Source organism: Pelagovum pacificum, assembly GCF_016134045.1.
GTDB lineage: Bacteria > Pseudomonadota > Alphaproteobacteria > Rhodobacterales > Rhodobacteraceae > Oceanicola > Oceanicola pacificus_A.
In genome coordinates, this window is record NZ_CP065915.1 from 3,350,303 (window position 1) to 3,406,219 (window position 55,917).

The 55,917-nt window shown below is 66.2% G+C and carries 54 protein-coding genes, 1 tRNA gene and 1 riboswitch (2 of these 56 only partly in view); of the genes, 30 read left to right on the plus strand and 25 right to left on the minus strand.

All coding sequences use genetic code 11. From position 1 onward, the window contains the following. Both I8N54_RS16410 and I8N54_RS16415 read right to left on the minus strand, forming a co-directional pair. On the minus strand, window positions 1-276 hold the beginning of the coding sequence (locus tag I8N54_RS16410; protein ID WP_140196421.1) for an SseB family protein. Its footprint begins 507 nt before the window's first position; the window shows 276 of its 783 coding nt (coding positions 1-276); its start codon is at window positions 274-276; the stop codon falls past the left edge of the window. Then, window positions 273-857: a uracil-DNA glycosylase family protein gene (locus I8N54_RS16415; RefSeq protein ID WP_140196423.1), complete on the minus strand. Its 585-nt coding sequence runs from the start codon at window positions 855-857 to the stop codon at window positions 273-275. Before I8N54_RS16415 ends, I8N54_RS16410 begins: the two co-directional genes overlap by 4 nt. 117 nt (window positions 858-974) lie before the next feature. On the opposite strand from I8N54_RS16415, the gene I8N54_RS16420 reads away from it, so the two are divergent. From I8N54_RS16420 to I8N54_RS16445, 6 genes are all read left to right on the plus strand, one after another. Further along, window positions 975-2,240 carry a Na+/H+ antiporter NhaA gene (locus I8N54_RS16420; protein ID WP_140196425.1) on the plus strand — a complete coding sequence of 422 codons (1,266 nt, stop codon included), beginning with the start codon at window positions 975-977 and terminating at the stop codon, window positions 2,238-2,240. 181 nt (window positions 2,241-2,421) lie between these two features. Further along, window positions 2,422-3,075 (plus strand): ABC transporter ATP-binding protein, encoded by a 654-nt coding sequence (locus I8N54_RS16425; RefSeq protein WP_140196427.1) that lies wholly within the window; start codon window positions 2,422-2,424, stop codon window positions 3,073-3,075. Beyond that, window positions 3,059-4,900, plus strand: a complete 1,842-nt coding sequence (locus tag I8N54_RS16430) for a capsule biosynthesis protein (protein ID WP_140196429.1) — start codon at window positions 3,059-3,061, stop codon at window positions 4,898-4,900. Before I8N54_RS16425 ends, I8N54_RS16430 begins: the two co-directional genes overlap by 17 nt. After that, window positions 4,900-5,733 carry a 3-deoxy-8-phosphooctulonate synthase gene (gene kdsA / locus I8N54_RS16435; RefSeq protein WP_140196431.1) on the plus strand — a complete coding sequence of 278 codons (834 nt, stop codon included), beginning with the start codon at window positions 4,900-4,902 and terminating at the stop codon, window positions 5,731-5,733. The genes I8N54_RS16430 and kdsA overlap by 1 nt, the downstream gene beginning before the upstream one ends. 80 nt (window positions 5,734-5,813) lie before the next feature. Then, entirely contained in the window at window positions 5,814-7,139 is a 1,326-nt protein-coding gene (locus I8N54_RS16440) for a mechanosensitive ion channel family protein (RefSeq protein WP_140196433.1), read from the plus strand. A 52-nt stretch (window positions 7,140-7,191) separates the two neighbouring features. Continuing rightward, a tRNA-Gln gene (locus I8N54_RS16445) sits at window positions 7,192-7,266 on the plus strand. A 66-nt stretch (window positions 7,267-7,332) separates the two neighbouring features. On the opposite strand, the gene manD is transcribed toward I8N54_RS16445, so the two are convergent. Continuing rightward, window positions 7,333-8,541, minus strand: coding sequence for a D-mannonate dehydratase ManD (gene manD / locus I8N54_RS16450; RefSeq protein ID WP_140196434.1), 1,209 nt, complete (start codon window positions 8,539-8,541; stop codon window positions 7,333-7,335). A 170-nt stretch (window positions 8,542-8,711) separates the two neighbouring features. Then, window positions 8,712-8,913, plus strand: a riboswitch (cobalamin riboswitch). A 124-nt stretch (window positions 8,914-9,037) separates the two neighbouring features. Here manD and I8N54_RS16455 point away from each other — a divergent pair. The 5 genes from I8N54_RS16455 to I8N54_RS16475 all read left to right on the plus strand — a co-directional run bounded on the left by I8N54_RS16455 (window position 9,038) and on the right by I8N54_RS16475 (window position 15,200). Then, window positions 9,038-10,273, plus strand: coding sequence for an aromatic ring-hydroxylating oxygenase subunit alpha (locus I8N54_RS16455; RefSeq protein ID WP_140196436.1), 1,236 nt, complete (start codon window positions 9,038-9,040; stop codon window positions 10,271-10,273). 4 nt (window positions 10,274-10,277) lie between these two features. Further along, entirely contained in the window at window positions 10,278-11,348 is a 1,071-nt protein-coding gene (locus I8N54_RS16460; RefSeq protein ID WP_140196438.1) for a hybrid-cluster NAD(P)-dependent oxidoreductase, read from the plus strand. Window positions 11,349-11,495: 147 nt separating this feature from the next. Then, window positions 11,496-12,074: an NADPH-dependent FMN reductase gene (locus I8N54_RS16465; RefSeq protein ID WP_140196440.1), complete on the plus strand. Its 579-nt coding sequence runs from the start codon at window positions 11,496-11,498 to the stop codon at window positions 12,072-12,074. A 182-nt stretch (window positions 12,075-12,256) separates the two neighbouring features. Continuing rightward, window positions 12,257-13,282, plus strand: coding sequence for a LacI family DNA-binding transcriptional regulator (locus tag I8N54_RS16470; protein WP_231592705.1), 1,026 nt, complete (start codon window positions 12,257-12,259; stop codon window positions 13,280-13,282). A gap of 13 nt (window positions 13,283-13,295) precedes the next feature. Continuing rightward, entirely contained in the window at window positions 13,296-15,200 is a 1,905-nt protein-coding gene (locus I8N54_RS16475; RefSeq protein ID WP_140196442.1) for a glycoside hydrolase family 127 protein, read from the plus strand. A 43-nt stretch (window positions 15,201-15,243) separates the two neighbouring features. Here the strand turns inward: I8N54_RS16475 and I8N54_RS16480 are convergent, their stop codons facing one another. Together I8N54_RS16480 and I8N54_RS16485 are read right to left on the minus strand one after the other, a co-directional pair. Continuing rightward, window positions 15,244-16,182: a DMT family transporter gene (locus I8N54_RS16480; protein WP_140196444.1), complete on the minus strand. Its 939-nt coding sequence runs from the start codon at window positions 16,180-16,182 to the stop codon at window positions 15,244-15,246. A 137-nt stretch (window positions 16,183-16,319) separates the two neighbouring features. After that, window positions 16,320-17,021, minus strand: coding sequence for a ribonuclease activity regulator RraA (locus I8N54_RS16485; RefSeq protein WP_140196446.1), 702 nt, complete (start codon window positions 17,019-17,021; stop codon window positions 16,320-16,322). Window positions 17,022-17,152: 131 nt separating this feature from the next. Here I8N54_RS16485 and dkgB point away from each other — a divergent pair, with 131 nt between their 5' ends. Beyond that, window positions 17,153-17,965 (plus strand): 2,5-didehydrogluconate reductase DkgB, encoded by an 813-nt coding sequence (dkgB, locus tag I8N54_RS16490; RefSeq protein WP_140196448.1) that lies wholly within the window; start codon window positions 17,153-17,155, stop codon window positions 17,963-17,965. Between the two features lie 39 nt (window positions 17,966-18,004). On the opposite strand, the gene I8N54_RS16495 is transcribed toward dkgB, so the two are convergent. From I8N54_RS16495 to I8N54_RS16525, 7 genes are all read right to left on the minus strand, one after another. Next, complete coding sequence (locus I8N54_RS16495) at window positions 18,005-19,228, minus strand: cytochrome P450 (RefSeq protein WP_140196450.1); 1,224 nt, start codon at window positions 19,226-19,228, stop codon at window positions 18,005-18,007. A gap of 160 nt (window positions 19,229-19,388) precedes the next feature. Further along, the gene (locus I8N54_RS16500; RefSeq protein ID WP_140196452.1) at window positions 19,389-20,093 is read right to left on the minus strand and encodes an ABC transporter ATP-binding protein; all 705 of its coding nucleotides are present in this window, start codon (window positions 20,091-20,093) and stop codon (window positions 19,389-19,391) included. Continuing rightward, the gene (locus I8N54_RS16505; RefSeq protein ID WP_140196454.1) at window positions 20,086-20,835 is read right to left on the minus strand and encodes an ABC transporter ATP-binding protein; all 750 of its coding nucleotides are present in this window, start codon (window positions 20,833-20,835) and stop codon (window positions 20,086-20,088) included. Before I8N54_RS16505 ends, I8N54_RS16500 begins: the two co-directional genes overlap by 8 nt. Next, window positions 20,832-21,806 (minus strand): branched-chain amino acid ABC transporter permease, encoded by a 975-nt coding sequence (locus tag I8N54_RS16510; RefSeq protein WP_140196456.1) that lies wholly within the window; start codon window positions 21,804-21,806, stop codon window positions 20,832-20,834. Before I8N54_RS16510 ends, I8N54_RS16505 begins: the two co-directional genes overlap by 4 nt. Continuing rightward, window positions 21,803-22,666 (minus strand): branched-chain amino acid ABC transporter permease, encoded by an 864-nt coding sequence (locus tag I8N54_RS16515; protein ID WP_140196458.1) that lies wholly within the window; start codon window positions 22,664-22,666, stop codon window positions 21,803-21,805. Before I8N54_RS16515 ends, I8N54_RS16510 begins: the two co-directional genes overlap by 4 nt. A gap of 69 nt (window positions 22,667-22,735) precedes the next feature. Then, on the minus strand, window positions 22,736-23,908 hold the full coding sequence (locus tag I8N54_RS16520) for an ABC transporter substrate-binding protein (protein ID WP_197097641.1): 1,173 nt from the start codon (window positions 23,906-23,908) through the stop codon (window positions 22,736-22,738). Window positions 23,909-24,066: 158 nt separating this feature from the next. Continuing rightward, entirely contained in the window at window positions 24,067-25,230 is a 1,164-nt protein-coding gene (locus tag I8N54_RS16525; protein WP_140196460.1) for an ABC transporter substrate-binding protein, read from the minus strand. Between the two features lie 149 nt (window positions 25,231-25,379). Here I8N54_RS16525 and ade point away from each other — a divergent pair, with 149 nt between their 5' ends. Further along, on the plus strand, window positions 25,380-27,074 hold the full coding sequence (gene ade / locus I8N54_RS16530) for an adenine deaminase (protein ID WP_140196462.1): 1,695 nt from the start codon (window positions 25,380-25,382) through the stop codon (window positions 27,072-27,074). 136 nt (window positions 27,075-27,210) lie between these two features. Continuing rightward, window positions 27,211-28,395, plus strand: a complete 1,185-nt coding sequence (gene argE, locus I8N54_RS16535; protein ID WP_140196464.1) for an acetylornithine deacetylase — start codon at window positions 27,211-27,213, stop codon at window positions 28,393-28,395. On the opposite strand, the gene I8N54_RS16540 is transcribed toward argE, so the two are convergent. Both I8N54_RS16540 and I8N54_RS16545 read right to left on the minus strand, forming a co-directional pair. Next, complete coding sequence (locus I8N54_RS16540; RefSeq protein WP_197097642.1) at window positions 28,377-28,550, minus strand: helix-turn-helix domain-containing protein; 174 nt, start codon at window positions 28,548-28,550, stop codon at window positions 28,377-28,379. The two genes, argE and I8N54_RS16540, sit on opposite strands and share 19 nt — an antisense overlap. 386 nt (window positions 28,551-28,936) lie before the next feature. After that, window positions 28,937-30,253 (minus strand): aminotransferase class III-fold pyridoxal phosphate-dependent enzyme, encoded by a 1,317-nt coding sequence (locus I8N54_RS16545; protein WP_140196466.1) that lies wholly within the window; start codon window positions 30,251-30,253, stop codon window positions 28,937-28,939. Window positions 30,254-30,448: 195 nt separating this feature from the next. Here I8N54_RS16545 and I8N54_RS16550 point away from each other — a divergent pair, with 195 nt between their 5' ends. The 5 genes from I8N54_RS16550 to I8N54_RS16570 are packed head-to-tail and all read left to right on the plus strand — an operon-like array spanning window position 30,449 to window position 34,489. Further along, a complete protein-coding gene (locus I8N54_RS16550) occupies window positions 30,449-31,210 on the plus strand; it encodes an SDR family NAD(P)-dependent oxidoreductase (RefSeq protein ID WP_140196468.1) in 762 nt (253 codons plus the stop codon). Window positions 31,211-31,214: 4 nt separating this feature from the next. After that, window positions 31,215-32,084, plus strand: a complete 870-nt coding sequence (locus I8N54_RS16555) for a 2-dehydro-3-deoxygalactonokinase (RefSeq protein WP_140196470.1) — start codon at window positions 31,215-31,217, stop codon at window positions 32,082-32,084. Beyond that, window positions 32,081-32,686 carry a 2-dehydro-3-deoxy-6-phosphogalactonate aldolase gene (locus I8N54_RS16560; protein WP_140196472.1) on the plus strand — a complete coding sequence of 202 codons (606 nt, stop codon included), beginning with the start codon at window positions 32,081-32,083 and terminating at the stop codon, window positions 32,684-32,686. Before I8N54_RS16555 ends, I8N54_RS16560 begins: the two co-directional genes overlap by 4 nt. Then, window positions 32,683-33,516: an SMP-30/gluconolactonase/LRE family protein gene (locus I8N54_RS16565; protein WP_140196474.1), complete on the plus strand. Its 834-nt coding sequence runs from the start codon at window positions 32,683-32,685 to the stop codon at window positions 33,514-33,516. Before I8N54_RS16560 ends, I8N54_RS16565 begins: the two co-directional genes overlap by 4 nt. Before the next feature lies 1 nt (window position 33,517). Continuing rightward, window positions 33,518-34,489 (plus strand): aldose epimerase family protein, encoded by a 972-nt coding sequence (locus tag I8N54_RS16570; RefSeq protein WP_140196476.1) that lies wholly within the window; start codon window positions 33,518-33,520, stop codon window positions 34,487-34,489. 174 nt (window positions 34,490-34,663) lie between these two features. On the opposite strand, the gene argF is transcribed toward I8N54_RS16570, so the two are convergent. Together argF and I8N54_RS16580 are read right to left on the minus strand one after the other, a co-directional pair. Continuing rightward, entirely contained in the window at window positions 34,664-35,590 is a 927-nt protein-coding gene (gene argF / locus I8N54_RS16575; RefSeq protein WP_140196478.1) for an ornithine carbamoyltransferase, read from the minus strand. A gap of 79 nt (window positions 35,591-35,669) precedes the next feature. Then, complete coding sequence (locus I8N54_RS16580) at window positions 35,670-36,848, minus strand: aspartate aminotransferase family protein (protein ID WP_140196480.1); 1,179 nt, start codon at window positions 36,846-36,848, stop codon at window positions 35,670-35,672. 242 nt (window positions 36,849-37,090) lie between these two features. Here I8N54_RS16580 and I8N54_RS16585 point away from each other — a divergent pair, with 242 nt between their 5' ends. Both I8N54_RS16585 and I8N54_RS16590 read left to right on the plus strand, forming a co-directional pair. Then, window positions 37,091-38,038, plus strand: coding sequence for an ATP-binding cassette domain-containing protein (locus I8N54_RS16585; RefSeq protein ID WP_140196482.1), 948 nt, complete (start codon window positions 37,091-37,093; stop codon window positions 38,036-38,038). Then, window positions 38,035-38,838, plus strand: coding sequence for an ABC transporter permease (locus tag I8N54_RS16590; RefSeq protein WP_140196484.1), 804 nt, complete (start codon window positions 38,035-38,037; stop codon window positions 38,836-38,838). Before I8N54_RS16585 ends, I8N54_RS16590 begins: the two co-directional genes overlap by 4 nt. On the opposite strand, the gene I8N54_RS16595 is transcribed toward I8N54_RS16590, so the two are convergent. Further along, window positions 38,835-39,635, minus strand: a complete 801-nt coding sequence (locus I8N54_RS16595) for an ABC transporter permease (RefSeq protein WP_231592707.1) — start codon at window positions 39,633-39,635, stop codon at window positions 38,835-38,837. The genes I8N54_RS16590 and I8N54_RS16595 overlap by 4 nt on opposite strands. A gap of 217 nt (window positions 39,636-39,852) precedes the next feature. Here I8N54_RS16595 and I8N54_RS16600 point away from each other — a divergent pair, with 217 nt between their 5' ends. Beyond that, window positions 39,853-40,458, plus strand: a complete 606-nt coding sequence (locus tag I8N54_RS16600; protein ID WP_140196486.1) for a GcrA family cell cycle regulator — start codon at window positions 39,853-39,855, stop codon at window positions 40,456-40,458. Window positions 40,459-40,509: 51 nt separating this feature from the next. Here the strand turns inward: I8N54_RS16600 and I8N54_RS16605 are convergent, their stop codons facing one another. Continuing rightward, a complete protein-coding gene (locus tag I8N54_RS16605; protein ID WP_140196488.1) occupies window positions 40,510-41,001 on the minus strand; it encodes a transglycosylase SLT domain-containing protein in 492 nt (163 codons plus the stop codon). Window positions 41,002-41,138: 137 nt separating this feature from the next. Here I8N54_RS16605 and I8N54_RS16610 point away from each other — a divergent pair, with 137 nt between their 5' ends. Then, entirely contained in the window at window positions 41,139-41,891 is a 753-nt protein-coding gene (locus I8N54_RS16610; RefSeq protein WP_140196490.1) for a DeoR/GlpR family DNA-binding transcription regulator, read from the plus strand. Then, window positions 41,884-43,047 (plus strand): MFS transporter, encoded by a 1,164-nt coding sequence (locus I8N54_RS16615; protein ID WP_140196492.1) that lies wholly within the window; start codon window positions 41,884-41,886, stop codon window positions 43,045-43,047. The genes I8N54_RS16610 and I8N54_RS16615 overlap by 8 nt, the downstream gene beginning before the upstream one ends. A gap of 3 nt (window positions 43,048-43,050) precedes the next feature. On the opposite strand, the gene dgcN is transcribed toward I8N54_RS16615, so the two are convergent. After that, window positions 43,051-44,052, minus strand: coding sequence for an N-acetyltransferase DgcN (dgcN, locus tag I8N54_RS16620; RefSeq protein ID WP_140196494.1), 1,002 nt, complete (start codon window positions 44,050-44,052; stop codon window positions 43,051-43,053). A 290-nt stretch (window positions 44,053-44,342) separates the two neighbouring features. Between dgcN and I8N54_RS16625 the strand changes: the two genes are divergently transcribed. The 3 genes from I8N54_RS16625 (at window position 44,343) to I8N54_RS16635 (ending at window position 46,450) form a co-directional block, all read left to right on the plus strand. Continuing rightward, window positions 44,343-44,903 carry a hypothetical protein gene (locus I8N54_RS16625; RefSeq protein WP_198571733.1) on the plus strand — a complete coding sequence of 187 codons (561 nt, stop codon included), beginning with the start codon at window positions 44,343-44,345 and terminating at the stop codon, window positions 44,901-44,903. A gap of 75 nt (window positions 44,904-44,978) precedes the next feature. Next, a complete protein-coding gene (locus tag I8N54_RS16630; protein ID WP_140196498.1) occupies window positions 44,979-45,941 on the plus strand; it encodes an acetyl-CoA carboxylase carboxyltransferase subunit alpha in 963 nt (320 codons plus the stop codon). Then, complete coding sequence (locus tag I8N54_RS16635; RefSeq protein WP_140196500.1) at window positions 45,938-46,450, plus strand: hypothetical protein; 513 nt, start codon at window positions 45,938-45,940, stop codon at window positions 46,448-46,450. Before I8N54_RS16630 ends, I8N54_RS16635 begins: the two co-directional genes overlap by 4 nt. 20 nt (window positions 46,451-46,470) lie before the next feature. Here I8N54_RS16635 and I8N54_RS16640 read toward each other — a convergent pair whose 3' ends face one another. From I8N54_RS16640 to I8N54_RS16655, 4 genes are read right to left on the minus strand one after another with little or no spacing between them, the layout of a single operon-like run. After that, complete coding sequence (locus I8N54_RS16640) at window positions 46,471-47,076, minus strand: pyridoxamine 5'-phosphate oxidase family protein (RefSeq protein ID WP_140196502.1); 606 nt, start codon at window positions 47,074-47,076, stop codon at window positions 46,471-46,473. Continuing rightward, window positions 47,073-47,819 (minus strand): lysophospholipid acyltransferase family protein, encoded by a 747-nt coding sequence (locus tag I8N54_RS16645; RefSeq protein WP_140196504.1) that lies wholly within the window; start codon window positions 47,817-47,819, stop codon window positions 47,073-47,075. The genes I8N54_RS16640 and I8N54_RS16645 overlap by 4 nt, the downstream gene beginning before the upstream one ends. After that, a complete protein-coding gene (locus I8N54_RS16650) occupies window positions 47,816-48,718 on the minus strand; it encodes a cell division protein FtsX (RefSeq protein WP_140196506.1) in 903 nt (300 codons plus the stop codon). The genes I8N54_RS16645 and I8N54_RS16650 overlap by 4 nt, the downstream gene beginning before the upstream one ends. Then, entirely contained in the window at window positions 48,715-49,389 is a 675-nt protein-coding gene (locus I8N54_RS16655) for a cell division ATP-binding protein FtsE (RefSeq protein WP_140196508.1), read from the minus strand. The genes I8N54_RS16650 and I8N54_RS16655 overlap by 4 nt, the downstream gene beginning before the upstream one ends. Window positions 49,390-49,563: 174 nt before the next feature. On the opposite strand from I8N54_RS16655, the gene I8N54_RS16660 reads away from it, so the two are divergent. Then, window positions 49,564-50,439, plus strand: a complete 876-nt coding sequence (locus I8N54_RS16660; RefSeq protein ID WP_140196510.1) for a zinc-ribbon domain-containing protein — start codon at window positions 49,564-49,566, stop codon at window positions 50,437-50,439. A 7-nt stretch (window positions 50,440-50,446) separates the two neighbouring features. On the opposite strand, the gene I8N54_RS16665 is transcribed toward I8N54_RS16660, so the two are convergent. Together I8N54_RS16665 and lysA are read right to left on the minus strand one after the other, a co-directional pair. Then, entirely contained in the window at window positions 50,447-53,056 is a 2,610-nt protein-coding gene (locus I8N54_RS16665; protein ID WP_140196512.1) for a TIGR02302 family protein, read from the minus strand. A 74-nt stretch (window positions 53,057-53,130) separates the two neighbouring features. Further along, window positions 53,131-54,396, minus strand: coding sequence for a diaminopimelate decarboxylase (lysA, locus tag I8N54_RS16670; RefSeq protein ID WP_140196514.1), 1,266 nt, complete (start codon window positions 54,394-54,396; stop codon window positions 53,131-53,133). A 155-nt stretch (window positions 54,397-54,551) separates the two neighbouring features. On the opposite strand from lysA, the gene I8N54_RS16675 reads away from it, so the two are divergent. Further along, window positions 54,552-55,571, plus strand: coding sequence for a YeiH family protein (locus I8N54_RS16675; RefSeq protein ID WP_197097643.1), 1,020 nt, complete (start codon window positions 54,552-54,554; stop codon window positions 55,569-55,571). After that, on the plus strand, window positions 55,568-55,917 hold the start of the coding sequence (locus I8N54_RS16680) for a LysR substrate-binding domain-containing protein (RefSeq protein WP_140196518.1). 517 nt of this gene lie beyond the right edge of the window; only the first 350 of its 867 coding nucleotides appear in the window; it begins with the start codon at window positions 55,568-55,570; its stop codon lies beyond the right edge, outside the window. The genes I8N54_RS16675 and I8N54_RS16680 overlap by 4 nt, the downstream gene beginning before the upstream one ends.

Here is a 55,917-nt window from a genome sequence, read left to right on the forward strand (position 1 = left end):
CAGCATCGCGGCAAGCGCCCGCCCGGACAGCGAGACATAGGGCGTCACATCACCGGCGAAGCCGGACAGCCGTTCGATCCTGTCGAAGACCAGGACGAAACCCTGCTCCTCGACCTCGAAGATGCGTGGCTCCACGTTGTCGCCGTCGGCTTCCTTCTCCAGCAGCATGAAGAGTTCGCCGTCGGCGAGCCGTTCGAAGAAGGCGAGGCGCAGGACATCGTCGTCCGGCGCGGCTTCCATCGCGGCATGGGCGCGGTCGAGATCGGTTTCGGTCACGTCATCACCTCTCGGACCCGCCGCTTCAGGACGGGCAACAGTTCCTCGGCGAACCATGGGTTCTTCTTCAGCCAGCCGGTATTGCGCCACGACGGGTGAGGCAAGGGGAACAGGCCGGGCGCGTGATCGCGCCAGTTCGCGACGGTCTCCGTCACCGAGCCACGCGCGCCGAGGTGCCACCGATGCGCATGAGCGCCGATGAGCAACCGCAGCCGGACCGCGCCGAGATCCTGCATCACCGCGTCATGCCAGGTTTCGGAGCAGACTTTCGGCGGCGGCAGGTCGCTGCCCCGCGCATCGTAGCCGGGAAAGCAGAAGGCCATCGGCACGATGGCCACCCGGTCCATGTCGTAGAATTCGGACCGGTCGAGGCCGAGCCAGTCGCGCAGACGGTCGCCGGAGGCATCGTCGAACGGCACGCCGCTTTCATGCACCCGCAACCCCGGCGCCTGCCCCGCGATCAGCAGCCGCGCGCCCGGCCGGAACCACGCCACTGGTCGAGGCCGGTGCGCCGTGGCCGTCAGCGCGAAGCGGTCGACGCATATACGGCAGGCGCGGATGCGGTCGGGAAGATCAGGCATGACGGGAAGTTAGGCACTGGCAGCCGCTTGGCAAACCGGTGGGCGAAATCATCGCTCCGCTGTTGCCCTGCGGGATGTGAAACATTAACCCCGTCGTGACCTCAAACGGAGTTAGTGATGTATCGCGTCTGGAACTTCCTGTCGGCCTATTCCCTTCTGCTGATCTTCGGCGCCATTGCCGCGCTGATCTGGGCCAATGTCGACGCCGACAGCTACCATCACTTCGTCGAATTCGTGATCTGGGACCACGCGCCGATCGGGCACCTGCACGCGGCGGAAGAGGGGCACGAGGCCTATCGGACGCTGACACTGCACTACCTCGTCAACGACCTGCTGATGGCGCTGTTCTTCGCGATGGCCGCCAAGGAGGTCTGGGAAGCGATCATCCTCGAGAACGGCTCGCTGCGCGGCAAGAAGGCCGCGACGCCGCTGGTCGCGACCGCGGGCGGCATGTTCGGCCCGATCGCCGTCTATCTCGGCCTTGCCGCGTTCCTCGGGTCGGAAACCTACAGCGCCGTGGCGAACGGCTGGGCGATCCCGACGGCGACCGACATCGCCTTCAGCTATCTTGTCGGGCGGCTTGTGTTCGGTGCAGGGCACCCGGCGGTGCGCTTCCTGCTGCTGCTTGCCATCGCCGACGATGCCGCGGGGCTGATCATCCTCGCGGTGTTCTACCCGAGCGGCGAACTCGCGCCGGAATGGCTGCTGCTGTCCGTCTTCGCGGCGGCCGCGGTGTTCTTGCTGGCGAACTGGCTGCCCCGCAAGCTCGACCGGGGCAATCAGGACCGGCCGACGTCGACCTGGGTCCGCCGCACGCTCAGCTTCTGGCCCTACCTCCTCGCCGCCTGCTTCAGCTGGTACGGCTTCATGATGGCGGGCATTCACCCGGCGCTCGGCCTGCTGCCGATCGTACCGACGATCCCGCACGCCGACCGCGCGTTCGGCATCTTCTCCGAGGCGGAGCAGTACCTCACCGACCTGCTCAACCAGATCGAGCACGGGCTGAAGTACCCGGTCGAAGTCATCCTGTTCTTCTTCGGCCTGCTCAACGCGGGGGTGGAATTCGGCTCCATCGGCAACGCCACTTGGCTGGTCCTCGCCGGCCTGCTGATCGGCAAGCCGTTCGGCATTCTCCTGTTCGGCTGGATCGCAGCGAAACCTCTGAAGCTCGGCCTGCCGCAGGGGATGCGGATCATCGACCTGTTCGCGATCGGCTGCGTCGCGGCGATCGGCTTTACCGTATCGCTGTTCATCGCGTCGGTGGCCTTCGATCCGGGCCCGGTACAGGACGCGGCGAAGATGGGTGCGCTGTTCAGCTTCTTCGCGGCTGCGCTGTCCTTCATCGTGGGCCGCCTGATCAAGGTGCAGAAGATCGAGAACTGAAGGGCCACAGGCTCACGCGGATGGCATCGGATTTCAGTGAAATCCGTTGTCATGCCGCGCACATCTCAGACATAATGCCGGCAAATTCGCCCCGTAGAAGGGGGCCTTAACGATCATCCGTCACTCTCGCAGGCGGAGGAAACCGCAAGGCGCCTCGGGGCCGAAGAGCAGACATGTCGAGATGATTGAGTTCAACAAGGTCAGCAAGTCCTTCTGGACGGGCAAGCAGCGCAAGGTCATCCTCGACCGGGCCAGCTTCCGCGTGGACATCGGCCAATCCCTCGGCATCCTCGCGCCCAACGGCACCGGCAAGACGACCCTCATCAACATGATGGCCGGGCTCGAGAAGCCCGATGAGGGCGAGATCAGGCGCACCAGCCGCATCTCCTTCCCGCTCGGCTTCATGGGCGGCGTTGTGAACAAGCACACCGCCAAGGAAAACAGCCGCTACATCGCCCGGCTCTATTCACTCGATCCCGACTACGTGGAGGCGTTCTGCCGCTGGATGTCGGGCATCAAGGAATATTTCGACATGCCCGTCGGCACCTACTCCGCCGGGATGCGGGCGCGCTTTACCTTTTCGCTCCTGCTTTCACTTGATTTCGACATCTACCTGATCGACGAAGGCATGCCGCAGACGACCGATGCGGAGTTCAACCGCAAGGCAGGCGCCATCCTCCGCGAACGGCTGGAAAAAGCAACGATCGTGGTCGTCTCGCACCAGGCGGAAACGCTGAAGGCATTCTGCCAGAGAGCCGCGGTCCTGCGGCACGGGCAGCTCACAATGTTCGATACGCTGGAAGAGGCGAAGCAGCTCTATGACTACGAAGCCTAAGGCCCGCAAGTTCCGCATCCGCCGTGGTGTCGGACCGGGTGCCGGGGCCGCTGCCGCAGCACCCGCCGCCGATCCTGTCGACGAAACCGATGAGTCACCGGAGCAGGCCGCGCGTCAACAGCAGGCCAATCGCCAGCGTCCCCGCGTCGTCGCACAGAGCGAGGAGACCGGCGGCGACGTCGTCGATCAGGAGCCCACGCGGCAAGAGCAGCCTGCCCGCCAGCAGCCGCCCGCCCGACAGAACGCCGCCCAGAACCCCGGACAGGGGCGCGAGGTGAAGACGGACGAAACGCCGAACCGCACGCTCGAAGGTGCGGTCGACAGCGCGAACCAGACCGCCGCCGAAGACGACATCGACGCGATCCGCCGTGAAGGGCTGACCGGTCGCCAGCTTCGGATGGCGCGGCGTGTCGCCCAGAAGCAGGGAATGGCCGTCACCTCGGACTTCGATGCTGTCCGCCAGCTTCGGAAGGCCGGGATCGACCCGTTCCAACGGTCGAGCGTTCTCGAGCTCGTCGTGCCCGACGGCGCCCAGCTTGCCGACGGGGCGGGGGGCGGCAATCCGAACCACCAGCTGCCGCAAACGGTGCCCGCCGGTCGGAACACCCTGCCCGCACGCGCCAAGAAGGCACAGCTTCCATCGACCGATGTCGGCAACCCGAGCGCCATGCAGGCCGGGATGCTCGAAGTCGCGAAGATCCAGAAGCAGCTCGCCGCCCGCCGCCGCCGCAAGATCGCCTTCATGCTCGTCCGGCTGCTGCTGTTCATCGGCGTGCCGACCTTCGCCGCGGGCTGGTATTTCTACAACGTGGCGACTCCGATGTACGCCACCAACTCCGAGGTCGTGATCCAGCAGGCGGAAGCCAGCGGCGCGGCCGGCGGCCTCGGCAGCCTGTTCCAGGGCACCTCGATGGCGACGCAGCAGGACTCGATCGCGGTCCAGTCCTACCTCGCCTCGCGTGAGGCGATGCTTCGCCTCGATGAAGAGCACGGCTTCCGGGAAGCCTTCAGCGAAGAACATGTCGACCCGCTCCAGAGCCTGCCGGTCGACGCGACGAACGAAGAGACCTACGACGTCTACCAGAAGCGCGTGAAGGTCAGCTACGACCCGACCGAGGGCATCCTGCGGATGGAGGTCGTCGCCCCTGATCCCCAGAAGAGCGAGCAGTTCGCCTCTGCCCTCGTCGGTTATGCGGAAGAGCAGGTCGACCGCCTTACACAGCGACTTCGTGAAGACCAGATGGCCGGCGCGCGCGAGTCTTACGAAAACGCGGAGGCACGACGGCAGGAGTCGCTTGGCGAGCTCCTCCGCCTGCAACAGGACCTCGAGACGATCGACCCTGCCGGCGAGACTTCGGCGCGCACTGCACAGATCGCCGGCCTTCAGACCCGCCGGCAGGAGCTGCAGCTCGAACTGCAAAACCGGCTCGCCGTGCGCCGCCCGAACGAAAGCCAGGTCGCCGCGCTGGAGACCGAGATTTCCAACATCGACGCCCTGATCGCCGAGATCCAGGAGAATGCGGTCTCGACCGCCGACGGTCAGGCCAGCCAGGCGGAGAAGAACACCCAGCTTCGCCTCGCGGAGGAGAACTACGCCTTCCAGAACGTGCTGGTGCAGCAGGCGATGCAATCCATGGAATCGGCACAGATTGAAGCCAACCGTCAGGTGCGTTACCTGTCGCTCTCGGTGGCGCCGGTGGCGCCGGATCAACCGACCTATCCGAGGGCCTTCGAGGATACGCTCCTGGCCTTCCTCATATTTTCGGGGATTTATCTCATGGTTTCGATCACCGGTTCCATCCTGCGCGAACAGGTGGGCTCCTGATGAAGGACGTCCAAGTCGGGAATGTCACGTTCGGCAACGACCGTCCGCTGACCGTCATCGCCGGGCCCTGCCAGCTTGAAAGCCGCGACCACGCGCTGATGATCGGCGAGGCTATGCAGAAAGCCTGCGCCGCCGTCGGGGCGGGGTACGTCTTCAAGGCCAGCTACGACAAGGCCAACCGCACCTCGCTCAAGGGCAAGCGCGGCCTCGGCATGGACGAGGGCCTCGAAGTGCTCGCCGCCGTGAAGTCCGAGCTCGGTGTCCCGGTCCTTACCGACATCCACTCCGAAGCGCAGTGCGCACCCGTGGCGGAAGTCGTGGACATCATGCAGATCCCGGCCTTCCTCTGCCGGCAGACCGACCTTCTGCTCGCCGCGGGCAAGACCGGCGCGGTCATCAACATCAAGAAGGGTCAGTTTCTCGCCCCCTGGGACATGGCGAACGTCGCCTCCAAGGTCGCGTCGACCGGGAACGACCGTATTCTGCTGACAGAGCGGGGCGTGTCCTTCGGCTACAACACCCTTGTCGCCGACATGCGCTCGCTGCCCGAGATGATGAAGACCGGCTACCCGGTCGTGATGGACGCCACACACTCCGTGCAGCAGCCCGGCGGGCTCGGCGGCGCATCCGGCGGCCAGCGCGAGTTCGCGCCGGTCATGGCCCGTGCAGCCGTCAGCCTCGGCATTTCTGCGGTCTTCATCGAAACGCACGAGGACCCGGACAATTCGCCCTCCGACGGGCCGAACATGATCCACCTCGACCAGATGCCGGCGCTTGTCTCCCGGCTGATGGAGTTCGACAAGATCGCCAAGGCGGACCCCATCCGCCTCTGACCTCCGGGTCATTCAGGGTCTTTCCCGTTGCGGCATCGCCGCCTAAGGTCAGCCGGATATTATCAATGTCCTGCTGACCCATGACCTTTTTCAGAATTCTGTTTCTCGCGCTTGCGCTTTGCCTGCCTTTTTCTGCCGCCGCCCAGGATGACGGTCCGAACGGCACCATCACCGCCCAGAACGACGCCCAGACCGACGCGGCGATGGCGACCCGGATCCGCGAAATCCTTGAAGAGCTCGGCGGCTACGAAGACGTCACCGTGACAGTGTCCGAAGGCATCGTCACGCTGCGCGGCACCACGACCTCGATCACCGAGGTGACGGAGCTCAGCCAGCTCGTGAACCGGGTCGAGGGGATCGTCGCGGTCAAGAACGAGGTGGTCGAAACCTCCGACATTGTCCGTCGGCTGAACCCGGCGGTGGAGCGGTTCCGCAACAGGGTCGAGCAGCTGATCGTCGTGCTGCCGCTCCTGCTGATCGCGGGCGCCGTCTTTGCGGTGATCGTGTCGATCGGCTTCATCATCGCCCGCTGGCAAAACCCGTGGGACCGGATGGCGCCCAACGCCTTCATCGCGAACCTCTACCGCGCGATCGTGCGGCTTGTGTTCATCGTCGTCGGCATCGTCATCGCGCTGGACATCATGAACGCGACCGCGCTTTTGTCGACCATCCTGGGCGCGGCGGGGATCATCGGTCTGGCCGTCGGTTTCGCGGTTCGTGACACGGTGGAGAACTTCATCGCCTCGGTCATGCTGTCGATCCGTCAGCCCTTCGGCCCGAACGACGTGGTCGAGATCAACGGTGATCAGGGCAAGGTCATCCGGCTGACCAGCCGGGCGACGATCATCCTGTCCTTCGATGGCAACCACATCCGGATCCCGAACGCGACCGTCTTCAAGAGCCGGATCGTCAACTACTCGATCAATCCCGAAATGCGCTTCATGTTCAAACTGGCGGTCGATTTCATGGCCGATCTTGGCGAGGCGAAGCGTATCGCGACCGAAGCGATCACGGAGCTTCCATTCACCCTCGCCACCCCTGCCCCGGCCGTCTGGCTGGGCGAAGTGACCGACAGCGGGATCGAGCTGGTCGTCACCGGATGGATCGACCAGACAAGCACGTCGCTCCTCCTGGCGCGGGGCGAAGCGCTGCGCCGGGTGAAGAGCGGATTGCTCGCCGCCGGAATCGACATCCCGAACACCACCTACACAATTCACATGGCGGGTTCGGGCGAGCAGACCTCCCACACGGACGAGGAGATGAAACGCCCGCCGCCAACGGTCGAGGTCAGCGACCTCGCCGAGGTGAAAGAGACGACCGCGGTCGAGCTGGAGGCGATGGTGAACGCCGAACGGAACCAGGATCAGACCGAAGATCTGCTTCGTGAAAATGCTCAGAAGGAGTAACGGATTGGGTCTTGAACCTCTCTCGCACTGCCGCTATCACGCGCTTCGCTGCTGGGGTGTAGCCAAGCGGTAAGGCAGCGGTTTTTGGTACCGTGTACCGTAGGTTCGAATCCTACCACCCCAGCCAGCATATCCGACAAAACCGACCACGACCGCCCGCGCCGACCCCGGCGCGGACTGCTCGTGAGCCGTCTCACCAGTGCCAGAGCGTTCCGTCCTCGAGACGGTTCACCGGCAGGTAGGCGCGTTTGTAGGGATGCTTTGCGGCGGCCTCCTCATCGAAGTCGACTCCATGCCCGACCGCTTCGCCGGGATGCATGTAGCCGTCCTCGAAGCTCCACGCGTGCGGGAAGACGGAGAGCATCTCCTCCGAGTAGCCGGAGTACTCCTGTATCCCGAAGTTCGGCGCCCAGAGGTCGAGGTGCAGGTTCGCGCCGAGGCAGATCGGGGACATGTCCGCCGCGCCGTGACAGCCGGTGCGGACATGGTGGAGCCCGGCAAAATCCATGATCCGCCGCAGTGCCGTCGGCCCGCCCGCGTGCACGCAGGTCGCGCGGATATAGTCGATCAGCTGCTCTTCGATCAGTTGTTTGCAGTCCCAGATCGTATTGAACACTTCGCCCACGGCCAGCGGCGTCGTCGTGTGCTGGCGGATCAGGCGGAAGCCATCCTGGTTCTCGGCGGGCACCGTGTCTTCCAGCCAGAACAGCCGGAACGGTTCGAGGTCCTTGCCAAGTCGTGCCGCCTCGATCGGCGTCAGGCGATGGTGCGCGTCGTGCAGCAGGTGAATCTCGTCGCCGTGCGCTGCGCGTATCTCCTCGAACAGCTGCGGGATGCGGGGGAGGTACTTCGTGGTCGACCAGACCTCTTCCTTCGGCAGTCCCGCGTCATCCGCGGTGTTGGTCAGCGTGCCGTCCCCGGTCCCGTAGACATCCGGAAGACCGGGGATGCCGACCTGTGCCCGGATCGCCTTGTAGCCCTGAGACATCCGCTCGCCGACCGCGTCGACGGCCTCGCCGATCTCGCGGCCCTGCGCGTGGGTGTAGCAGAGCACCTTCGTACGGCTCGCCCCGCCGAGAAGCTGGTAAAGCGGCATGTTCGCCGCCTTCGCCTTGATGTCCCACAGCGCGGTATCGATCCCGGCGATGGCGGCCATCGTCACCGGGCCACGCCGCCAGTAGGCGCCCCGGTAGAGGTAGTGCCAGATGTCCTCGCTCATCCGCGGATCACGCCCGATCAGACAGGGCACGACATGCTCTTCGAGGTAGGCTGCGGCGGCGAGCTCGCGCCCGTTGAGGGTCGCATCGCCGACGCCGGTAAGCCCCTCGTCGGTATAGACTTTCACAGTGACGAAGTTGCGTCCCGGACAGGTCACGAAGACCTTGATGTCGGTGATTTTCATGGCCTGCCCTTCCTTGGCGTCGCGGTGCCCCTTGTGCCGCAGGGTCGGGGTAGCATGCACCCCGACCGCGGTCGAGGCAGAGGGTCGGCCCGTTCCGGCAGAGAAAAGACGCCACGTCGAATCCGCGCGGCACGAAGTCGCAAAAGCGACGATTCGACACCGCGATTGTCTGTATGCGGAAACGGCAAGGAGCGGTCCGACGGGGCTGCGAACTGGGAAAGCCGGTGAAATGCCGGCGCTGCCCCCGCACCGGTGAGAGAGCGGCGGGCGCCTGTGGTCACGAAGGGGAGGAGGAGCCCCGCCAGAGACCCGAGCGTCCGTCCGGCAGCCCGCTCTCGCAGCCCGGACACCGGCCTTGCGCAGAATGCTCAACCGCGGGTGGCGGTGAGGGCCCACGACCGGATCGCGGCTCCTCGCCCCACCGCGACACCGGCAGGGTCAGCCGCCCGTTCCATCCAAGAGAAGCCGCGGGGCGCGGCAGCAAGGCCAGACCGACATGCAGACGCATTTCCAACAGCTTCTCTCCCGCCGCCGCCCCGGCCATGCGCTGGAGCAGGCGTTCTATTCCGACCCCGACATCTACGCGCAGGACCTCGAGACCATCTGGTACCACGACTGGCTGTTCGCGATCCCGTCCTGCGAATTGGAGAAAACCGGGAGCTACGTGACCCACAAGGTCGGCGCCTACCGCATCATCATCGTGCGCGGCGCCGACGGCGTGATCCGCGCCTTCCACAATTCCTGCCGGCACCGCGGGTCGCTGATCTGCAAGGCCGCGAAGGGCACCGCGCCCAAGCTGGTCTGCCCCTATCACCAGTGGACCTATGAGCTCGACGGCCGCCTGCTGTGGGCGCGCGACATGGACGCCGGGTTCGATCCGTCCGCGCATGGGCTGAAGACGGTGCATTGCCGCGAACTCTGCGGGCTCGTCTACATCTGCCTCGCCGACGAAGCGCCCGACTTCGACGCTTTCGCCGATCTTGCCCGTCCCTACCTCGAGCCGCACGACCTCTCGAACGCGAAGGTGGCGTACGAAAGCGCGATCATCGAGAACGGCAACTGGAAGCTGGTCTGGGAGAACAACCGCGAGTGCTACCATTGCGGCGGCAACCATCCCGCTCTCTGCCGCACCTTCCCCGACGATCCGAGCGTCGCAGGCATCGGCGAGGGCGGCGAGGTGCCGGCCCACATCCAGGCACACTTCGACCGCTGCGAAGCCGCCGGCATTACCTCGAACTTCCGGTTGTCGGATGACGGCCAGTACCGGCTCGCCCGGATGCCGCTAAAGGTCGGCGCGAAGAGCTACACGATGGATGGCGGGATCGCCGTGCAACGTCGCCTTGGCCGCGTGCCGTTCGACGACGCGGGCTCACTCCTGAAATTCCACTACCCGACAACGTGGAACCACTTCCTCGCCGATCACTCGATCGTCTTCCGCGTCACACCAATTTCCCCGAACGAGACCGAGGTCTCGACGAAGTGGCTCGTCCACAAGGATGCAGTCGAGGGGGTGGACTACGACCTCAAACGGCTCACCGAAGTCTGGATCGCGACCAACGACGAGGACCGCCGCGTGGTCGAGGACAACCAGCAGGGCATCAACTCTCCCGCCTACACCCCCGGCCCCTATTCCAGCCTTCAGGAATCCGGCGTGATCCAGTTCGTCGACTGGTACTGCAACACCATGACGGAACGGCTCGGCGGCAACACGGCGTCCCTCGCAGCGGAGTGACCGCATGAACGACCTCTCCTCCTTCCCCTCCCGGACGATCTGGAACGACAGCGAGATGCTCGAATGCGTTTCGATCATCCCCGAGGTGCCGGATACGGCCACCTTCGCCTTCCGGGCGCCGTCGGGGGCGTTGTTCGACTTCCTCCCGGGCCAGTTCCTGACCCTCGAGGTCCCGGTGCCGGGCGGTCCCGTGCACCGGACCTGGACGATCTCGTCCTCGCCATCGCGGCCGCGGTCGCTGTCCATCACGGCGAAGGCGCAGGGCGCCAGCGTGGCGACGCGCTGGCTGCTCGACAACCTGAAGCCCGGTATGCGGCTGAAAGCGATCGGTCCGGCCGGCCGCTTCAGCCACCTGCACCACGAATCCGACAAGTACCTCTTCATCTCCGCCGGTTCGGGCATCACGCCGATGATGGCGATGACCACCTACATGTACGATCTCGGCACCGAGCCGGACGTCGTCTTCGTCAACTGCGCCCGCCGCCCGTCGGAGATCATCTTTCGTGAGCGACTGGAGCACATGGCGAGCCGGGTGCCCGGCATCGACCTGAAGTGGGTGATCGAGCAGCCCGACCGCTTCCACCCCTGGACCGGCCTCCAAGGGCGGATGAACCAGTTGATCCTCGGCCTCGTCGCACCGGACTACCTCGAGCGTGAGGTGTTCTGCTGCGGGCCGGAACCCTTCATGACCGCCGTGCGCGAGGCGCTCGCCGGGCTCGGCTTCGACATGGACCGGTTCCATCAGGAAAGCTTCTCCGCGCCGGTCGGGACTGAGCTTCCACTGCCCGAGGATGTGGTTCCGGACGAGGATACCAAGGCCGAGATCCACTTCGCCGCCTCCGGAAGCTCGACCACCTGCTCGGAAACGGACACCATCCTTGCCGCGACACGGAATGCCGGGCTCAACATTCCATCGGGGTGCACATTCGGCGTCTGCGGCACCTGCAAGATCAAGAAGATCGCCGGCGAAGTGCACATGGTCCACAACGGCGGCATCTCCGAGGACGACATTGCCGACGGCTATATCCTCGCCTGCTGCTCGCACGCGATCGGATCGGTCACGATCGACGTCTGAACCCGGCGCAGAAGGCCCTTCGATAGGCCTTCGCAATTCTCTCAGGAGAAATCTGACCCGAAAGGTGCCATGAAGATTTCGCTTGTCCTCAACCATACTTGAGATTGCAACTTTCCTCTCGTGCCAACTTCGCCACGAGGGACGACCATGAAAGCAGCGACGACCATCGCCCTGATCCAGGGATCCATCCGCGAGAACCGCTACAACGACGTTATCGCCGGATGGGTCGCAGACCGTCTCCACGGCGAGGGGTTCAACACGGTCCGTGTCGATCCCGTCGCGCCCGATTTGCTGCCTTTGCAGAGCGGCAGCGGCCTCGCCGCGCGGGCGCTGCGCGATCTGCTTGCACCGGTCGAAGGCGCAGTGATCGTCACGCCGGAGATCAACCATGCCTACCCCGGTGCGCTGAAGACCCTGTTGGACGAGATCGGCGACGAGCTCGCCGCCAAGCCGGTCGGCTTCGTCAGCTACGGCGACGAATCCGGTGGTCTACGTGCGGTCGAGGCCCTGCGCCCGATTCTGTCACAGCTGGAAACAACGACCCTGCGCGACACCGTGAGTTTCGCCCACCCCCGCCAGCGGTTCGGTATCGACGGTGAACTCAGCGACCCCGCCGATCTTCGTCAGATGAACGAGGCGATGAGCCAATTGTCGGGTCGCCTGCGCTGGTGGTGCGAGGCGTTGACGCCCGCTCGGTCCCGGATGCCGCTTCCCGAAATGGCCTAAACCGGTTGACAGGCTTCTCCGTTTCCCACAGCTTCCGCCTCTAGGAAAAGGTTTTCCAAAAAGGTAAGTGGCGGCCTCGGGGGCCGTGGGGAGGAGACGCCGATGAACAGCACCAAGCCCGCAGTCGCGGGATCGAAACGTGCGCCGGCTGTGGTTGGCCTCTCCTGCGTGAGAGGTGTCTCTTGACGCCCGCTCCGCGCACCAAGGCCGCCACCATCCGCGATGTCGCAAGCGCCGCGGGCGTTTCCGTCGGCACGGTGTCGAAGGTCCTCAACAACACCGGCACGATCGCCAAGGCGACGCGCGAGCGGGTCATCGAAGTCGCGCGGTCGATGAACTTCCGGCCGAACTCACTCGCCAAGAGCCTGCATACCGGCTTGTCCGGCTCCATCGGGCTGATCTCGAACGACAGTTTCGGGCGTTTCACCATGCCGATCATGGAAGGGCTCGAAGCAGTGCTGGCCGAGCACGCCATCGGGGTCTTCATGTCAAACGCCACCGACGATCCGGAGCTCGAGCAGCGCCATATCGACCAGCTGCTCGCCAAGCAGGTCGACGGGATCGTCGTGACAGCCCGCCGCGCCGACCGCCGTCCGCCGGTGGACCTGCGCGGTGTCGGCATTCCGGTGGTCTATGTTTTCTCCAATGCGGAAGATCGCGACGCGCTGACCCTGCTGCCCGACGATGAGGGGGGCGGGAAGCTGGCTGTCGATCACCTCGTCGCACAGGGCCGCAAGCGGATCGCGCACGTGACCGGGCCGCAGGATTTCGTCGCGGTGTCGCTCCGCGCCAGCGGTTACCTCGCCGCGCTGGAGGACGCCGGCCTCGATGCGATGCCCGTGATGCACGGCCCGTGGTCCGAGGCATGGGGTCGCGAGGCCGCGTCGCAGCTGCTCGACCGGGGCGAGGTCCCGGACGCCGTGCTCTGCGGCAACGACCAGATCGGGCGCGGTTGCGTCGAGGCCTTCCGTGACGCTGGCCACCGCGTGCCGGAGGACATTGCGATCATCGGCTTCGACAACTGGCCGGTGATGACAGATGCCTGCCGTCCGCCGCTGTCGTCGGTGGACTTGCAGCTGACCGAACTCGGGCAGGAGGCCGGACGCCGCCTGCTCGCCATGATCGGCGGAGAGCGCCAGACCGGCACGATCCGCCTCCCCTGCAGACTCGAGTTGCGCGGCTCCACCGAGCGCGCCGCCCTACCCTGAAGAAAGGTTGAACATGCGCACCTACTCGTCCGTGGATTTCAGCAAGGTGAAGATCACCGGCCCGTTCTGGCACGAACGGCTCGACACGGTGATGGAGTCCACGATCCCGACCCAGTACGACCAGCTGGAAAAGCACAACATCCTGGATTCGCTGACGATCCGGCCAGAGGCGCCGCCGCTGACGATCCCGAAGAACCGGCACAACTTCACCACGCAGATCTTCTGGGACAGTGACGTCGGCAAGTGGGTCGAGGCCGCCTCCTACGGCCTGTCGCACCGCCGCGACGAAAAGGTCGAGGCGCAGATCGAGGACATCACCGACAAGCTAAAGAAGGCGCAGGCACCGGACGGTTACCTCAACTGCTGGTATCTCCAGCGTGAGCCCGAGAACCGCTGGACCAACCTCCGCGACAACCACGAGCTGTACAACGCCGGTCACCTTCTCGAAGGTGCCGTCGCCTATTACCGGGCCACCGGGCGCGATCGCCTGTTGAAGATCATGATGCGGTACATGGACCACATCGCCGAGACGTTCGGCACCGGTGAGGGTCAGCGCCGCGGCTACCCCGGCCACGAGGAAATCGAGCTCGCACTGGTAAAGCTCTACCACGCCACGGGTGAGAAGAAGTACCTCGACCTCGCCACCTACTTCGTGGACGAGCGCGGCAACACCGACGGTGTCGAGCATTACTTCGAGATCGAGCGCGAAGAACGTGGCGACACGCCCGAGATGTTCTTTCAGGGCACCCACGAATACAGCCAGAGCCACAAGCCGGTCCGCGAGCAGGACAAGGTTGTCGGTCACGCAGTGCGGGCGATCTATCTCTACACCGCGATGGCCGACCTCGCCGCCGAGCATGACGACGACGGCCTCAAGTCCGCGTGCGAGGCGCTCTGGAAGGACGTCACCGAAACCCGGATGTATGTCACCGGCGGCTTCGGCCCGTCCGAGCGGAACGAGGGCTTCACCAAGGACTACGATCTTCCGAACGAGACGGCCTATGCCGAGACCTGCGCCTCGGTCGCGATGGTCTTCTGGGCGGCGCGGATGCTGAATCTCGACCTCGACGGCCACTATGCCGACATCCTCGAGCTGGCGCTCTACAACAACTCGCTCGCCGGGCTGAGCAAGGACGGCGCACATTACTTCTACGACAACAAGCTCGACAGCGACGGCAGCCACTCCCGCTGGGCCTGGCACTTCTGCCCCTGCTGCACGATGAACGTCTCGCGCCTCGTCGCGTCGGTGGCCGGCTATTTCTACGGCGTCGCCGAGACGGAGGTCGCGGTGCACCTCTACGGCGGGGCAGAGACGACGTTGCCGGTCGCCGGCGGCAAGGTGCACCTGAAGGAGACGTCGAACTACCCGTGGGACGGCGACATCCGCATCGATCTCGCCCCCGAAGAGGGCACCGGGCCCTTCACCCTGTCACTGCGCATTCCGTCCTGGGCGAAGGACGCGACGGCGAAGGTCAATGGCGAGGCGGTCGAGGTGAAGACCGAACGCGGCTACCTCAAGATGAACCGCACATGGTCCAAGGGCGACGCGGTCGAGCTGTCCCTGCCGATGCCGGCCGAGCGCCTGCGCGCCCACCCGGACGTCCGTGCCGACGCCGGCAAGGTCGCCCTGCGCCGGGGTCCACTGGTCTACTGCATCGAGCAGAAGGACAACGAGCAGCCGGTCAACCGCGTCCGACTTCCGGGCGATACGGCGCTGTCCTCCAGTTTCCGGCCCGACTTCCTTGGCGGGATCACCGTGATCGAAGGGAAGGCCAAGGCAGAGCAGGCCGCCGACTGGGGCAAGGCGCTCTACCGGACGGAGCCGGCGCCCGAGGCCGACACCTCGATCACCGCGGTGCCCTATTACATCTGGGCGAACCGGGGTCCGAACCCGATGGCGGTCTGGATCCGCGAGTAACCGACCACGGCACGCCCCGGCCTCGCGCCGGGGCGGCGCCCCCTCAGCGGTCCCGCCGCGTCTGCGTGCGCCGTACCGGCAGGTTCGCCCGCCGCTCGCGGTGGAAGACATACATCCCCGAGCCCAGCACAATCAGCGTCCCCACGACGGTCAGCGCATCCGGCGCATCGCCGAAGGCAAGGTAACCGATCAGGGTCGCGCCTAGGATTTCGAGGTACTGGAACGGCGCCAGAACGCTCGCCTCCGCCTTGCTGAAGGCCAGCGCGATCAGCAGGAACGTCACCGCCGCCACGACACCCGAAATCAGCAGCCCCGAGATCGCCAGCGACGGCATCTCCAGCACCGGCCCGATTCCGTGGCCCGAACCGAGCATCACCAGTGACAGTGTTAGGCAGGAGAAGACCGAGACTCCGAACTGGAACGTCAGCGCGCTGCTCTCCCGCGTCGCCTTTCGCGTCACGATCATGTTCAGCGCATAGGCCACGGCCCCGATCAGCGGCAGAAAGACGACCGGCCCGAAGATCGCGAAGTTCGGCCGCAGGATCAGCAGCACCCCCGCCATCCCGACTCCGATCGCGGCATAGCGGTGCGGTCCCGGCTTTTCGCCCAGAAGCAGGCCGGCCAGCAGCGTGAGGATCAGCGGTTCGACGAAGAAGATCGCGATGGCCGTGGCGATCGGCATGGTCTTGAAGGCCGCGATCAGGCTCAGACTGATGATCGCGATCAACTGTCCCGAGATCAGCGACCAGACCGTGAAGGGTCTGCCCCATGCCCGGCTCCGCCACAGCAGAAGCGCCAGACCGAGGATCAGGCTCTGCACGACCGCGCGGACCGCACCGATCTGCGAGGGGACGAGGTAGCCGGTCAGCGCTTTCGAGATCGCATCCCCCACCGGCAACAGCATCATGCCGCAGCACATCGCCACGATCCCGGCGATGGAGCCGGTCGATGGTCGCACGGACTGGTTCGCGAGAAGGGACATCTCGGCCTCCTTCGGCGCAGCGGCGCTGCACCGGACGGTCCGGGCGTACAGGACGAAAATTCGGGATCAGCGGGACGACGCCATCGCCCGCAATCCGGCCTTAGGGGAGCGGCCCGCGCCCTGTCAAGCGAAGCCCATCAACCCTTGCGGTCGGCGAGGTATCGCGCCCGCGTCTCCTCGTTCATCGGGTAAAGCCCCGGGAGCCGTGCACCCTTCTCGACTTCACTAAGGATCCATTCCTCCGCCGCTTCCTGCTCGGGCCCGGCTTCCAGCACATGCTCGACCAGGTCGGCGGGGATCACGACGACGCCGTCTCGGTCGGCGACCATCACGTCGCCCGGCATAACGGCGACGCCGCCGCAGGCAATCGGCTCCTGCCAGCCGACGAAGGTCAGGCCCGCGACCGACGGCGGCGCGGCGGTGCCGGACGCCCAGACCGGCAGGCCTGTGCCTTCGACGCCGGCAAGGTCGCGGACGACGCCATCCGTCACCAATCCCGCGACGCCCCGTTTCGCCATTCGCGCACAGAGGATGTCACCGAAAATACCCGCGTCCGGGTGGCCCATGGCGTCCACCACGGCGATGCAGCCCTCCGGCATGTCCTCGATCGCGGCGCGGGTCGAGGTCGGGGAGTTCCAGCTCGCCGGCGTCGCGAGATCCTCGCGCGCCGGGACGAACCGCATCGTGAAGGCCGGGCCGACAATCCGCTCCCCTGCTCCGACCAGCGGAATCGCGCCTCGCAGCCACACGTTGCGCAGCCCCTTCTTCAGCAGGATCGTGGTGACGGTCGCGGTCGAGATGGACTTCAGGACGGACAGGTCGGACGGGCTGAACGACATAAGGGCCTCCGGCAGGATGGGACAGTTTCGCGCAGCTTCCCCATCTTCGCCGCCCCCGCAAGGCCTGACGGTATGGACACTCGCCGCCCGATGTCCTTGTCTGTGCCAAACACCCCAAAGGGAGGACCCTCATGGACCGTATCAACGGATTGCCCGCGCTCGGCTTCGGCACTTTCGGCCGCAAGGGAGAGGACGGCATCGAGACGATGCGCCTCGCGCTCGAGACCGGGTATCGCCATCTCGATACCGCACAGATGTACGAGAACGAGGAAGAAGTCGGCGAGGCGCTGCGCCGCTCCGGCCTGCTGCGCGGGGAAGTCTGGCTGACCACAAAGATCAACATGCCGAACTTCGCGCCCGGCAAGCTGGTCCCGAGCCTCGAAGAGTCGCTCGAAAAGCTCGGCGTGGACGAGGTCGACCTGACGCTGATCCACTGGCCGTCGCCCAACGACGAATACGAGCTCGAAACCTACATGACGCAGATCGCCGAAGCGAAGGAGAAGGGCCTGACCCGCCACATCGGCGTGTCGAACTTCACCATTGCGCTGATCGACCAGTCGATCGGGCTTCTCGGGGAAGGCGCGCTCGCCACCAACCAGGTCGAGCTGCACCCCTACCTCCAGAACCGCAAGCTGGCCGAGCACTGCAAGTCGAAAGATATCGCGGTGACCTGCTACCAGCCGCTTGCCAAGGGCACGGTGTCGGACGACCCCAAGCTGGTCGAGATCGCCGACAAGCACGGCGCGACTGCACCGCAGGTGGCGCTCGCGTGGGAACTGGCGCAAGGCTTCGTCACGATCCCGACCACCAGCAACGCCGACCGCGTGGCGGAGAATTTCGGTGCGCTGAACGTCACGCTCGACGACGACGATATGGCCGCGATCGGGGAGCTCGACCGCGGACAACGCCGGATCGACCCCGACACCGCGCCGGACTGGGACTGACAAGGGCGCGGCCGGGGACTTCCCGGCCGCCCTCACGCCTCAACGGCCGACGAACCTCACCGGCATCCGGTCGAGCGCGTGCACCGCGTTGTTCGGCCGCCAGACAGGATCGCCAGCAAGCTCGATCCGATCCACCCTTTCGGCGATCGCGGTCAGCAGCGCGTCGAGCTCCGCCCGCGCGACGTTCTGGCCTACGCAATTGTGCACGCCCACACCGAAGGCGAGGTGCCCCATGGGGCGCCGGTCGATGCGGAACGTGTCGGGGCTGTCCCACTTGTCGCCATCCAGGTTCGCCGCGCCGAGACAGCAGAGGATCTTGCTGCCTTCCTTGATCTTCACGCCGCTCACCTCCGTGTCGACGGCAGCCGTGCGGCAGAAGGTGTGGACCGGAGACGTATAACGCAGCACTTCCTCGAAGCAGGGTCGTGCGAGCGATGGATCCGCCTTCAACGCCTCGAATGCCTCGGGATTGGTCGCAAGGCACCACAGCGCGTTGCCGATACCGGTGACCGTCGTGTCGACGCCCGCCGACAGGAGAGAGCGCACCAGCATCGCCGCCTCTTCGTCCGTCACCTCTTCGTCTTTCGCGGCCTCGTAGATCGTCGCGCCGAAGCCACCCTCCTGCAGGTTCTCCCTCGCACAGGATGCAGTGATCCAGGGCACGATATGGCCGGCCTGCGACATCGCCCTCTGCCGGATCGCATTGTCCGGCCCGAGCGCGTTGAAGACCATCGCGCCGTAATCGACGAGCCGGCGCGGATCGACATCCCGCAGCCCGACAGCCTTGGGAAAGACAGTCGTCGGATAGGCCTCGGCGCAGTCGGTAACCGCCTCGAAGGTCCCCTGTTCGACAAGCCGGTCGACGAGCGCTTCCGCATCGACGCGGAACTGCTCCTTCATTGCCGCGACGGCCTTCGGCGACAGGGCCCGCATGATGACCCGGCGCGTGCGCGTGTGATATGGCGGATCGACCTCAAGCACGATGGACGGCGGCCGCCACGGTTCGCCATGCATGAAGTCCTGCAGGCCGACGCCACGGGAGGAGACGAACCGCTCATGGTCGCCGAAGACCTCTTTCGTCTCCTCGTAGCGCCCGCAGGCGAGGACCTTGTAGCTCGGGATGTAAGCGAACGGCCCCTGTGCGCGCAGGTCGGCATAGTAGGGTTCCGGCGCCACGAGCACCGCTTCGTCGTAGGGGTCGACATCCCAGACCGACACACCGGAGGGCGGGTCGATGGCGATATGGCCTTCGTGCATGGTCATTGAGCTTCCTCCCTCCGGCGATCATAGCCGCCCCGAGTTGTCCCGACAGCCCATTTGAAAGTTCATCAACCTTGACGCTCCCCGGGCTCATCTGGCCGGAAATACCTCCGGGGGTGAACGGGCCACAGGCCCGGAGGGGGCAGCGCCCCCTGAATGGGCCTCAGCCCGTCAGCCCGACGCCGACATGCCGGTCGAGGATCGCCGGATCGGCAAGAACTTCCGCCGCCGCGCCGTCGTGCACGATCCTGCCGGTGTCGAGGATCACCACTCGCTCCGCGAACCTCAGCGCAAGGTCGGCATGCTGCTCCACGAGAACGATGGTACGCCCTTCGGAGGCCAGTCGCTCGAACACGTCCATCAGCATGTCGCAGATCACCGGCGCCAGCCCCTCTAGGGGCTCGTCCAGCAACAGCACGTCCGGCGCGCCCATCAGCGTGCGCGCGATTGCCAGCATCTGCTGCTCCCCACCCGAAAGCTGCGCGCCACCGTTGCGGCGCCGTTCCTTCAGGCGCGGGAACAGCTCGTAGGCCTGCCCGATGTCCCAGCCGCCTGTGTCACCGGCCAGCAGGTTCTCCTCGACGCTGAGCGAGCGGAAGATGTCGCGCGTCTGCGGAACCAGCCCGAGCCCCTTCGCCTGCCGCTTGTGCGGCGCAAGCTTCGAGATGTCCTCACCCGCCATGCGGATCTGCCCGGCGTGGAGCTTCGTCAGTCCCATCGCCGTCGCCAGCGTGGTGGTCTTGCCCACGCCGTTGCGGCCGATGATCGCCAGCCGCTCGCCACTCGAGATGGAGAGCGTCAGGTCTTCCAGTACATGCGTCGCGCCGTAGCCGGCTGTCACATGGTCGAGCGCGAGGATCTCACTCATGCCGCGCTCCGAGGTAGAGTTCGCGCACCCGCTCGTCCGCCGCGATCTCCTGCGGTGTGCCTTCGGTCAGGATCGCGCCATTCACCAGAACGACGATCGACCGCGCCACCTGGAACACCAGCTTCATGTCATGCTCGATGATAAGCACGGCGAGGTCCGCCGGCAGCCGTTCGATCGCCTCGATGATGAGGTGACTTTCGGATGAGGGCACACCCGCCGCCGGCTCGTCTAGGATCAGGATGCGCGGTTTCAGAGCAAGCGTCAGCGCCATCTCGATCAGGCGTTGCTGTCCATAGGCGAGCGTCTCGACCTTCAGGTCCGCGAAGCGCGACAGGTGGAACTGCTCCAGCAGGTCGGCGACTTCGGCCTCGACGTCCGCGTCGCCGCTCGCACGGCGGAACATACGCATCCCCTGCCGGCGGCGTTCCTGCACGCCGAGGCGGATGTTCTCGCGCACCGTCAGGCGCCGGAACAGCGTGGTGATCTGGAATGTCTTGGCGATCCCGGCCCGCACGCGTTGCGGCTCGCCAAGCGGCGAGAGAGCCTGCCCGTCGAGTCTGATCTCGCCGGAGGACGGCGGCACGATCCCGGTGATGAGGTTCGCGAAGGTCGTCTTGCCCGCCCCGTTCGGCCCGATAAGGGCCTTCCGGTCACCGGGCCGCAGGTCGAAGTTGATGTCCTTCGAGACGGTGATCCCGCCGAAGGACTTGTTGAGCCCGCGAACCTCGAGCGCCGCGGTCATCGTTTCACCAGATCGGTCAGCGCCTTCGGCAGGCCGAGCAGACCCGACGGCACGAAGAAGACCACCGCCAGCACCAGCGCGCCGATCAGGAACAGCCAGTTGAAGGGATCGACCGCGGCGGCGAGGTGCTCCACCACCATGAAGATCGCGACGCCGACGACGGCACCGTAGAGCCGCCCTGTCCCGCCGAGCACCAGCATGATGAGCGCCTCCGCCGAATGATCGAAGTTGTAGACCTCGAGCGAAACAAGCGCCGTGACCTGCGCCGCCAGCGCCCCGGCGATCCCGGCGATGCTCCCGGCGAGCGTGTAGACCGACACGAGCCGCCAGTAGACCGGCGTGCCGATCGCGCGCATCCGCTCGGGGCTCTCCTGTATACCGCGTGCGGACAGGCCGAAGGGAGAGTTCACCACGACCTTCAGGAACAGCAGCACCAGCATCAGCACCGCCAGCACGTACCAGTAACCGGTGCGCCCGATGAAATCGAACTCCCAGATGCCGAACAGCGGATCCATACGGATACCGCGCAAGCCATCCGCGCCGCCCGTAACGGGGCGCGCCTTGTTGGCGACCTCCTGCAGCACCTCGGCCACCGCGATGGACAGCATCAGGAGCGTCAGCCCCTGCGCCCGCATCAGCACGAGGCCGGAGATGAACGCGACGACCGCCCCCGCGACCGCGCCGGCGACCAGTCCGAGGATGGGGTCGGCGCTGACATGGATCGCGAACAGCCCGGCCGCGTAGGCCCCGGTGCCGTACATCGCGGCCTGCCCGAGCGTCGCGACCCCCGCATAGCCGAGCACGAGATCGAGCGAGAGCACGAAGACGATCATGATGAGAATGCGGGTGATGAAGCCGAGATCGAACGGAAAGGCGAAGAACAGCCCGACACCGACCGCGACCAGAAGAACATCCCAGAGCAATCCCCGGCCGAGAAGGCCCGGCTGGCGCGGACGCGGCAGCGCGGTCATGCGTGTCTCCCCAGAAGTCCCTGCGGACGCAGACCGAGGACGAGGATCGTCACGAGGAAGAAGAAGATCGTTCCGAAATCCGGGACGATATAGCGCGCCGTCGTGTCGAGGATACCAAGGCCCAACGCGGCGAGAAACGACCCGGTGATGGAGCCCATGCCTCCGACGGCGACGACGATCAGGAAATGCACCATGTAGCGCAGCGGGTAGTAGGCATCGACGGGCAGCAGCTCCGCCCCGAGGATACCGCCGAGCGCGGCGAGGCCCGCCCCCAGCGCGAATGTGGCGAGGAAGACCCGGCCCGTGTCGATGCCGAGCGCGGAGGCCGTGGCCCGGTTGTCGACCGCCGCCCGCAGCCGGATGCCGAACCGCGTGCGGTCGATCAGCACGTAGAGCCCCCCGGCAATGGCCAGCCCGACGCCGATCACGATCAGCCGGTGCATCGGCAGCGACCGGAAGCCGAGGTCGACCGTGCCGGTCCAGGCATCGGGTAGCCGGATCGACAGAAGTGTCGAGCCGAGCCAGAGGTTCACGCTCGCGATCATCAGGAAGGTGATACCGATCGTGGCGAGAACCTGCTGGAGTTCCCCCATCCGGTATATCGGGCGGTAGAGCACGCGCTCCATCGGCAGCGCCAGCGCAACGACTGCGCCGATGGCCAGCAGCGCCGCGAGAACGAACGGGATCCCGAGCTGCACACCGAAATAGTGGACAGCGGCACCACCCAGCATCGCGAAGCCGCCATGTGCGAGGTTGATGACCCGCATCAGCCCCATCGTGACCGACAGCCCGACGGAGATCATGAAGAGGATCATCCCGTAGGCGACCCCGTCCACGAGGATGTTCAGTATCGTGCCCATCAGTCCCCGTAGGATGGGGTTTCACCCCATCTCCGAATTCGGGTGGGCCCGAAGACCCACCCTTCGCTTTCAGTAGTCGTTCACCAGTCCGAGATCCGGAACGGCCTCGATCGTCTCGAATTCCCGGTTGATGAGGTTGCCCTCGTCATCCTTCGCGACTTCCCGGATGTAGACGTTCTGGGTGATGTGCCGCGTCTCGGGGTCGATGCTGACCGGCCCGCGGGGGCTTGTCCACTCCAGCCCTTTCACTGCCTCGATCGCCGCCGGACCGTCGGTGCCGGCCGCACGGATCATCTCGTAGATCACATGGGCCCCGTCATAGGCCTGAACCGAAGCGAAGTTCGGAACGGCATCCGGATGAAGCTCCATCAGCTTGCCGATGAATTCCTCGTTCTCCGGGCTCTCGTGTGCCGGCGAATAATGGTAGGAGGTCCGCAGGCCCAACGCCGCGTCACCAAGCGAGTCGAGCGTCGTCTCGTCCGTCTCGCCCGTGCCCAGAAACTCGATCCCCGCGCCGCGCAGGTCGTTCTCGTTGTAGGCTTTCACGAAGGCGAAGGTCGACGGCCCCGCCGGCAGGAAGGCGAATACCGCGTCCGGTGCCTCGTCCCGCACGCGCTGCATGAAGGGCGCGAAGTCCGTGGTGTCGAGCGGCATCCGGATGCTGTCGACGACCGTGCCACCCGCCGCCTCGAACGCCGCCTTGAAGCCAGTCTCGGCGTCGATGCCGGGGCCGTAATCCGTCACCGCGGTCACAACCTCGGTGATGCCCTGCTCGTGCGCCCATTCCGCCATCGGTGCCGACACTTGCCAGAGCGTGAAGGACGGCCGCACGAAGAACTCGCTTTCCTGAGTGATGATCGAGGTCGCGGCGTTGAAGATCACAGCTGGGGTTTCCGACTGGTCGATGATCTGCGCAACGGCGAGCGCGTTCGGCGTGAAGGTGAACCCGGCGAGGTACTCGACCCCCTCGCGGATGATCAACTCTTGCGCGAGCGACCGCGCCTGGTCGGGATTCACGCCACCGCTGTCACGGTAAATGAACTCGATCTCGTTGCCGTCGATCTCGGTGCCGTGGATTGCCTGGTAGGCTTCGACGGCCTCGCTGAACTGCTTGCCGTAGATGGCATAGGGCCCAGAGGTCGGGCAGATGACGCCCACCTTGATGACCTCCGCGCCCGCGGTGCCGGCCATGCCGGCGACGGCAAGCGCACTCACGGCCATGAGCCTTGTCATGATCTTCATTCCTGTCCTCCCGTTTGCGGACCGCGCACCCGCCGCAGCCGACGGCACCTGCGGCACCGCTCCTCTCCCGCCGGGCGACAGAAAGCTGCCCGTGGCGCGACATGCAGTTTGCGCTGCCCCCTTCTGCAAAGCAAGCTGGAGAGAAGCTGGCGTCGGGATCAGTAGTCGCTTACCAGCCCGAGGTCCGGAACGGCCGCGATTGTCTCGATCTCGGCGTTCACCAGTGCGCCGTCGGCGTCGCGTTCGACCACCCGAATGTAGACGTTCTGCGTCAGGTGGCGCGTCTCGGGATCGAGGCTGACCGGCCCGCGCGGGCTCTCCCAAGACAGCCCCTTCGCCGCCTTGATCGCGGCCGGACCGTCGGCGCCCGCCGCCGCGACCATCTCGTAGATGACATGCGCACCGTCGAAGGCCCCGACGGTCGCGAAGTTCGCCACCGCGTCAGCCCGCACGCCCGCCAGCGCGTCGAGGAAGGCCGCGTTCGCGTCGGACTCGTGCGTCGGGGAATAGTGAAACGCCGTGTTCAGACCAAGCGCTGCATCGCCCAGCGCGGGCAGTGTGACCTCTTCTGTCTCACCGGTGCCGAGCAGGACGATCCCCTCTTCGTGCAGCCCGTTCTCAGAGTAGGATTTCACGAAGGCATAGGTCAGCGCCCCTGCCGGCAGAAAGGTGAAAAGCGCCTGCGGCTCCGCCCCCCGCACCCGCTGCATGAAGGGCGCAAAGTCGGTCGTGTCGAGCGGCATCCGGATCTGATCGGTGATCGTGCCGCCACCCGCTTCGAACGCGGTGCGGAAGCCGGCCTCGGCGTCCAGTCCCGGCCCGTAATCCGACACTGCCGTGACGACCTCGTCATACCCTTGGGCCAGCGCCCACTCCGCCATCGGCGCCGAAACCTGCCAGAGCGTGTATCCGGTCCGCAGGAAGAACCCGGACTCCTGCGTGATGGACGACGTCGCGGCGTTGAAGATGACCGCCGGCGTCTGCGACTGCTCGATCAGCGGTGCGACGGCCAGCGCGTTCGGCGTGAAGGTGAACCCGGCGAGGTAGTCGACCTGCTCGCGGATCAGAAGTTCCTGCGCGAGGGCACGGGCCTGCTCGGCGTTCGGGCCGCCGCTGTCGCGGAACAGGAACTCGATCTCGTGTTCACCTGCCGTCGTGCCATGCATCGCCTGATAGGTCTCGATCCCGTCGCGGAACTGCTCGCCATAAGTCGCGAAGGTGCCGGAGGCCGGCATGATGACTCCCACCCGGATGGTGTCCGCATCGGCCGCAACCGCGATTCCGGCGGCCATCGCTCCGGCCGTCAGCACGTTGAATTTCATGAAGCGCCTGTCCCGTTCTGTCTTGTCCTGCCCTCTGGCGGGCATCGTCCGTTCTTCAGGCGTCCTGTCGGCCGTTCCGGCAGGTGTGCCACTGGACGCCGCGGGGACTCTGCGGTCATCTGCGGCGACAGGCAAGCAAAGGAGACCACATGGCGGAGCTCGAGAAACGGATCGCACAAGGACGCGGCGACGAGCCTGCGGACATGGTCCTGCGCGGCGGCAAAGTGTTCGACCTCGTCACCGGCGAGATGATCGAGGGCGACGTCGCGATCTGCGGCGACACGATCGTCGGCCTCGGCCACGACTATGAGGGCAAGGAGGTGGTCGACGTCACCGGCCTGACACTGGTTCCCGGTTTCATCGACACGCACCTGCATATCGAAAGCTCACTCGTCACGCCGTTCGAGTTCGACCGCTGTGTCACGCCGCGCGGCGTGACGACCGCGATCTGCGATCCGCACGAGATCGCCAATGTCGTCGGCACCGCCGGCATCCGCTACTTCCAGCAGGCGTCCGAACATACGCTGATGGACATCCGCGTGCAGCTGTCCTCCTGCGTGCCGTCGTCGCACATGGAAACCGCGGGGGCGGAGATCCTCGCCGCTGACCTCGAATCGTTGATGAACCATCCCTCCGGCATCGGGCTGGCCGAGTTCATGAACTATCCCGGCGTCATCCACCGCGACCCGCAGGCGATGGACAAGCTCCGCCTCTTCGAAGGCGGCCACGTTGACGGGCACTGCCCGTTGCTGAGCGGCAAGGACCTCAACGCCTATTCCGCCGCTGGCATCCGGACAGAGCACGAGGCAACCTCGGCCGAAGAGGCGAAGGAGAAGCTTCAGCGCGGCATGCGCGTCCTGATCCGCGAAGGCTCCGTCTCCAAAGACATGCACGCGCTGCGGCCCCTGCTGACGGAGCGGACCTCCCCTTACATGTGTCTCTGCACGGACGACCGGAACCCGCTCGACATCGATGAGCACGGCCACCTCGACTACATGATCCGCGAGATGATCCGCCTCGGCACGCCGCCGCTCGCCGCCTACCGCGCGGCGTCGCTGTCCGGCGCCGAGGCATTCGGTCTCAAGGACCGCGGGTTGATCGCACCCGGACTACGCGCCGACATCGTCGCCATCGACAGCCTCGAGGGATGCAACGCGCAACTCGTCCTCTGCGCCGGCGTGACCGTGGGGCCCGATGCCTTCGCCGCCCGCGGCTCTGTCGAGCCGGTCGGCCGCCAGTCCGTTCACGCGCCGAAGGTCACGCCCGAAAGCTTCCGCGCCACCCGCAACCGCGAGGAGGTCGACGTCATCGGCATCCGCGAGGGGCAGATCCTCACCGATCACCTGACCAAGACGATCGCCATCATCGACGGTGACCAGCGCCCGGACCCGTCCCGCGACCTGATCCGGATTGCTGTCGTGGAACGGCACGGCAAGAACGGCAACATCGCCACCGGCTTCGTGAAGGGGTTCGGGATGCAGGCCGGAGCCATCGCCGGAACCGTCTGTCACGATCACCACAATATTGCCTGCGTCGGTGTCGACTACGACGACATGGCGCTCGCCACCGGGCGCCTGTCCGAGATCGAGGGCGGGTTCGTCGTCGCATCGGGCGGCGAGATTCTCGCCGAGCTCGCGCTGCCCGTCGCCGGTCTCATGTCCCTGAAGCCGTTCGAAGAGGTGCGCGACCGACTCGTCGCCCTGCGCGACGCGGCCAAATCGCTGGGCGTGACGCTCGAAGAGCCGTTCCTGCAGCTCGCCTTCCTCGCCCTGCCGGTGATCCCCGCGCTGAAGATCACCGATCGCGGCCTCGTCGACGTCACGAAGTTCGAGATCATCCCGTAGGGTGTGCCCCGAAGGGGGCGCACCATTACGTGCCAAACGGTGCGCACCCGACGTAGGGTGCGCGCTCGATGCGCACCCGCCGTCTATACCGCAACGAGGGATGGCAGACCCACCCCTCCTCCGATACCCTCCCCCCATGACCGATCTGCAGCAAACCATTGACCACCTCGACCGGCTGATCGCCTGGCCGACCGTGTCCTCCGACAGTAACCTCGCGCTGATCGAAGATTGCGCGGAGCGCCTCGACGCCCTCGGCGCGCGGGTCGAGGTCCACCGCTCCGCAGACGGGACCAAGGCGAACCTCTGGGCGACCTTCGGCCCGGACATCGACGGCGGAGTGGTGCTGTCCGGCCATAGCGACGTTGTGCCGGTCACCGACCAGGATTGGACGTCCGACCCATTCCGGCTCGCCGAGCGGGACGGGCTTCTCTACGGGCGCGGCACCTGCGACATGAAGGGCTTCATTGCCGCTTGCATGGCCATGGCACCGGTCCTTGCCGAACGTGCCACGGCCCGCCCCGTTCATTTTGCCTTCACCCATGACGAGGAAGTCGGCTGCCTCGGCGGTGCGGAGCTGGTGCACATCCTGCGCGAACGCGGCGTGACCCCCGGCGTGGCCATCATCGGCGAGCCGACCTCGATGCGGGTGATCGAAGGCCACAAGGGCTGCTGCGAGTACCGCACGAGCTTCACCGGTTTGGAGGGGCACGGCTCCCGCCCCGAACTGGGCGTGAACGCGGTCGATTACGCCGTACGTTACGCCGCCCGGCTCCACGCGATCAGCCACGAGCTGACGACCCGCGCGCCCGAAGGCTCCCGGTTCGAGCCGCCCTGGACGACGATCAACGTCGGCAAGCTGGTCGGCGGCCATGCGCACAACGTCATCCCCGGCAAGGCGCTGATCGACTGGGATCTGCGCCCCGTCGTCTGGGACGACGCGGAGTTCGTGAAGTCGGAGATGGCGGACTACGTCGCCCACACCTTGCTACCGGCGATGCAGGCGGTTCATCCCGGCGCGGGGATTTCCGTCGAGACGGTCGGTGAAGTGCCGGGCCTCGAGCCGATGGACCAGAACGAAGCGCGCGACCTCGTGTCCGAACTGACGGGCGCAAACGGCACCGACCTCGTCGCCTTCGGGACCGAGGCCGGCCTGTTCCAGTCTCTGGGCACATCGGCAGTGGTCTGCGGTCCCGGCTCGATCGAACAGGCGCATAAACCCGACGAATTCATCGCTCCAGATCAGCTGCAGGAGTGTCTGACCTTCCTCGACCGGCTGTCCGTGACGCTGTCGACCCCGCCGGGTCAGGCCGCCGACGCATAGCGACCGGGCGGCAGCCCGGCATGGCGCGAGAAGGCGACGCTGAAAGCCCGCGCCGATCCGTAGCCGACACGTCGGGCGATCTCCTCAACGCCGTGCCGGCGGTCGCCCAGCATGTGACGCGCGAGCGTCTTGCGCCAGTTCAGCAGGTATTCCATCGGCGGCAGCCCCACGACCTCGCTGTTGCGGGTGAAGAAGACCTACTGCGACATGCCCGCCTCGCGCGAAGTCGGCCACGTTCTTCTCGGGCGCAGAATGCATCGCGCGGAGCGGCAGGCTCCCTCGACCAGCTTCAGCTCGAGCGCGATGTCGCGGATACAGTCGGAAACCCAAATGCCGGACGCCTACAGCCAGCAGATGGAGCAGGTCGCAGCAGACGCGACCGGTCCGCTCACGCAGTCCCCCGACGTGGCCGAAGCCATCTATCGCGCGGCGACCGACCCGGCAGCTCCAATGAAGCTGCCGGCCGGCCGGCGCGGATGCCCGCGCTTGGGCGGCGAACGCCACCTGACGGCGGCGCGATCGCAGCCCAAGGCGCCTTGCCTTACTCCACGGTGTCGAGCGTCTCGCGGAACTTGCCGACGATCAGGTCGATGTCGGATTTCTCGGAGATGAACATCGGCGCGAAGATGCCGTTCTCGCCGGTGAATTTCACGTGGCAGCCGTTCCAGAACAGGTCGGACTGCATCTTCACGCCGCGCACACCCGGCACTTCGCCGGGGAACAGCTCCACCGCGCCCATCATCCCGATGGAGCGGATGTCCTTCACCAGCGCGTGGTCGGCCAGCGAATGCAGCGCCTCCTGGAAGTAGGGGGCGAGTTCGGCGGCGCGGTCCATCAGCCCTTCCTCGCGATAGATCGACAGCGCGGCGAGGCCGGCGGCGCAGGCACCGGGATGGCCGGAGTAAGTGTAGCCGTGGAACAGCTCGATCCCGCCCATCACCTGCTTGTCGGTCACTGTCTCGTAGATGTCGTCGCGCACGGCGACGGCGCCCATCGGCATGGACCCGTTGGTGATCGCCTTCGCCATCGTGATGATGTCGGGCACCACTTCGAAGGCATCCGCAGCGAAGGTGCCACCGACGCGACCGAAACCGGTGATGACCTCATCGAACACCAGCAGAAGACCGTGCTGATCGCAGATCTCGCGCAGCCGCTTCAGGTAGCCGACCGGCGGCGGCAGGCAGCCGGCGGACCCGCCGACCGGTTCGACGAAGACGGCAGCGATCGTCTCGGCCCCGTAATTGTCGATGATCCGCTGCAGATCCTCGGCCCGGTCGAGGCCACTGACCCGCTGACCCGGCACCTTCAGCTCCATCTCCGTCAGCGTGTGGCGCATGTGGACGATGCCCGGCATCGTCACCGGGAAGGCGCGGCGGTTGTTCACGAGGCCGGACAGCGACACGCCGCCGATGTTCACGCCGTGGTAGGCCTTCTCACGGCTCACGAAGTGGCGGCGGTTCTCGCCGCGCGCGGTGTGGTAGGCCATGACGATCTTCATCGCCGTGTCGATGCTCTCCGACCCGGAGTTGGTGAAGAAAACGTGGTTCAGCCCCTCGGGCGTGATCCGGGCGACCTCTTCCGCCAGCGCGAAGGCCAGCGGATGGTTCGTCGAGAACGGCGAGACGAAGGTCAGTTCGCTCATCGCCTTGTGGACCGCTTCGACGATCTTCGGGTGGCAATGGCCGGCGGGCGAGCAGAACAGGCCCGACGAGCCGTCGATGACCTTCCCACCCTTGTGGTCGGTCATCCAGACGCCTTCGGCCTGCACGACCAGCCGCGGGTCCTTCTTGAAACCCCGATTGTCGGTGAAGGGGATCCAATATTCCTCGAGCGAGTTGGTCTTGGCGTCGAGAGCCATGATAAGCGGCCTTTCGATAGGGGGTGAGTCGCCGGATGCTAGATCCGGCGCGACGCCGACGCCATACCCCGACCCGTCAAAACACGGCGGAACGGGCTCCGAACGAAGTGCCGGGCACCGCGGGCGAAAATGTCGCGGCCTCCCCTTTCGTTCGGTTTCGAAAGACGCATAGTGTGCGCCACAAGAGGAGAACTCATGCCATCCCATTCAGCGACATTCGCGGACCTGCGGGACGCGAGTGTATTCATCACCGGCGGCGGCTCGGGGATCGGTGCTGCCCTGACCGAAGGTTTCCTGCGCCAAGGCGCGAAAGTCGCCTTCATCGGCCGGTCCGACTACTCGGACTTCTGCGACAAGATGGAGCAGAAGACCGGCGTGCGCCCTCTCTTCGTGAAGGGCGACGTGACCGACACGGCGCGTCTGCGCGCCGCGATCGATGAGGCGGAGGCCGCGCACGGACCGCTCGACGTGCTCGTCAACAACGCGGCGAACGACCAGCGAACCGACCCGATGGAAGTCTCGGTCGAGGACTGGGACAGCATGATGGCGATCAACTTCCGCCATTACTTCTTCGCCTGCCAGCGGGCGGCGGAAAGCATGAAGGGCCGCGGTGGCAGCATCGTCAACTTCTCTTCCATCGCCCACGTGATGGGCGTGGACGAATTGAACGTGTACGGCCCCGCGAACGCCGGGATCGAGGGCATGACCCGTACCCTCTCCCGCAACTGGGGCAAGGACGGCATCCGTGTGAACTCGCTGCTGCCCGGCATGGTGCTGACCGAGGCACAGCTGGAGAAGTGGATCTCCGAAGAGGACCGCAAGAAGCACCTCGAGGGGCAGGCGCTGAAGCGCAGCCTCTACCCGGAGGACATCGTCGGGCCCGTCCTGTTCCTCGCCTCAGACGCGAGCGGCGCGATCACCGGGCAGGGGCTCATCGTCGACGGAGGATACGTCTGAACTCATGAGCAACCGTTGGATCGCCTGCGACTGGGGCACGTCCTCGTTGCGTGTCTGGGCCATGGATGGCGCGGAAGTGCTGGACAGCGCCCAATCCGGGCGCGGTATGGGCACGCTCACCCCCGGCGAGTTTCCCGAGGCACTGGCCGAGCTGCTGACGCCCGACTGGCACGGACCGGTCATCGCCTGTGGCATGGTCGGGGCGCGACAGGGCTGGGTCGAGGCGCCCTACGCCTCCGTTCCCTGCTCCGCTCTGCCGGAGGGGCTGACCCGTGCGCCGGGGGACCGGGACGTCTACATCATCCCCGGCGTCAGCCAGGATTCCCCCGCCGACGTGATGCGCGGCGAGGAGACGCAGGTTGCCGGCTTCCTCGCGTTGAATCCCGGTTGGGACGGCATCCTGTGCCTGCCGGGCACGCATACGAAGTGGGTGCATGTCAGTGCCGGCGAGATCGTCAGCTTCAAGACCGTGATGTCGGGCGAAGTCTTCGCCCTCCTCACCAAGCAATCCGTTCTGCGGCACTCGATGAAGGACGACTGGGACGACGAGACTTTCGCCGCCGCGGTTGCCGACACCCTGTCGCGCCCGGAACGCCTGATCTCCGACCTTTTCGCACTGCGTGCCGGTGACCTGCTGCACAATCAGCCCCATGCCCGGTCCCGCCTGTCAGGCTTGCTGATCGGGGCGGAGCTCGCCGCCACGCGCGCCTACTGGCTCGGTCAGCAGGTCGCCGTCATCGGCGCCGATGCGCTGTCGCGCGCTTACGTCGCCGCGCTTGGCGCGCAGGGCGCGCCCGCGACGCAGGCCAAGGGCGATGCCGTCACTCTCGCCGGGCTGACCGCAGCCTGGCGCCGCTGGAAGGACCCCAAATGACCCGCAACATTATCGCCATCCTCCGGGGCATCACCCCGGACGAGGCCGTTCCCGCAGCCGAAGCCCTGATCGCGGCCGGCATCACCAAGATCGAGGTGCCGCTGAACTCGCCCGATCCGCTCGACAGCATCGCCGCGATGGCCGGTGCCTGCGGCGACCGGGCGCTGATCGGCGCCGGCACCGTGCTGTCGCCGGAAGAGGTCGGGCGCATCGGCAAGGCCGGCGGCCGGCTGATCGTTTCGCCGAACTGCGATCCACGCGTCATCGTCGCCACCAAGGCCGAGGGCATGGAAAGCTGGCCCGGCGTGATGACCCCGACGGAGTGCTTCGCAGCGCTGAAGGCCGGCGCGGACGGTCTGAAGATCTTCCCCGGTTCGCTGCTCGGCCCCGACGGGCTGAAGGCGATCCGCGCCGTCCTGCCGCCTGGCACCCAGGTCTACGCCGTTGGTGGCGCAGGCCCCGACAACTTCCGCACCTGGATCGATGCCAGCGCCGACGGCTTCGGCATCGGCTCCGCGCTCTACAAACCCGGCATGAGCACCGACGACATCGCAACCCGCGCCGCTTCCATCGTGGCCGCCTACGACGAGGCCGTATCATGAATATCTACGACGAAACCTGCTGCACTCTCGGTGAAGGCCCGCTCTGGCATCCCGAGCGGAAAGAGCTCTTCTGGTTCGACATCCTGTCCAAGCGCCTGCACGTGAAGGGCCGGAGCTGGGACTTCCCGCACTATGTCTCCGCCGCGGGCTGGGCCGCCGATGACAAGCTGCTCGTCGCGTCCGCCGTGGGGCTGCACCTGTTCGACATCGAGAACGGCAATATCGACGATGTCGCGCCGATGGAGGCCGACAACCCGGTCACGCGCTCCAACGACGGGCGTGCCGACCCTTACGGCGGCTTCTGGATCGGCACGATGGGCATCAAGGCCGAGCACAAGGCCGGCGCCTACTACCGCTACTACAAGGGCGAGCTGCGCGAGCTCTTCCCGAACATCTCCATCCCGAACGCGACCTGCTTCTCGCCGGACGGCTCGACCGCCTATTTCGGCGACACGCCGGAGAAGAAGGTCTGGAAAGTCGCGCTCGACAGCGACGGCTGGCCGAAAGGCGACCCCGAGGTGCTGGTCGACATGGACGGCACGCCGCACAAGCCGGACGGAGCCGTCTGCGACAGCGCCGGCAACCTCTGGATCGCGGAATGGGGGTCGCATCGCGTGGCCGTCCACGGCGCCGATGGCACCTACCTCACCGCGATTGGTCTGCCGCCGCTCCAAACCTCCTGCCCCGCTTTCGGCGGCGCGGAGATGTCGACGCTGTTCGTCACTTCGGCGGCCGAGGGCCTGGACGACCCGCTCAACCCGCACCATGGCCGGACCTTCATGGTCGAGACCACGACGACCGGTCAGGCCGAACATCAGGTGATCCTCTGACATGGCTGATTTCGGAACGACCAGCGACGGCAGGGCTGTCGAAACCATCACCATCTCCGCCGGCGAGCTGACCGCGACTTTCATCACGCTCGGCGCGATCCTGAAGTCCGTGCGGCTTGACGGGGTGGACTACGACCTCACCATCGGATCGGACGATTTGTCCGATTACGACGGCGGCAAGATGTTCTATTTCGGCGCCGTCGTCGCACCGGTCGCGAACCGCTTTGCCGGCGCCAAGGCAAAACTCGACGGCGAGACGCTCGAGTTCGAGGCAAACCAGGCCGGCCTTCATCACCTTCATTCGGGCAGCGTCGGGACCTGGGCCAAGGTCTGGTCCGTCGCGGAGCAGTCCGAAAACCGCGTGAAGTTCGCGCTCGACCTGCCGGCCGGCGAGGGGAACTACCCCGGCAACCGCAAGGTGTCCGCCACCTTCAGCGTCGAAGCGCCCTCCACCCTGCGGATGGAGATCGAGGCCTCGACCGACGCGCCGACTTTCTTCAACGCGACGAACCACAGTTACTGGAACCTCGACGGCACCGGCGACTGGACGGGTCATTCGATGTGGATCGCGGCGGATCGCTACATGGAAGTCGATGAGAATGCCGCACCGACCGGCGCGGTGATCCCGGTCGAGGGAACGGACTTCGACTTCCGCGTCGAGAAGCCGGTGCGCCGGAACGAGCCGGACCTCGATCACAACTTCTGCCTGTCGGATGCACGGGTCGAGATGCGAGACGTGCTGCGGCTTCGCGGTCTGTCCGGGGTGACGATGACCATCGCCACGACGGAGCCCGGCATGCAGGTCTACGATGGCCGGGCCGGAACGCGGGCGAACGAGGGCGTCTACCAGGGGATCGCACTGGAGCCGCAGGGCTGGCCGGACGCACCGAACCACGATGGCTTCCCCTCGATCCGGCTGACGCCGGCGGAGACCTATCGCGCGATCAGCGAGTGGCGTTTCGAGAAGGGTTGATCGGGCTGCTCACTTAAGTGTTGCGGTGCGGGATTGATGCGCAGGTTCGATGTGCTGCCCGTCACCGCGTGCTGCCCCCTCACCCTGCCCTCTCCCCCGAGGGGAGCGGGTTCTGTTGCGCGAGGGAGCCGCTGGCGTGCGTGGGGTGCGCGCTCGATGCGCACCCTTCAGCTGTCATACGTTCAGGCACCACCGCAGGATCGCCTTCTGGGCATGCAGGCGGTTCTCGGCCTCGTCGAAGATGACCGAGTGCGGGCCATCCATCACCTCGGACGTCGCCTCGTCGTTCCGGTGTGCGGGCAGGCAGTGCATGAACAGCGCGTCGGGCTTCGCCTTCGCCATCAGCTCGGCATTTACCTGGTAGCCGCGCAGCTGGTTGTGGCGCCGCTCCTTCGCGGACTGCGGATCGTGCATCGACACCCAAGTGTCCGTCACGACGAGGTCCGCCCCCTCCACCGCCTTGTTCGGGTCGCGCTCGATCGTGACATTGGCGCCCTTGGCGCGGGCCTCTTCGATGAAGGCGCTTTCGGGGTCGAGCGGCTCCGGCCCGGTGAAGGTCAGATCGAAGCCGAACTGACCGGCCGCGTGAGCGAAGGAGTTGAAGACGTTGTTGCCGTCGCCGGACCAGACGACCTTCTTGCCGGCGATCGGGCCGCGGTGTTCCTCGAAGGTCATGATGTCGGTCATGATCTGGCAGGGGTGGCTGCGGTTCGTCAGGCCGTTGATGACCGGCACGTCGGCATATTCCGCCATGTCGAGCAGCGTCTGCTCCTCGAACGTCCGGATCATGATGAGGTCGACGTAGCGGCTGAGGACGCGGGCGGTATCGGCGATCGTCTCGCCATGGCCAAGCTGCATCTCGCTACCCGAGAGGACCATCGTCTGCCCGCCCATCTGGCGCACGCCGACGTCGAAGGAGACTCGCGTCCGGGTCGAGGGCTTTTCGAAGATTAGGGCGACCATCTGGCCGGCGAGCGGCTGATCATCATCCTGCGCGCCCTTGGGACGACCATTGCGCGCGTCCTTCATGGCGCGTGCATGGTCGATGATGCCCCGGAGTTCGTCCTGGTCCGTCTTGTTGATGTCGAGGAAATGTTTCATCTGTCTGTCCCTTGGTCCGGGTCGGACCGGGGGTTTTGCACCCCCGGACCCCCGCAGAATATTTGAAGCCCGAAGACGATCAGGCGTGCTTCGCTTCCACGCGGCTCGCAGCGCGATCCAGGCGGGCGACAGCCTCCTCGATCTCTTCATCGGTGATGATGAGGGGCGGCAGCAAGCGCACGACATTGTCGGCGGCCCCCACGGTGATCGTCTCTTCCTCGTACGCTGCGGCGACCACGTCGGTGTTCGGTGCCTTGCACTTCAGACCGATCATCAGACCGGTGCCGCGCACGCTTTCGAAGACGTCCGGGTGCGATGCGACGAGACCCTCCAGCTTCTGTCGCAGCAGGCCGGCCTTGCGGTTCACCTCGGCGAGGAAGGCGGGGTCGGAGACGATCTCCATCACCTTTGCACCGATCGCGCAGCCGAGCGGGTTGCCCCCGTAGGTCGAGCCGTGGGTGCCGGCGGTCATGCCCGACGCCGCTTCTTCTGTCGCCGCGACTGCGCCGAGCGGGAAACCCCCGCCGATGCCCTTGGCGATCATCATGATGTCGGGCGTCACACCGGCCCATTCGTGGGCGAACAGCCGGCCAGTCCGGCCGACGCCGCACTGCACCTCGTCGAGGATCAACAGCACGCCGGCGTCGTCACAAAGCGCGCGCAGCGCCTTGAGCTGGTCGTCGGGCATCGGGCGGATACCGCCCTCGCCCTGCACCGTCTCGACCATGACCGCCGCGACGTCGGCGTCCTTGACGGCGTCCGACAGGTCCGTGCCCCAGGGATAGGAGGTGAAGCCCGGCAGCAGCGGACCGAAGCCCTTGGTCATTTTCTCGGACCCCGCCGCGGCGATGGCGGCTGAGGAGCGGCCGTGGAACGCACCTTCGAACGTCAGGATGCGGGTCCGGTCGGGCTGGCCCTTTTCGTACCAGTACTTGCGCGCCATCTTCACGGCGAGTTCGCAGGCTTCCGTCCCCGAATTGGTGAAGAACACCGTGTCGGCGAAGGTGTTCTCGACGATCAGGTCGGCCAGCTTCTGTTGCTGGGGGATCTGGAACAGGTTCGACAGGTGCCAGACCTTGCTGCCCTGCTCGGTCAGGACTTTCACCAGTTCCGGGTGCGCGTGGCCGAGCGCGTTCACCGCGATGCCTGCGCCGAGGTCGAGGAAGCGTCGCCCGTCGGTCGTCTCCAGCCAGCTGCCTTCACCCTTCTCGAACGTGAGCGGGGCGCGGTTATAGGTCGGGAGGATCGACGGGATCATGACAATTGTCCTCTGGATAGGAGCCGAAGTGGTGCCGCACGGTGTGCGGGCTGTCAACTTGGGGAAGGACGCGCGCGAAGACACGACCGGCGCAATTCAGCGTCGGCGTCGGGTCGCAATATGGTGGCGCAGCGTCATGTCGTTGCCTTTAGACCGATCCGGCGCGCTTGGAAAGCCCGTCTTGCTTGCCTTGTCGGCGGCGTGGTCGCACTGTCGCCACGAACCGGGCAGCAGGGGTGAGGATGACGGAACTTGCAATCGACGCGCGCGGCCTCCGCCGGGAGTTCGGATCGGTGCGCGCGGTGGACGGGGTCGACCTTCAGGTGCCGCGCGGGGCGATCTTCGCCGTGCTCGGGCCGAACGGTGCCGGCAAGACCACGCTGCTGCGGATGCTGGCGACACTGCTGGCCCCCACCGGCGGCAGCGCGGAGGTTGTCGGGCACGACCTCGCGACCCAGCCGGGCGCGATCCGTGAACGCATCGCCATGACCGGGCAGTTCGCCTCGCTCGACGAGGACCTGACCGGCCGCGAGAACCTCGTCATGCTGGCGCGCCTGTGGGGATTCTCCTGGCGGCAGTCGCGGCAGCGTGCGGATGCGCTGCTGGCGGATTTCGACTTGTCGGATGCCGCGACCCGGCAGGTGAAAAGCTATTCCGGCGGTATGCGCCGGCGGCTCGACATCGCGGCGTCGCTGATCGTGACGCCGGAGCTTCTGTTTCTCGACGAACCGACGACCGGTCTCGACCCGAACGCGCGAGCCGGGGTGTGGCGTCTGATCCGCGGGCTGGCGCAGTCGGGCGTCACGATCCTGCTGACGACACAGTACCTCGAAGAGGCCGACCAGCTCGCCGGGCGGATCGCGGTCATCGACCATGGCCGCAAGATCGCAGAGGGCACCAGCCGCGAGTTGAAGGCGCAGACCGGCAGCGGCGTGCTGCATGTCGTGCCCGAGGACAGCGCGCAGGCCGAAGCGGCGCAGGCCCTTCTTGGCGAAGGCGCCAGCTACAGTGCCGAGGGCGGCGAGATCGCCCTGTCCGTCAGCGGAGCGGACGAGGCGCGGGCCAAGCTGGATGCCTTGGCCGCCGCGGGGATCGGGGTGGCCGAATTCTCGCTCGGCGCCCCGAGTCTCGACGAGGTGTTCTTCGCCCTCACCGGCAAACCACTCCCCGAGGAGGAGACCGCAGAATGACCGACCGGACCGTCACGCTTCAGAAGGTCGAGCGGCCCGCGCCGCCGTCGGCCGTGTCCAACGCGCTGGTGTTCGGCTGGCGTGCGGTGCTCAAGTTCAAGCACGTGCCGGAGCAGCTGTTCGACCTCGTCATGACGCCGATCATGTTCACGCTGCTCTTCACCTTCATCTTCGGTGGCGCGCTCGCGGGAAGCCCGGGCGATTACCTGCAGTTCTTCATCCCCGGCATCCTCGTGCAGACGGTCGTTTTCAACACGGTCTATTCGGGCATGGGCCTGTCCACGGACCTGTCGAAAGGCCTGTTCGACCGGTTCCGCTCGCTGCCGATCTGGTCGCTGGCGCCGTTCGCGGGGCTGATCGCGGGAGATGTGCTGCGCCACCTGATCGCGGGGGCGATCATTCTCGGTATCGGGCTGATCCTCGGCTACCGGCCAGACGCGGGGATCGTGGGCATGGTCGCCTCGATGCTCATGCTGATCGCGATCGGCTTCGGATGGGGCTGGATCTTCATCGTGCTGGGGCTGCTGATCCGGACACCGATGACAGTGATGACGCTTGGCTTCACGGTGCTGTTTCCCGTCACCTTCGCGAGCAACATCATGGTCGATCCCGCAACGATGCCCGAATGGCTTCAGGGCTTCGTTGCGGTGAACCCGGTGACGCTGATGACGACCGCGCTGCGAGGGCTGATGGCCGGCACAGCGACCGTCGGCCAGATCGGGCTGGCGCTGATTGCGCCGGCCCTGATGGCGGCGGTGCTGATGCCGGTGACGCTCTGGCTCTATCGGCGCAAGGACTAGGCCTTCAGACGGTAGCCTTTGCGCAGCCAGTACCAATCCAGGGTCAGGACGATCGTCGTGGCGATCAACAGCACCACGAGCCCCAGCCAGGGAGAACTGTCGGACACGCCGATCATCCCGAGCCGGATGCCGTCGATCATGTAGAACAGCGGGTTGTAGTGGCTGAGCGTCTGCAGGACACCGGGCAGCGCCTCGATCGAGTAGAAAGTGCCCGAGAGGAACGACAGCGGAGTCACCAGGAAGTTCGAGATCGCTGCGAGCTGGTCGAACTTCTGCGCGTAGATGCCTGCGATCAGGCCGAGGCCGCTCATGAAGGCGCCGCCGAGCGTGGTGAAGAGCACGACCCAGAGGATGTTGTGCGGCAGGATGCCCAGGAAGATCGCCTCGCCGAGCGCGATGACCAGCGCGACGAGAAGCCCGCGAGCCACGCCGCCGATGATGTAGCCGGCCATCAGTTCGGCGGCGGACAGCGGCGGCATCAGCGTGTCGACGATGTTGCCCTGCACCTTGGCCGAAGCCATCGAGGACGAGGTATTGGCGAAGGCATTCTGGATCACCGTCATCGCAAGGATGCCGGGCGCGATGAAGGTCGTGAAGGGCACGCCCATGACGTCGCCCCGGGTGGGGCCGATCGCGATGGTGAAGATCAGAAGGAACAGCGCGGCGTTGATGAGCGGGGCCATGACCGTCTGCGACCAGACGTTCATGAAGCGCATCACTTCGCGTTTTGCCAGCGTGCCCGTGCCGAGCCAGTTCACCCGCCCGAAGCGGCGGACGCCCATCTGCATGTCCGACATGTCGATCTCCCCAAAGACGTGCGCGGCCTTGAACCACCCGGGGGCGCTGGTGGCAACCTCGATTCAGGGTGCGGCCATGCTGCGACTCACGCGCGCTGCGCGCGGCTCGGTGCTTGTATCCGCCTGTACGTTGCATAGTATAGGGGACTGACATCAAAAATGCCGCGCGCGCGGGACTACGGACGCACGCGGCGAGCCACAGCCTAGAGGTACCGACATGTCCTGGACCGACGAACGCGTCGAGCTCTTGAAGAAGATGTGGAGCGAAGGCCAGTCCGCGAGCCAGATCGCCAAGGAGCTTGGTGGCGTCACCCGCAACGCGGTGATCGGCAAGGTGCACCGGCTTGGCCTCTCGAACCGCACCGGCCCCGGCGCTGCGCCGGCCGCCGCGCAGCCCGCACCGGCAGAACCCGCGCCACAGCCTGCGGCATCTGCCCCGCCGCGCCCGGCCGCTCCGAAGAGCAAGCCGCGCCCCGAGCCGGAGAAGCCCGCAGCACGTGCCGAAACGCCGGAGCCCGCCGTCCCGCCGATCAGCGCGGCGCGCAAGGCGATCATTCCGGCCGGTCAGCCGCTTCCACCGCAGCCGTCCGCGAACGAGATCAGCCCGGAGGCGCTCGCCAAGGTGAGCGAAGTGGAGAAATCCGCGAAGCGCATAAGCCTCATGGAGCTGACCGAGCGGACCTGCAAATGGCCGATCGGTGACCCTGCGACGCCCGACTTCTGGTTCTGTGGTCTGCCTGTTCAACAGGGCAAACCCTACTGTGAAGCGCACGTCGGCGTGGCGTTCCAGCCGATGTCGTCCCGGCGCGATCGGCGCCGCTGACCTATAGGAGGGGCTGGCGGGCCTGAACGGCTCGCCACCCGAAACCCGGTGTCAGCCGCAGTGGCGGCGCACTTCGCTGGATCGCAAGCCGGTCTCGACCAGCATGCAGCGATTACGGGCTTCGTAGTAGTAGCCGCTCGCGTACCAGCGCACGGCCTCGTCCTGATTGCCATTCGCGACGAGCCACGCACCACGCAGGTATTTCACGCCATAACGCAGGTTCGTTTCCGCATCGAGCAGGCTCGACGCGCCACCGCTGTGACCCATGGTAGCCGCCGTTTCCGGCAGGATCTGCATCAGGCCGTAGTACGGGCCGTTGCGCGCGCCGGGCCGATAATCGCTTTCCCGCTGGATGACCCTATGGATCAATGACGGCGGGACCTCGTAGAAATCGGCGTACTGCTCGATCAGGCTTCGCAGTTCACGGGTCTCATTCGGGTTCAGCCCCGCACCGCCGGTCTGGGCGAAGCTGCGGGAAGCGGGCTGGGGCGAAGCGCAGGCCGCGGTGAGCAGGACCAGGGCGGTCAGGAGAGCACGAGTCATCATATTTTCGAAATACCGCCTCGGCGAACCTTCGCACAGAAAAATTGAGCGGGATGGGCAAAGCTCCGCCTGTGCGGATTGACGCACCCATCTTAGCTGGTTAATGCAAATTACTGCAATTTTATGCGTGATTCTGCATGGACCTGAATAACCCCGATATCCGGCAAGCTCTGCTGCGCGATCGCCTTGGCGAGGGGCTGGTGCTTGTCGCGACCGACCTCGCGGATGAGTTCGGGGTATCGGCCGATACGATCCGGCGCGACCTGATCGGTCTGGAACGCGCAGGTGTCGCCGCCCGTGTGCGCGGCGGGGCCGTCCCGGTCTCTCCACCGGCGCGCCCCCTCAGGGAGCGTCGGCAGGACGGCGCCATTCCGTCAGAACTGGCCCGGCGAGCTGCCGAGCAGCTGCAAGGTGCGTCAACCCTGCTGCTCGACGGGGGAACAACTGTTCTGGCGGTGGCGGCGCGGCTCAGGCCACGCGCGGGCCTTCTCGTCATCACGCCCTCGCCTTTCGTGGCCGCGCTCACCCATGGCAACGGGATCGAGACGGTCGTGCTGGGCGGTCCGCTCAGCGAGCGGGGCGGCATCGCGGTCGGCCCCCGCGCAGAGGCGGAAGTCGCGGACGTGGCGGCCGACATCGCGCTGGTCGGCGTCTGCGGGCTGGAAGCCGACTTCGGTCTGGGCAGCGACGATCTGCTGGAGAGCACGCTCGTCCGCGCCATGTCCCGGGCCGCCACTCGCACCATCGCGGTAACCGGGCACGAGAAGATCGGCCGTCGCGCCCGCTACCGCACCTTGCCGCCGGAAGAGATCGACATGATCGTCACCGACGCCGCCCAACCGGACACTGCGCCGTTCCGCGCGAAAGAAATCGAGGTCATCAATGTCTGAGCTTCGCACGCCCCGGCGCGCCGTGGCCGCCATGTTCATGCTGAACGGCTCCCTCCTTGGCGCATGGGCGTCGCGTGTGCCGGCCTTCGTCGAGAAGTTCGGCGTCTCGGAACGCAGCCTCGGCCTTCTCCTGCTGTGTCTCGCGCTCGGCGCCATCGTAGCGTTTCCTTTCGCGGGCGGGCTGTCGGACCGGCTCGGGGCCGATCGCCTGACCCGCATCCTCGGCGCGGCCTTCACCGTCCTGATCTGTCTGCTGCCGGTCGCGCCGACCGTTGGGCTGCTTGGGCTGGTGCTGTTCCTCTGCGGGATGACGTTCGGCGCGATGGATGTCTCGATGAACGCCTGGGCAGCGGAGGTCGAACGCCATCTGAAGAAGCCGATCATGTCGTCTTTCCATGCGCTGTTCAGCCTTGGCTCGGGCCTCGGCGCTGGATCCGGCTGGATTGCGGCGGCGACGGGCACAGGAACACTGCCGCATTTCCTGATCCTTGCCGTGATCGCGGGCCCGCTGGCGCTCTGGGTCGCGCAGGTGCCGTGGAACTCGTCGCGCGGCGCCTCCGGTCCAGCCTTCGCCTTGCCCAAGGGTCCGCTGGTGCTGGTGGGTCTGTTCGCCTTCTGCTCATCGCTTGGCGAAGGGTCGATGGTGGACTGGAGCGCGGTGCTGCTTCAGTCGGTCTATGGCGCCACGGAGGCACAGGCGGCGCTCGGCTACGCGGCGTTCTCGGTGACGATGGTCGCGACGCGGCTGGCCGGCGACCGGATCACGACGGCACTCGGCCCCGTCAACGCCGGCCGCATCTGCGGGTCGGTGGCGGTCGTCGGCGCTCTCGTGGTCATTTTCGGAGGATCGCTTGCAACGGCCCTGCTCGGCTTTGCCCTGCTCGGTGTCGGCTTTGCGGTCGTCGTGCCGCTGGCCTTCAGCCGCGCGGCGAATGATCCGTTCGTGCCGCCCGGTCAGGCCATCGCCGGCGTCGCGACTCTCGGCTACGGCGGGTTGCTGATCGGACCGCCGGCCATCGGCTTCATCGCAGAGGCGACGTCCCTGCCGACGGCCTTCGGCCTCGTCGCTGTGCTGTCGGTCTGCATCGTACTCCTCGCGCCGACGCTGCGCCCGCCGGGCGAGCCGGCAGCCGGTGCATCGGCGCGGGAAGCCTGAGCGCTACTCCGCGACCAGCGCGTCGATGAGGCGCGCGGCACCCTGCCGGAACGGATCGACGGTCGGCAGGCCCATACGCTCCTCGATCTCGGACAGGCAGGCGGTCGCCTCCGCGTCGTCGAGCGCGGCGGTATTCACCGAAATGCCGATGATCTTGCAGTCGGGATTCGCGATCCGCGCGATGGGCAACGCCATGTCCCGCAGCGCCTCGAGCGAGGGAAGCTGATAGTCCGGCAGCCCGCGCATGTGGGTGCGCGTCGGTTCGTGCGCGAGAACGATCGCATCCGGTTGGCCGCCGTGGATCAGCGCCATCGTCACGCCCGAGTAGGACACGTGGAACAGGCTGCCCTGCCCTTCGATGTGATCCCAATGGTCGGGATCGTTGTCCGGCGTCAGCCACTCGACGGAGCCTGCCATGAAGTCGGCGATCACCGCGTCGAGCGGCACGCCCTCACCCGTGACGAGGATCCCCGTCTGGCCTGTCGCGCGGAACGTGCTCTTGAGACCGCGCTTGCGCATCTCCGCATCCATGGCGAGGCCGGTGTACATCTTGCCGACGGAGCAGTCGGTGCCGAGTGCGAGGCAGCGCTTGCCGGTCCGTTTCTTGCCGTCGGCGATCGGGTACTGCACGTTCGGCAGCCGGACGTCGAACAGCTCGCGACCGTGCTCTTTCGCGGCGGCGACCAGCGGCTCCTGGTTTTTCAGCAGGGTGTGAAGGCCGGAGGCGATGTCGAACCCTTCGGCGACCGCCTCGACCAGTACGTCCATCCACTTGTCCGAGATCACGCCGCCACGGTTGGCAACGCCGATCACCAGTGTCTGCGCACCGGCCTGACGGGCCTCGGCCAGCGTCATGTCGGGGATTTTCAGGTCGGCCTTGCAGCCCGGAAGCCGGAACTGGCCGACGGCGTTTTCCGGTCGCCAGTCGCGGATCCCCTGCGCGACCTTGGCCGCGAGCGGATCGGGAGCATCGCCGAGGAAGAGAAGGTAGGGCGTCTTGATCATGGAACCTGCCGTCGGTTGGAGTCTGTCCGTGCGGGGCGCACTGGCCGCATCCTCCGGCCCGTCCGCGTTCGGGTCAAGGAACCCCTCGCGGCCGATCCGTGCCGTCCCCGCTTTTCATACGTCTTCGACAGCATAGCCCGTTGCCCCGGCACGGCCAGCCGCACCGCCCGAAACCTGTGCTAGACTGGGACCGGGTTCATGGAGGATCGGAGATGATTCGCTTTGCTGCAGCCCTTTGCCTGTTGCCGGTGACGGCCCTCGCCCAAAGCGAATGCGCCGAGGGACAGGTCATGCCGGAACCGAGCGCCTGCATCGTCGGAAGCTGGATCGGCGAGAGTAACGCCGACGAGGTCTTCCAGGATTTCATCCAGTCGATGTCGGGCTCGGGCGTCACCTTCGATGCGTTCTCAGACTTCCCGACGTCGATCGGCCGCCAGATCTATGCCGACGGGTTCTACATCACGGTCCCGATGCACGTGAGCACGACGGTGACCGAGGACCGCGAGACGTCGTCCGGCCAGATGATCATGGACCTGAACCTGCCGACCGAGATCGGCCACATCTGGGACATCGACGGGATGCTGTTCTCCTGCGTTCTGCCCGGCATGTCGCCGACCCTGCATTTCGAGGGCCGGTCGGATGACGGCAGCAGCGGCTCGACCGACATCGTCCTTCAACCCGATGGCTACGTTGTCCCGACGACGGTGCTTTGCAACGGCGATTCAATGATCACGAGCTCGGAGTTGCCGGTCGGGACCGTGACGGTCCTGTGGGACAGGGTGCCCCAAAGCCGCTTCGGAGAGGACCTGCGCGCCCGGCTCGAGAGTGGTGGCGCGGGTCCGGAGGAGTAGAGCACGCGCGTCGAGTTGCTCCCGCCGTGGCAAATGCCATATAGAGCAGGCGTGCAACGATCGACCGGATAGCGGATGACCAACTACCTCGACTTCGAGAAACCCCTTGCCGAGATCGAGGGCAAGGCAACCGAACTCCGCGCGATGGCGCGGTCCAATTCGGAGATGAACGTCGAGGACGAGGCCAGGGCCCTCGACAAGAAGGCGACCGACCTGCTCACCAGTCTCTATGCCGATCTGTCGGCATGGCGGAAGTGTCAGGTCGCGCGGCATCCCGACCGGCCGCACTGCAAGGATTACATCGAGGCCCTGTTCACGGAGTATACGCCGCTAGCGGGTGACCGGAACTTTGCGGACGACCACGCCGTGATGGGCGGACTCGCCCGGTTCGACGGCAAGCCGGTCGTCGTCATCGGTCACGAGAAGGGCAACGACACCAAGAGCCGGATCGAACGCAACTTCGGCATGGCGCGGCCCGAGGGTTACCGCAAGGCGATCCGCCTGATGGACCTCGCCGAGCGGTTCGGTCTGCCGGTCGTCACGCTGGTCGACACCCCCGGTGCCTATCCCGGCAAGGGCGCCGAAGAGCGCGGCCAGTCCGAGGCGATCGCCCGATCGACACAGAAGTGCCTTCAGCTGACAGTGCCGATGGTGTCGATCATCATTGGCGAGGGCGGCTCCGGCGGCGCCGTGGCCTTCGCGACCGCGGACAAGGTCGCGATGCTGGAGCATTCGATCTATTCGGTCATCTCGCCCGAAGGCTGCGCGTCGATCCTCTGGAAGGACAGCGACAAGATGAAGGAGGCCGCCGAGGCGCTGCGCCTGACCGCGCAGGATCTTTATGAGCTCGGCGTCTGCGACCGGATCATCACCGAGCCCGTCGGCGGCGCGCACCGCGAACCCGAGACGACGATCACCGCCGTGGGCAAGGCGATCTCCGGGCTGCTGAAGGACCTGTCCAAGAAGAAGCCGGAAACGCTGCGCGACAATCGTCGCAAGAAGTACCTCGGACTTGGGTCCCGGGGGCTTGCCGCGTGATCCGCGCGCTCGTCCCGGCGCTGTTCCTCGCAGCCACGCCACTCGCGGCGCAGGACGAGGGACTGACCGGGCGGGCCGTGTCATTCGGCGTGCTGCTCTACGAGGACGGCAAGGAAGACAAACCGATCTTCCAGGGCGAGCGGCACGAGGCGGTTGTCGGCGACCATGTCGAGTACGGCCTTGGCGACGAGCCGCCCCAGAACGGGTGGGGCGTGATCCCGGCGGTGATCGACATCTCCGCGAGCCGGGTCGAGATCTCCTACCCCGATTGGTCCTACTCGGACACGTTCCCCGATGTCGGCTTCAACGGCTACGTGCTCGATTTCCTCGTCGACTGCGTGCTGTTCGATTCAGCGACCATCGACAAGCAGGCCTCGACCGGAACGCTGACCGACAAGGACGTCTTCGTGCGCGACGCCCGGCTCTATGTCGATGTGGGCGGGCAGACGTACGGCCCGGACGAAACCTTCGTCATCGAGCTGGAGGTCATGGACTGCCCGCTGTCCTGAGCCGCTCGCGGCTCAGCCTCTCACCACATCTTGCCTTGTGCGTATTCGGCGTATTCCCGGTCATAGACCGTCGCATCGAACTCCGGATCGACTTCCTTCACGAGGTCGCCCGCCGTTGGCAGTCCGGCAGTCTCATCCTCGCCCGACCATAGGCGCGACCGCATCAGCGCCTTGGCACACTGGAAATAGACCTCGCCGACCGAGATCACGATGACCGAGCGCGGGTGTTTGCCACGCTGGTCGAACGTCGCGGTGAGGTCCGGGTCGGCACTGATCTTCGCGGTGCCGTTCACGCGCACGACGTTTTCGCTGCCGGGAACCATGAACATCAGGCTCACGCGGCCGTCCCGCACGATATTGCGCAGCGAATCCATACGGTTGTTGCCCATCCAGTCCGGCAACATCAGCGTCGACGGATCGGCGATTCGCACGACCGGGCCATCGTCACCGCGCGGGCTGCCGTCGGTGCCTTCCGGGCCGACCGTCGTCAGCACGCAGAAACGGGAGCTTTCGATCCACTTCGCATAAAGCGGCGTGATCTGCGTGACCACCTTTTCAAGCGAGCGCGGAGACGCGCGTCCATAGAGCTCTTCGAGCGCGCTGACCTCAGTTATGAATTCCGTCATCGGTCTTCCTCCTCCCCGATCGGGGCAAAGCCGGCTTCCGCCATGAGCATGTTAGATCGTTGCTCTACCACGCGCGACAGCTCACCGAGAAACTCTGCCGACGTCAGTCCGGGCTCGATCGGATCGAGATACTCGATCACGGCGGTGCCGGGCTTGCGGTAGATGCCGGCGCGCGGCCAGAACAGGCCGACGTTGCAGGCCACCGGAACGCAAGACTTCCCCATCGCGTCATAGAGCGCGGCCGCCCCGATCTTGTAGGGCGCGGTGACGCCCGGCGCGATGCGGGTGCCTTGCGGATAGATGACGAGCTGGCCCGGGTCGGCATGACCGGCTGCGACATCGGCGACCATCTTCTTGACCGCCTGCGCCCGCTTGCCCCGATCCACCGGAATGCAGCCCATCCGCAGCGTGTATTGACCCAGCACCGGGGTGTAGACGAGCTCTCGCTTCATGATGAACTTCGGATGCGGCAGGCTGCCGAAGATCAGGATGATGTCGAGAAAGCTCTGGTGTTTCGCCGCGATGAGGACCTCACCCGACGGCGGCGTGCCGCGAACTTCGGTCTTCAGGCCGATCATCCACCGGGCGGTCCAGCGCACCCAGCGCGTGTAGGCCCGTGCGGCCCGAAACGCGCCTTCCTTGGTGGCAAGCGCGTAGGGGAAGAAGACGATGCCGAGCACCGCCATCGCGACATACATCTGTATGACGAACAGCAGCGAGCGTATCCACTGGATCGGGTTCATGACCGGGCCCTCAACATGCGCAGCGCCGCCGCGCGGGTCGCGCCGAATGCGAAGATGCCCGCCAGTGGGGGAACCAGAAGCGGCCAGAGCCAGCCGACCCCCTGGAAGCCGAGGCCGGTGAGGAAACCGCCGGCGGCCTCCGCATCCGGCAGCAGAAAGATGGCGAGCGCCCCAGCAGCCGTGCCGACGGCCGCTCCGGTCAAGGCGCGCAGCGTGAATCGGCGCACGAAGGCCCGCGCGATGTAGCTGTCCTGCGCCCCGACGAGGCGAAGCACACGGATCACCTGCTCGTTCGCGGCCAGCGCAGCCTGCGCAGCGAGGGTGATCATCGCAGCGGTCGAAGCCCCGATGAGGCCGAGCGCCAGGATACCGAGCGCCCTGAGCCGGTTCGCGGCGCGCACCAGCGGTTCGCGCCAGCGCGTGTGATCGTCCAGCACCGCGCCCGGCACTTCGGCCTGCAAACGCGCACGCAGACCCGCGGCGTCGAACCCGTCACCGTCTTCGACGATTTCGATAAGTTTCGGGATCGGCAGCGACTCGACCGGCAGGTCGGGCCCGAACCAGGGTTCCAGCAGCGCCTTCGCGTCGTCGTCGGTCAGCGGCCGCGCGGAGGCAACGCCCGGTGTCGTCTCCAGCACCCGAACCGCGGCGGCGACCTGTGCATCGGCCTGCCCCTCGGGCGCGGAAATGCGCAGGGTCGACGTCTGCGCCAGCTCCGCCGACCATCGATCGGCGAGCCTGTCGGTCGCCAGCGACAGCGCCAGTGCGAAGACTGCAAGGAACGCCATTGCGCCCGCAGTGAATGTCGTCAGTCGCGCGGTGAAGCCCGTCGGGGGCACCGCCCGGTCGGCCTGCGGATCGCCCGACAGGACCGCGACGAAGGCGCGCAGCCAGTTCAAAGGTCCGCCCCCGCCGCCATCAGCTTGCGGTCGCGCAGGCGAAGCACCCGCGCCTGTACCTGCGATTTGGCGGCGCGGATCAGGGCGAGGTCGTGGGTCGCGACCAGCACGGCGTTGCCCATGCGGTTCAGCTCGACCAGCAGTGCCATAAGGCGCTGCGACATCTCCCAGTCGATGTTGCCGGTCGGCTCGTCCGCGATGATGACTTCCGGCGACATGATGACGGCGCGGGCGAGCGCGGCACGCTGTCGTTCGCCGCCAGACAGTTCCGGCGGGAGCTGGGACGCCTGTTTCGACAGGCCCACCCAGCCGAGCAGATCGTCGAGATCGGAACCGACCTCACCACCGCGCCCGGCCACGGTCAGCGGCAGGGCGACATTCTCGGCTACCGGGAGATGGTCGAGGAACTGACAATCCTGGTGGACGACGCCGATGCGACGGCGGGCAAAGGCCACGGCGTCGCGATCCATGTTGCGCACGTCCTCGCCGAACAGGCGCACATCGCCCGACGTCGCGACGAGCTCACCATAGCAGAGCTTCAGAAGCGTGGTCTTGCCCGCGCCCGACGGGCCGGTCAGGAAATGAAACGATCCCGGCGCCAAGGTCAGGGAGAGATCCGAAAAAAGCTCTCCGCCGCCATAGGTATAAGCGACGTTCTCCAGCTCGATCACCTGGGGGCCCCTTTTTGATGAACACGCCCCTAATGCCGAATCCGGAGACCGGTTTCAATGACACGCCTTGACGCTGGCGATAAGCAGCAGGCTTTGCGAAACTGTTTGTCGTTGTTACACATGGTGTTGACGGCGGGAAAATCGGCAAAGCCCGATGGGCAGTGAGGAATACGGATGCGGCTGATCTGCCCCAATTGCGGGGCGCAGTATGAAGTGCCTGACGATGTGATCCCGGATTCCGGGCGCGATGTGCAATGCTCCAACTGCGGCCAGACCTGGTTCGAGTCGCCCGGCGGCTCGGTCGCTGAAGAGGCGAACCCCGAACCTCCGCCGCAGGCGGCGACGGCCACGAAGCGGCCGCCCCCACCCGATCCGGAGCCCGAACCCGAACCCGAACCGGAGGATCATCCGGAGCCGGAGCCCACGCCCGAACCGAACCGCTCGGAAGACCTGCAGCCCGACCCGGAAGCGCCGGTCCCACCCGCTACAGCAGCACGGGAACGGCAGCGTCGCGGGCTCGATCCCGAGATTGCCAATGTGCTTCAGGAGGAACGGCGCGACAGCGAGGCGCTGCGCCGCCGTCCGCCGCCCGATCCGATGGAAAGCCAGACGGACTTCGAGCTCGACCAACCGTCGGACGGTCGCCAGAAGCGGGTGAATCGCCTTCATGGAGCGCCGGAGAAGGCCCCCGCCGGCTCGGACGCGTCACGCCGTGAAATGCTGCCCGACATCGAGGAGATCAACTCCTCCCTCCGCTCCACGGGGGAGCGGATGATGCCCGAGTCGTCGGAGACCGAGGCAGAGGCGGTCGCCCGCGAGAAGCGCAAGGGGTTCCGGCTCGGCTTCGGGATCGTGCTGCTGATCGCGGCGGCGGCGATCATGACGTATCTGCGCGCACCCGACATCGCCAACGCGGTGCCGGCGGCGCAGCCAGCGCTTGAATCCTACGTGACGACAGTGGATCGCGGACGGGTCTGGCTGGACCAGACCGTGCTCTCGCTCCTTGAACGGATGGAACAGGCCGACAGTACCGAGCCGGCGGTGGAGTGATCCGCCGTCAGAACCGGTCCAGCAGGCGCTCGAGGTAGTCGCGTTCGACCTCGGGCCGAAGCTGATCGGACGAGCGGCGGCGCAGTTCTTCCAACAGTTCTTCCGCGCGACGATAGATGTCCTCGCCCTGAAGCAGGTTCTCATCGGTGCCGTAGCGCCCGGTGTCGCCAAGCTGCCGGCCAAGCGGATCCCGGCGCTGCGGCTCGACGCGTCCGGTGGCGTTCTCACCGTCCGCCTGCCCCTGACCGGGCTGCTGGTCCTGCTGGTTCTCTGCAAGCGCGTCGCCGAGGTTGCGAATGCCCTCGCGCAGCGCATCCATCGCTTCGGCCTGCCGGTCGATGGCTTCTGGGATATCGCCGTTCTCCAGCGCATCCTCGGCCCCGTCCATCGCCTCACCCGCCCGGTCGAGCGAGCGGCGCGCCTCGTCAGCGGCATCACCGCCGAGGTTCGGCAGATTGCCCTGCTGGCGGTTCAGTTCCTCGCGTAGCGCGCGCTGACGCTCGGCGAGTGACATCTCGCCACCTTCGCCGTTCTCGCCGCCGGTTCGACCGTCCTGGGCGTCGCCGCCCTGACCCATGCCTTCGCCCTGCTGCTCACCCTGCTGGCCCTGTCCGTTTTCGGCCTGCTGTCCGGGTTGCTCGCCATCCTGCGGCTGACCCTGCTGCCCTTGCTGGCCCTGGCCGAACTGTTCCTGCAGATCGCGGAACGCCTCGTCGGAGAGGCCCTGCTGGTCGCGCAGCGTCTCGGACAGATCCTGCATCGATTGCTGGCCCTGACCCTGCTGGCCGGGCTCGCCCTCGGTGACCTGCATGTTCTCCATCAGCTGGTTGAGCTGATCCATCAGCTCCTGGGCCTCGGCCATGCGGCCTTCTTCCATGAGCTCCTGGATCCGGTCCATCAGCGCCTGAAGTTCGTCCTGCGAGAATTCAAAAGTTTCCTGCGCCTGCTGGTCGGGCTGGTCGGTGCCGTCCTCGCCGTTCTGGGCCTGCTGCTGTTCGGCGAGCATCCGGGTGTAATCGTCGACCGCCTCGCGCAGCTCCTGCATGAGCTCCTGGATTTCCTCTTCGGAGGCACCGTTGCGCATGGCTTCGGCGAGGCGTTCCTGCGCGCGGCGTAGTCGTTCGCGCGCATCGGCGAGCGAGCCGTCCTCAAGCTGAACGGCCAGGTCCCAGAGCGCCTCGGCGATCTCGTCCTGGCTTTCGGTCGTCATCCCCTCGCGCACGGCGCTGTCGAGCTGCCGGGTGATGTAGTTGAGGCGAAGATAGCTGGTTTCCGAGCGGATGATGTCGCCGGGCCGGTTGGCGACCGCCTTCAACAGGTCGGACACGCGGCTGGCGTTCTCCTTGGACCAGAGCAGGTCGCGCCGCAGTTCGATCACCGCTTTCGCGACCGGCTGGAAGAAGCGACGACCCGGAAGCGACATCGCGTTCGGCTCGGACACGCCGGTCTGCTCCAGCCCGTCCTGAACCTCCATCGTGATGGTCACGGGCAGGTTAGCGAAGGGATGCTGCGAAAAATCGTCGATCATCGCCTCGTCGAAATCGGCGCGGTCGCCGGAGAACGGCATAGGCAGATCGACGATCAGCGGATCGCGCGGCTCCGGCTCCACCGACAGGCCATAGATGCGGTCGATCGCTTCGAGGTCGAGCTCGATGATCGCCCGGCCGGAGGAAACCGCGTAATCGTCGCTCGCGTGAAATGGCAGGGACATCTCACCGTAGGCCTCGACATCGGGCGGGCCGGTGATCTCGACCGTCGGGGCGGCGTCCTGCTGGACGGTGATGTCCCAGCTCGCACCGCCATCACCGTCGATGGTGATGCTGCCGTTCTGCGCGACGTCGAACCCCTGCTCGCGCATCCCGATTTCGGTCGCGGCCGGTGCCTCGGGCTCGTCGGTCTCAACTGGCGGCGGAGGAGTGCCCGAAACGCTCTCGCTGACGCTCAGCGCATCGGCGTCACCATAGAGGCGAAGCGTGACTCTCGCGCCTTCGGTCACGGCGACGGAGCCGGGCTCGATGTCGTTGAGGTATAGCGTCGGCTTGCCGGTGTAGGACGGCGGTTCGATCCAGCCTTCCCAGACCGGCCCGGTGGAGAGCACGCGATCCCCACCACCCGGCGTCATGTCGGCGACGGAGCCGACACGCAGGATGGAGCCGAACAACAGCGCGGCGACGAAGACCAGCAGCGCCATGTAACGCAGGCCGTAGGGGTCGCGGGAGGAGACGCGCAGGTCCGGCTGCACCGCCCTGGCGGCTTTCGAGCGTTCCTGCATCCGCGCGACGTGGGCCCGCCAGACGCCTTCGGACCCCGAATCGCCCGATCCGATGGCTTGAGTGTCGGCGAGCGCGGAAATCGGACGGCCCGGCATCGCCGCATCCACGCGTTCCAACGCATCGACCTTGGACGGCCAGCGGAACCGCCGCGCGCCCTGCCAGAGCGTCACGAGAAGCGCGATCACCGCGACGATGCCAATGCCCCAGAACAGCTCCAGCGGCATCCGTTCGTGCCAGCCCATCATCAGCGGCGCGAGCACGAGGAACAGCACCGTCCACGTCGGCCAGAAGGCACGGGTTACGCGCTCGGCGACGAGTCCGGCACGCGTCAGCGCGACGGGCAGCCTCAGGTGGCGGAGGTCCTTGAGAAGATCGGTCAGTGCGCTGCTCCCCGGGGTTCGGTCTCAGCGTAGAGACTTCAGAGCCACTCTGGAATGCTATCGCGGGCGATCATCTCTTCATAGGTCGGGCGTTGGCGAATAACCGCGAATTGATCGCCGTTGACCAGCACTTCGGGGATCAACGGGCGCGAATTGTACTCGCTCGACATGACCGCGCCGTAGGCCCCGGCGGAGCGGAAGGCGACGATGTCTCCTGCCGAGAGCGGCGGCATCGGGCGGGCCCTGGCGAAGGTGTCACCGCTTTCGCAGATCGGGCCGACGATGTCATAGGGCTGCGATTGTGTCCCGGCTGCCGGTTCGATGAGCGGCACGATGTCGTGCCAGGCGTCGTACATTGCGGGCCGGATCAGGTCGTTCATCGCCGAATCGAGGATCAGGAAGTCGCGCCCCTCGCCCGATTTCACGTAGATCACCGAGGACAGGAGGATCCCGGCGTTGCCGGCGACAAGGCGGCCCGGTTCGATCTCGATCTCGCAGCCAAGGTGGCCGACGGTCCGTTCGATCAGTGCGCCGTAGTCGGTCGGCAGCGGCGGGACCTCGTTGCTGCGCGTGTAGGGAATGCCAAGCCCTCCGCCGAGGTCGAGCCGCTCGATCGTGTGTCCGTCTGCGCGGAGCGCCTCCGTCAGCTCGGCCACCTTGCGGTAGGCCTGTTCGAACGGGGCGAGCTCGACCAGCTGAGACCCGATATGGACGTCGATCCCGACGGCCTTCAGACCGGGAAGCTGGGCGATCTCGGCATAGACCTCGCGGGCACGCGCGATCGGAATGCCAAACTTGTTCTCGCTCTTGCCAGTGGCGATCTTGGCGTGTGTCCTGGCGTCGACGTCGGGGTTCACGCGCACGGTCACTGGCACTTCGACCCCCAGTTCGGCGGCGACTTCGGACAGCGCCAGCATCTCTGGCTCGCTCTCGAGGTTCACCTGCCGGATGCCGCCTTCGAGCACCATCCGCATCTCTTCGCGCGTCTTGCCGACGCCCGAGAAGACAATCCGCTCCCCCGGAACGCCGGCAGCCTTCGCCCGGGCGTATTCCCCGCCCGACACGACGTCCATGCCTGCCCCGGCATCGCCGAGCAGCTTGAGGATCGCGACGTTCGACAGCGCCTTCACAGCGTAGCAGACGAGGTGCGGCATCGAAGAAAGCGCCTCGTCGAACAGGCGATAGTGTCGAAGCAGGGTGGCGGACGAATAGACATAGGCCGGGGTGCCGACCTGCGCCGCGATCTCGCGGAGCGGCACGTCCTCGGCGAAGAGCTCGCCGTCACGGTATAGAAAATGGTCCATCTGGTCCCCGACGCCTTGTTCGGAAACGCTCTTACAGGTCGAGCGCGCGGGCGGAAAGTGACGGACTGATCCGGATTGATCGGCTTTACTGATCAAAACGTACTTTATGATGAATTGGATTGTGCAGCAAAGGGCGCCTACCTATGGGACTGGCAATGTCGGGCATTCCCATGAACATCACGACTATCCGTAGACCTTCGATCTGGTTCGGTCTGCTGCTGACGGCGACCATCGCCTGCGGTGCCTTCGCCCTGCGGCAGCTGCCGGGTATCGGCGTGCTGTCGCCGCTGATCCTGTCGATTCTGATCGGCATGGCGATCCACAACAGCGTCGGCACGCCGTCGATCGCGCGGCCGGGCGTGACCTTCAGCCTGAAGCGCCTCCTGCGGCTGGGGATCATCCTTCTTGGCCTTCAGCTGACCGTGTCGCAGGTCATCGCGGTGGGTTGGACGGGATTGGGTATCATCGTCGTGACCCTCTCCTCGACGTTCCTGTTCACCAAGTGGCTCGGTCATCGGCTCGGTTTGCCGCGGCAGCTGACGGAGCTGATCGCAGCCGGGACCTCGATCTGCGGTGCATCGGCGATCATCGCGACCAACACAGTCACCCGCGCGAGGGATGAGCATGTCGCCTACGCCGTTGCCTGTGTCACCGTCTTCGGCTCGCTGTCGATGGTGTGCCTGCCGCTTCTCGGAGGCGCGCTCGACATGGGCCCGAAGGCCTATGGGCTCTGGACCGGCGCTTCGATCCACGAGGTCGCGCAGGTCGTCGCCGCGTCCTTCCAGCAGGGCGACGAGGCCGGCCAGTTCGGCACGGTCGCCAAGCTGACGCGCGTGATGATGCTCGCCCCGATGGTCTTGTTGCTCGGCGCCCTCGCGGCGCGGCGCGGCGATCGGAGCGGTGGAGGCGCACCGATCCCGTGGTTCGTCTTCGGCTTCATCGCGATGGTCGGCGTGGCATCCACCGGCCTGCTGCCCGAGGCCCTGACGCCATGGACCAACGGGCTGACGCAATTCCTGCTGGCGATGGCGCTCGCAGCAATGGGGCTCGAAACGGACCTGCGCAAGCTGGCGGCGGAAGGCCTGCGGCCCGCACTGCTTGGCGCGGCATCGTGGATTTTCATCTCGGGCGTCGGGCTGGGGCTGATTCTGCTGACGGGGGCCGGCGCTCCGTGACTCTCGAACAGCTTCGTATCTTCCTCGCCGTCGCGGAGCGGGAGCATGTCACCCGCGCCGCCGAGTCCCTGAACCTGACGCAGAGCGCCGTAAGCGCGGCGATCTCCGCGCTTGAGGCCCGGCACGGCGTCAAGCTGTTCGACCGGATCGGGCGGCGCATCTTCCTGACCGACGCCGGGCGCGGCTTCATCGGAGAGGCCCGCGCCGTGCTCGGCCGTGCCGCGCTGGCGGCAAGGATGCTGGAGGACACGGCGGAACTCGCACGCGGACACCTGCGCATCGCGGCGAGCCAGACGGTTGCGAACGACTGGCTCCCGGCGCGGCTTGCCCGGTATCGCAAGAGCTA

Coding starts and splice junctions, on each gene's coding strand:
- I8N54_RS16440 (WP_140196433.1), top strand. CDS start 5,814: ATGACCTTTTTCAGAATTCTGTTTCTCGCGCTTGCGCTTTGCCTGCCT.
- I8N54_RS16610 (WP_140196490.1), top strand. CDS start 41,139: ATGGACCTGAATAACCCCGATATCCGGCAAGCTCTGCTGCGCGATCGC.
- I8N54_RS16430 (WP_140196429.1), top strand. CDS start 3,059: ATGACTACGAAGCCTAAGGCCCGCAAGTTCCGCATCCGCCGTGGTGTC.
- I8N54_RS16545 (WP_140196466.1), bottom strand. CDS start 30,253: ATGGCTCTCGACGCCAAGACCAACTCGCTCGAGGAATATTGGATCCCC.
- I8N54_RS16550 (WP_140196468.1), top strand. CDS start 30,449: ATGCCATCCCATTCAGCGACATTCGCGGACCTGCGGGACGCGAGTGTA.
- I8N54_RS16615 (WP_140196492.1), top strand. CDS start 41,884: ATGTCTGAGCTTCGCACGCCCCGGCGCGCCGTGGCCGCCATGTTCATG.
- I8N54_RS16485 (WP_140196446.1), bottom strand. CDS start 17,021: ATGTCGTTCAGCCCGTCCGACCTGTCCGTCCTGAAGTCCATCTCGACC.
- I8N54_RS16570 (WP_140196476.1), top strand. CDS start 33,518: ATGGCTGATTTCGGAACGACCAGCGACGGCAGGGCTGTCGAAACCATC.
- I8N54_RS16425 (WP_140196427.1), top strand. CDS start 2,422: ATGATTGAGTTCAACAAGGTCAGCAAGTCCTTCTGGACGGGCAAGCAG.
- I8N54_RS16630 (WP_140196498.1), top strand. CDS start 44,979: ATGACCAACTACCTCGACTTCGAGAAACCCCTTGCCGAGATCGAGGGC.
- argF (WP_140196478.1), bottom strand. CDS start 35,590: ATGAAACATTTCCTCGACATCAACAAGACGGACCAGGACGAACTCCGG.
- I8N54_RS16515 (WP_140196458.1), bottom strand. CDS start 22,666: ATGGGCACGATACTGAACATCCTCGTGGACGGGGTCGCCTACGGGATG.
- I8N54_RS16525 (WP_140196460.1), bottom strand. CDS start 25,230: ATGAAATTCAACGTGCTGACGGCCGGAGCGATGGCCGCCGGAATCGCG.
- I8N54_RS16480 (WP_140196444.1), bottom strand. CDS start 16,182: ATGTCCCTTCTCGCGAACCAGTCCGTGCGACCATCGACCGGCTCCATC.
- I8N54_RS16520 (WP_197097641.1), bottom strand. CDS start 23,908: ATGAAGATCATGACAAGGCTCATGGCCGTGAGTGCGCTTGCCGTCGCC.
- kdsA (WP_140196431.1), top strand. CDS start 4,900: ATGAAGGACGTCCAAGTCGGGAATGTCACGTTCGGCAACGACCGTCCG.
- I8N54_RS16455 (WP_140196436.1), top strand. CDS start 9,038: ATGCAGACGCATTTCCAACAGCTTCTCTCCCGCCGCCGCCCCGGCCAT.
- I8N54_RS16505 (WP_140196454.1), bottom strand. CDS start 20,835: ATGACCGCGGCGCTCGAGGTTCGCGGGCTCAACAAGTCCTTCGGCGGG.
- I8N54_RS16580 (WP_140196480.1), bottom strand. CDS start 36,848: ATGATCCCGTCGATCCTCCCGACCTATAACCGCGCCCCGCTCACGTTC.
- I8N54_RS16510 (WP_140196456.1), bottom strand. CDS start 21,806: ATGACCGCGCTGCCGCGTCCGCGCCAGCCGGGCCTTCTCGGCCGGGGA.
- ade (WP_140196462.1), top strand. CDS start 25,380: ATGGCGGAGCTCGAGAAACGGATCGCACAAGGACGCGGCGACGAGCCT.
- I8N54_RS16540 (WP_197097642.1), bottom strand. CDS start 28,550: ATGGAATACCTGCTGAACTGGCGCAAGACGCTCGCGCGTCACATGCTG.
- I8N54_RS16415 (WP_140196423.1), bottom strand. CDS start 857: ATGCCTGATCTTCCCGACCGCATCCGCGCCTGCCGTATATGCGTCGAC.
- I8N54_RS16675 (WP_197097643.1), top strand. CDS start 54,552: ATGTCGGGCATTCCCATGAACATCACGACTATCCGTAGACCTTCGATC.
- dgcN (WP_140196494.1), bottom strand. CDS start 44,052: ATGATCAAGACGCCCTACCTTCTCTTCCTCGGCGATGCTCCCGATCCG.
- argE (WP_140196464.1), top strand. CDS start 27,211: ATGACCGATCTGCAGCAAACCATTGACCACCTCGACCGGCTGATCGCC.
- I8N54_RS16595 (WP_231592707.1), bottom strand. CDS start 39,635: ATGTCGGACATGCAGATGGGCGTCCGCCGCTTCGGGCGGGTGAACTGG.
- I8N54_RS16585 (WP_140196482.1), top strand. CDS start 37,091: ATGACGGAACTTGCAATCGACGCGCGCGGCCTCCGCCGGGAGTTCGGA.
- I8N54_RS16625 (WP_198571733.1), top strand. CDS start 44,343: ATGCCGGAACCGAGCGCCTGCATCGTCGGAAGCTGGATCGGCGAGAGT.
- I8N54_RS16460 (WP_140196438.1), top strand. CDS start 10,278: ATGAACGACCTCTCCTCCTTCCCCTCCCGGACGATCTGGAACGACAGC.
- I8N54_RS16560 (WP_140196472.1), top strand. CDS start 32,081: ATGACCCGCAACATTATCGCCATCCTCCGGGGCATCACCCCGGACGAG.
- I8N54_RS16420 (WP_140196425.1), top strand. CDS start 975: ATGTATCGCGTCTGGAACTTCCTGTCGGCCTATTCCCTTCTGCTGATC.
- I8N54_RS16590 (WP_140196484.1), top strand. CDS start 38,035: ATGACCGACCGGACCGTCACGCTTCAGAAGGTCGAGCGGCCCGCGCCG.
- I8N54_RS16555 (WP_140196470.1), top strand. CDS start 31,215: ATGAGCAACCGTTGGATCGCCTGCGACTGGGGCACGTCCTCGTTGCGT.
- I8N54_RS16605 (WP_140196488.1), bottom strand. CDS start 41,001: ATGACTCGTGCTCTCCTGACCGCCCTGGTCCTGCTCACCGCGGCCTGC.
- I8N54_RS16495 (WP_140196450.1), bottom strand. CDS start 19,228: ATGACCATGCACGAAGGCCATATCGCCATCGACCCGCCCTCCGGTGTG.
- I8N54_RS16645 (WP_140196504.1), bottom strand. CDS start 47,819: ATGAACCCGATCCAGTGGATACGCTCGCTGCTGTTCGTCATACAGATG.
- I8N54_RS16465 (WP_140196440.1), top strand. CDS start 11,496: ATGAAAGCAGCGACGACCATCGCCCTGATCCAGGGATCCATCCGCGAG.
- dkgB (WP_140196448.1), top strand. CDS start 17,153: ATGGACCGTATCAACGGATTGCCCGCGCTCGGCTTCGGCACTTTCGGC.
- I8N54_RS16475 (WP_140196442.1), top strand. CDS start 13,296: ATGCGCACCTACTCGTCCGTGGATTTCAGCAAGGTGAAGATCACCGGC.
- I8N54_RS16660 (WP_140196510.1), top strand. CDS start 49,564: ATGCGGCTGATCTGCCCCAATTGCGGGGCGCAGTATGAAGTGCCTGAC.
- I8N54_RS16600 (WP_140196486.1), top strand. CDS start 39,853: ATGTCCTGGACCGACGAACGCGTCGAGCTCTTGAAGAAGATGTGGAGC.
- I8N54_RS16640 (WP_140196502.1), bottom strand. CDS start 47,076: ATGACGGAATTCATAACTGAGGTCAGCGCGCTCGAAGAGCTCTATGGA.
- I8N54_RS16565 (WP_140196474.1), top strand. CDS start 32,683: ATGAATATCTACGACGAAACCTGCTGCACTCTCGGTGAAGGCCCGCTC.
- manD (WP_140196434.1), bottom strand. CDS start 8,541: ATGAAAATCACCGACATCAAGGTCTTCGTGACCTGTCCGGGACGCAAC.
- lysA (WP_140196514.1), bottom strand. CDS start 54,396: ATGGACCATTTTCTATACCGTGACGGCGAGCTCTTCGCCGAGGACGTG.
- I8N54_RS16500 (WP_140196452.1), bottom strand. CDS start 20,093: ATGAGTGAGATCCTCGCGCTCGACCATGTGACAGCCGGCTACGGCGCG.